This window comes from Cupriavidus sp. 22TCCZM04-2 (assembly GCF_057798895.1).
In genome coordinates this window covers 1-56,796 of the sequence record NZ_JBYOJS010000007.1, presented here as the reverse complement: position 1 = coordinate 56,796, position 56,796 = coordinate 1, and the positions used below count along the sequence as shown (strand labels likewise).

At 64.6% G+C, this 56,796-nt stretch carries 50 protein-coding genes (1 of these 50 only partly in view); 16 read left to right on the top strand and 34 right to left on the bottom strand.

What is annotated here, in order from left to right; translation table 11 throughout:
* The 6 genes from fdhF to oxlT (AC3FKG_RS12740) all read right to left on the bottom strand — a co-directional run.
* A protein-coding gene (gene fdhF / locus AC3FKG_RS12765) for a formate dehydrogenase subunit alpha (RefSeq protein ID WP_488743252.1) crosses the window boundary here: on the bottom strand, positions 1 to 1,323 show its 5' end (the start). 1,491 nt of this gene lie to the left of the window's left edge; only the first 1,323 of its 2,814 coding nucleotides appear in the window; its start codon is at positions 1,321 to 1,323; its stop codon lies off the left edge, out of view.
* Entirely contained in the window at positions 1,320 to 3,059 is a 1,740-nt protein-coding gene (locus AC3FKG_RS12760) for an NADH-ubiquinone oxidoreductase-F iron-sulfur binding region domain-containing protein (RefSeq protein ID WP_488743251.1), read from the bottom strand. The genes fdhF and AC3FKG_RS12760 overlap by 4 nt, the downstream gene beginning before the upstream one ends.
* Before the next feature lie 158 nt (positions 3,060 to 3,217).
* Positions 3,218 to 4,537 carry an oxalate/formate MFS antiporter gene (gene oxlT / locus AC3FKG_RS12755; RefSeq protein WP_483713880.1) on the bottom strand — a complete coding sequence of 440 codons (1,320 nt, stop codon included), beginning with the start codon at positions 4,535 to 4,537 and terminating at the stop codon, positions 3,218 to 3,220.
* Between the two features lie 663 nt (positions 4,538 to 5,200).
* Positions 5,201 to 5,419 carry a hypothetical protein gene (locus tag AC3FKG_RS12750; RefSeq protein WP_483713879.1) on the bottom strand — a complete coding sequence of 73 codons (219 nt, stop codon included), beginning with the start codon at positions 5,417 to 5,419 and terminating at the stop codon, positions 5,201 to 5,203.
* A 142-nt stretch (positions 5,420 to 5,561) separates the two neighbouring features.
* Positions 5,562 to 6,494 (bottom strand): LysR family transcriptional regulator, encoded by a 933-nt coding sequence (locus AC3FKG_RS12745; protein ID WP_483713878.1) that lies wholly within the window; start codon positions 6,492 to 6,494, stop codon positions 5,562 to 5,564.
* A gap of 259 nt (positions 6,495 to 6,753) precedes the next feature.
* Positions 6,754 to 8,076, bottom strand: coding sequence for an oxalate/formate MFS antiporter (gene oxlT, locus AC3FKG_RS12740; RefSeq protein WP_488743250.1), 1,323 nt, complete (start codon positions 8,074 to 8,076; stop codon positions 6,754 to 6,756).
* 206 nt (positions 8,077 to 8,282) lie between these two features.
* On the opposite strand from oxlT (AC3FKG_RS12740), the gene AC3FKG_RS12735 reads away from it, so the two are divergent.
* Complete coding sequence (locus tag AC3FKG_RS12735; protein WP_488743249.1) at positions 8,283 to 9,227, top strand: LysR family transcriptional regulator; 945 nt, start codon at positions 8,283 to 8,285, stop codon at positions 9,225 to 9,227.
* A 103-nt stretch (positions 9,228 to 9,330) separates the two neighbouring features.
* Positions 9,331 to 9,633 (top strand): LysR family transcriptional regulator, encoded by a 303-nt coding sequence (locus tag AC3FKG_RS12730; RefSeq protein WP_483713875.1) that lies wholly within the window; start codon positions 9,331 to 9,333, stop codon positions 9,631 to 9,633.
* 479 nt (positions 9,634 to 10,112) lie between these two features.
* On the opposite strand, the gene AC3FKG_RS12725 is transcribed toward AC3FKG_RS12730, so the two are convergent.
* Positions 10,113 to 10,460, bottom strand: a complete 348-nt coding sequence (locus tag AC3FKG_RS12725) for a tripartite tricarboxylate transporter substrate-binding protein (protein ID WP_488743248.1) — start codon at positions 10,458 to 10,460, stop codon at positions 10,113 to 10,115.
* A gap of 350 nt (positions 10,461 to 10,810) precedes the next feature.
* Between AC3FKG_RS12725 and AC3FKG_RS12720 the strand changes: the two genes are divergently transcribed.
* The gene (locus AC3FKG_RS12720) at positions 10,811 to 13,081 is read left to right on the top strand and encodes a TonB-dependent receptor (RefSeq protein ID WP_488743247.1); all 2,271 of its coding nucleotides are present in this window, start codon (positions 10,811 to 10,813) and stop codon (positions 13,079 to 13,081) included.
* Between the two features lie 139 nt (positions 13,082 to 13,220).
* Here AC3FKG_RS12720 and AC3FKG_RS12715 read toward each other — a convergent pair whose 3' ends face one another.
* Both AC3FKG_RS12715 and AC3FKG_RS12710 read right to left on the bottom strand, forming a co-directional pair.
* The gene (locus AC3FKG_RS12715) at positions 13,221 to 13,904 is read right to left on the bottom strand and encodes a Fe2+-dependent dioxygenase (RefSeq protein ID WP_483713869.1); all 684 of its coding nucleotides are present in this window, start codon (positions 13,902 to 13,904) and stop codon (positions 13,221 to 13,223) included.
* A gap of 452 nt (positions 13,905 to 14,356) precedes the next feature.
* Positions 14,357 to 15,259, bottom strand: coding sequence for an alpha/beta hydrolase (locus AC3FKG_RS12710; protein ID WP_488743246.1), 903 nt, complete (start codon positions 15,257 to 15,259; stop codon positions 14,357 to 14,359).
* A 527-nt stretch (positions 15,260 to 15,786) separates the two neighbouring features.
* On the opposite strand from AC3FKG_RS12710, the gene AC3FKG_RS12705 reads away from it, so the two are divergent.
* The gene (locus tag AC3FKG_RS12705; protein WP_483713867.1) at positions 15,787 to 16,107 is read left to right on the top strand and encodes a hypothetical protein; all 321 of its coding nucleotides are present in this window, start codon (positions 15,787 to 15,789) and stop codon (positions 16,105 to 16,107) included.
* 83 nt (positions 16,108 to 16,190) lie between these two features.
* Here the strand turns inward: AC3FKG_RS12705 and AC3FKG_RS12700 are convergent, their stop codons facing one another.
* The 10 genes from AC3FKG_RS12700 to AC3FKG_RS12655 form a co-directional block, all read right to left on the bottom strand.
* Positions 16,191 to 16,628 (bottom strand): PAS domain-containing protein, encoded by a 438-nt coding sequence (locus AC3FKG_RS12700; protein ID WP_483713866.1) that lies wholly within the window; start codon positions 16,626 to 16,628, stop codon positions 16,191 to 16,193.
* 166 nt (positions 16,629 to 16,794) lie between these two features.
* Positions 16,795 to 18,045 (bottom strand): formyl-CoA transferase, encoded by a 1,251-nt coding sequence (gene frc, locus AC3FKG_RS12695; RefSeq protein ID WP_488743245.1) that lies wholly within the window; start codon positions 18,043 to 18,045, stop codon positions 16,795 to 16,797.
* Between the two features lie 52 nt (positions 18,046 to 18,097).
* Positions 18,098 to 19,831 carry an oxalyl-CoA decarboxylase gene (gene oxc / locus AC3FKG_RS12690; RefSeq protein ID WP_483713864.1) on the bottom strand — a complete coding sequence of 578 codons (1,734 nt, stop codon included), beginning with the start codon at positions 19,829 to 19,831 and terminating at the stop codon, positions 18,098 to 18,100.
* 560 nt (positions 19,832 to 20,391) lie between these two features.
* On the bottom strand, positions 20,392 to 21,729 hold the full coding sequence (gene oxlT, locus AC3FKG_RS12685) for an oxalate/formate MFS antiporter (RefSeq protein WP_488743244.1): 1,338 nt from the start codon (positions 21,727 to 21,729) through the stop codon (positions 20,392 to 20,394).
* Between the two features lie 285 nt (positions 21,730 to 22,014).
* Entirely contained in the window at positions 22,015 to 23,412 is a 1,398-nt protein-coding gene (gene pntB, locus AC3FKG_RS12680) for a Re/Si-specific NAD(P)(+) transhydrogenase subunit beta (RefSeq protein ID WP_483713862.1), read from the bottom strand.
* A 10-nt stretch (positions 23,413 to 23,422) separates the two neighbouring features.
* On the bottom strand, positions 23,423 to 24,979 hold the full coding sequence (locus AC3FKG_RS12675) for a Re/Si-specific NAD(P)(+) transhydrogenase subunit alpha (RefSeq protein ID WP_483713861.1): 1,557 nt from the start codon (positions 24,977 to 24,979) through the stop codon (positions 23,423 to 23,425).
* A 35-nt stretch (positions 24,980 to 25,014) separates the two neighbouring features.
* Positions 25,015 to 25,797 carry a fumarylacetoacetate hydrolase family protein gene (locus AC3FKG_RS12670; RefSeq protein WP_483713860.1) on the bottom strand — a complete coding sequence of 261 codons (783 nt, stop codon included), beginning with the start codon at positions 25,795 to 25,797 and terminating at the stop codon, positions 25,015 to 25,017.
* 81 nt (positions 25,798 to 25,878) lie between these two features.
* Entirely contained in the window at positions 25,879 to 27,111 is a 1,233-nt protein-coding gene (gene frc, locus AC3FKG_RS12665) for a formyl-CoA transferase (RefSeq protein WP_483713859.1), read from the bottom strand.
* A 366-nt stretch (positions 27,112 to 27,477) separates the two neighbouring features.
* A complete protein-coding gene (locus AC3FKG_RS12660; RefSeq protein ID WP_483713858.1) occupies positions 27,478 to 28,197 on the bottom strand; it encodes a GntR family transcriptional regulator in 720 nt (239 codons plus the stop codon).
* A gap of 292 nt (positions 28,198 to 28,489) precedes the next feature.
* The gene (locus AC3FKG_RS12655; protein ID WP_483713857.1) at positions 28,490 to 29,467 is read right to left on the bottom strand and encodes a 2-dehydropantoate 2-reductase; all 978 of its coding nucleotides are present in this window, start codon (positions 29,465 to 29,467) and stop codon (positions 28,490 to 28,492) included.
* Between the two features lie 185 nt (positions 29,468 to 29,652).
* On the opposite strand from AC3FKG_RS12655, the gene AC3FKG_RS12650 reads away from it, so the two are divergent.
* The 3 genes from AC3FKG_RS12650 (at position 29,653) to AC3FKG_RS12640 (ending at position 32,972) form a co-directional block, all read left to right on the top strand.
* Positions 29,653 to 30,408: a TerC family protein gene (locus AC3FKG_RS12650; protein WP_483713856.1), complete on the top strand. Its 756-nt coding sequence runs from the start codon at positions 29,653 to 29,655 to the stop codon at positions 30,406 to 30,408.
* 107 nt (positions 30,409 to 30,515) lie between these two features.
* Positions 30,516 to 32,138, top strand: a complete 1,623-nt coding sequence (locus AC3FKG_RS12645; RefSeq protein WP_483713855.1) for an OpgD/OpgG family glucan biosynthesis protein — start codon at positions 30,516 to 30,518, stop codon at positions 32,136 to 32,138.
* Between the two features lie 138 nt (positions 32,139 to 32,276).
* Complete coding sequence (locus tag AC3FKG_RS12640; RefSeq protein ID WP_483713854.1) at positions 32,277 to 32,972, top strand: GntR family transcriptional regulator; 696 nt, start codon at positions 32,277 to 32,279, stop codon at positions 32,970 to 32,972.
* Between the two features lie 15 nt (positions 32,973 to 32,987).
* Here AC3FKG_RS12640 and yedA read toward each other — a convergent pair whose 3' ends face one another.
* The gene (gene yedA / locus AC3FKG_RS12635) at positions 32,988 to 33,866 is read right to left on the bottom strand and encodes a drug/metabolite exporter YedA (RefSeq protein ID WP_488743243.1); all 879 of its coding nucleotides are present in this window, start codon (positions 33,864 to 33,866) and stop codon (positions 32,988 to 32,990) included.
* A 255-nt stretch (positions 33,867 to 34,121) separates the two neighbouring features.
* Between yedA and AC3FKG_RS12630 the strand changes: the two genes are divergently transcribed.
* A complete protein-coding gene (locus AC3FKG_RS12630; protein ID WP_483713851.1) occupies positions 34,122 to 34,307 on the top strand; it encodes a hypothetical protein in 186 nt (61 codons plus the stop codon).
* Between the two features lie 172 nt (positions 34,308 to 34,479).
* Here AC3FKG_RS12630 and AC3FKG_RS12625 read toward each other — a convergent pair whose 3' ends face one another.
* From AC3FKG_RS12625 to AC3FKG_RS12605, 5 genes are all read right to left on the bottom strand, one after another.
* Positions 34,480 to 35,673, bottom strand: coding sequence for a porin (locus AC3FKG_RS12625; protein ID WP_488743242.1), 1,194 nt, complete (start codon positions 35,671 to 35,673; stop codon positions 34,480 to 34,482).
* A gap of 191 nt (positions 35,674 to 35,864) precedes the next feature.
* The gene (locus tag AC3FKG_RS12620; protein ID WP_483713848.1) at positions 35,865 to 36,533 is read right to left on the bottom strand and encodes an RraA family protein; all 669 of its coding nucleotides are present in this window, start codon (positions 36,531 to 36,533) and stop codon (positions 35,865 to 35,867) included.
* Between the two features lie 20 nt (positions 36,534 to 36,553).
* Entirely contained in the window at positions 36,554 to 37,357 is an 804-nt protein-coding gene (locus AC3FKG_RS12615; RefSeq protein WP_488743241.1) for a carbon-nitrogen hydrolase family protein, read from the bottom strand.
* Between the two features lie 155 nt (positions 37,358 to 37,512).
* Entirely contained in the window at positions 37,513 to 38,856 is a 1,344-nt protein-coding gene (locus tag AC3FKG_RS12610) for an MFS transporter (RefSeq protein ID WP_488743240.1), read from the bottom strand.
* Between the two features lie 79 nt (positions 38,857 to 38,935).
* Positions 38,936 to 39,697 (bottom strand): HpcH/HpaI aldolase family protein, encoded by a 762-nt coding sequence (locus AC3FKG_RS12605; protein WP_488743239.1) that lies wholly within the window; start codon positions 39,695 to 39,697, stop codon positions 38,936 to 38,938.
* 294 nt (positions 39,698 to 39,991) lie between these two features.
* On the opposite strand from AC3FKG_RS12605, the gene AC3FKG_RS12600 reads away from it, so the two are divergent.
* A complete protein-coding gene (locus tag AC3FKG_RS12600) occupies positions 39,992 to 40,678 on the top strand; it encodes a GntR family transcriptional regulator (RefSeq protein WP_488743238.1) in 687 nt (228 codons plus the stop codon).
* Between the two features lie 53 nt (positions 40,679 to 40,731).
* On the opposite strand, the gene AC3FKG_RS12595 is transcribed toward AC3FKG_RS12600, so the two are convergent.
* Together AC3FKG_RS12595 and AC3FKG_RS12590 are read right to left on the bottom strand one after the other, a co-directional pair.
* Positions 40,732 to 42,204 carry an amidase gene (locus AC3FKG_RS12595; RefSeq protein ID WP_488743237.1) on the bottom strand — a complete coding sequence of 491 codons (1,473 nt, stop codon included), beginning with the start codon at positions 42,202 to 42,204 and terminating at the stop codon, positions 40,732 to 40,734.
* Between the two features lie 17 nt (positions 42,205 to 42,221).
* The gene (locus AC3FKG_RS12590; RefSeq protein ID WP_488743236.1) at positions 42,222 to 43,559 is read right to left on the bottom strand and encodes an MFS transporter; all 1,338 of its coding nucleotides are present in this window, start codon (positions 43,557 to 43,559) and stop codon (positions 42,222 to 42,224) included.
* 145 nt (positions 43,560 to 43,704) lie between these two features.
* Here AC3FKG_RS12590 and AC3FKG_RS12585 point away from each other — a divergent pair, with 145 nt between their 5' ends.
* Positions 43,705 to 44,619 (top strand): LysR family transcriptional regulator, encoded by a 915-nt coding sequence (locus tag AC3FKG_RS12585; RefSeq protein ID WP_488743235.1) that lies wholly within the window; start codon positions 43,705 to 43,707, stop codon positions 44,617 to 44,619.
* Positions 44,620 to 44,808: 189 nt separating this feature from the next.
* Here the strand turns inward: AC3FKG_RS12585 and AC3FKG_RS12580 are convergent, their stop codons facing one another.
* Entirely contained in the window at positions 44,809 to 45,078 is a 270-nt protein-coding gene (locus tag AC3FKG_RS12580; RefSeq protein WP_483713839.1) for a hypothetical protein, read from the bottom strand.
* 268 nt (positions 45,079 to 45,346) lie between these two features.
* On the opposite strand from AC3FKG_RS12580, the gene AC3FKG_RS12575 reads away from it, so the two are divergent.
* Both AC3FKG_RS12575 and AC3FKG_RS12570 read left to right on the top strand, forming a co-directional pair.
* Entirely contained in the window at positions 45,347 to 46,774 is a 1,428-nt protein-coding gene (locus tag AC3FKG_RS12575) for a homospermidine synthase (protein ID WP_483713838.1), read from the top strand.
* A gap of 27 nt (positions 46,775 to 46,801) precedes the next feature.
* Positions 46,802 to 48,112 (top strand): NAD(P)/FAD-dependent oxidoreductase, encoded by a 1,311-nt coding sequence (locus tag AC3FKG_RS12570; RefSeq protein WP_483713836.1) that lies wholly within the window; start codon positions 46,802 to 46,804, stop codon positions 48,110 to 48,112.
* A gap of 57 nt (positions 48,113 to 48,169) precedes the next feature.
* Here the strand turns inward: AC3FKG_RS12570 and AC3FKG_RS12565 are convergent, their stop codons facing one another.
* From AC3FKG_RS12565 to AC3FKG_RS12550, 4 genes are all read right to left on the bottom strand, one after another.
* Entirely contained in the window at positions 48,170 to 48,736 is a 567-nt protein-coding gene (locus tag AC3FKG_RS12565) for a DUF3597 domain-containing protein (protein ID WP_483713834.1), read from the bottom strand.
* Positions 48,737 to 48,841: 105 nt separating this feature from the next.
* The gene (locus AC3FKG_RS12560) at positions 48,842 to 49,759 is read right to left on the bottom strand and encodes a manganese catalase family protein (RefSeq protein WP_488743234.1); all 918 of its coding nucleotides are present in this window, start codon (positions 49,757 to 49,759) and stop codon (positions 48,842 to 48,844) included.
* 199 nt (positions 49,760 to 49,958) lie between these two features.
* Positions 49,959 to 51,257: an Nramp family divalent metal transporter gene (locus AC3FKG_RS12555; RefSeq protein WP_488743233.1), complete on the bottom strand. Its 1,299-nt coding sequence runs from the start codon at positions 51,255 to 51,257 to the stop codon at positions 49,959 to 49,961.
* A 1-nt stretch (position 51,258) separates the two neighbouring features.
* A complete protein-coding gene (locus tag AC3FKG_RS12550) occupies positions 51,259 to 51,381 on the bottom strand; it encodes a hypothetical protein (protein ID WP_483713830.1) in 123 nt (40 codons plus the stop codon).
* A 195-nt stretch (positions 51,382 to 51,576) separates the two neighbouring features.
* Between AC3FKG_RS12550 and AC3FKG_RS12545 the strand changes: the two genes are divergently transcribed.
* The gene (locus AC3FKG_RS12545) at positions 51,577 to 51,855 is read left to right on the top strand and encodes a hypothetical protein (RefSeq protein ID WP_483713829.1); all 279 of its coding nucleotides are present in this window, start codon (positions 51,577 to 51,579) and stop codon (positions 51,853 to 51,855) included.
* Between the two features lie 389 nt (positions 51,856 to 52,244).
* On the opposite strand, the gene AC3FKG_RS12540 is transcribed toward AC3FKG_RS12545, so the two are convergent.
* Both AC3FKG_RS12540 and AC3FKG_RS12535 read right to left on the bottom strand, forming a co-directional pair.
* The gene (locus tag AC3FKG_RS12540) at positions 52,245 to 52,460 is read right to left on the bottom strand and encodes a hypothetical protein (protein ID WP_483713828.1); all 216 of its coding nucleotides are present in this window, start codon (positions 52,458 to 52,460) and stop codon (positions 52,245 to 52,247) included.
* 296 nt (positions 52,461 to 52,756) lie between these two features.
* On the bottom strand, positions 52,757 to 53,035 hold the full coding sequence (locus AC3FKG_RS12535) for a hypothetical protein (RefSeq protein ID WP_488743232.1): 279 nt from the start codon (positions 53,033 to 53,035) through the stop codon (positions 52,757 to 52,759).
* 52 nt (positions 53,036 to 53,087) lie between these two features.
* Here AC3FKG_RS12535 and AC3FKG_RS12530 point away from each other — a divergent pair, with 52 nt between their 5' ends.
* From AC3FKG_RS12530 to AC3FKG_RS12520, 3 genes are all read left to right on the top strand, one after another.
* The gene (locus AC3FKG_RS12530; protein ID WP_483713821.1) at positions 53,088 to 54,182 is read left to right on the top strand and encodes a malate/lactate/ureidoglycolate dehydrogenase; all 1,095 of its coding nucleotides are present in this window, start codon (positions 53,088 to 53,090) and stop codon (positions 54,180 to 54,182) included.
* Positions 54,183 to 54,197: 15 nt separating this feature from the next.
* Positions 54,198 to 54,986, top strand: coding sequence for a 2-dehydro-3-deoxyglucarate aldolase (gene garL / locus AC3FKG_RS12525; RefSeq protein WP_483713820.1), 789 nt, complete (start codon positions 54,198 to 54,200; stop codon positions 54,984 to 54,986).
* A gap of 227 nt (positions 54,987 to 55,213) precedes the next feature.
* A protein-coding gene (locus AC3FKG_RS12520) for an IS3 family transposase (RefSeq protein WP_488742417.1) occupies positions 55,214 to 56,763 on the top strand; the annotation gives its coding sequence in 2 pieces (ribosomal slippage) (positions 55,214 to 55,700 and positions 55,700 to 56,763; 1,551 coding nt in all).
* Positions 56,764 to 56,796 lie beyond the last annotated feature (33 nt).

Genomic DNA, 56,796 nt, shown 5'->3' with positions numbered 1-56,796 from the left:
GCGGCGCGGATCGGCCACGATAAGCTTCGTGCCGTTCTTCACCGCGTTCTTGATCCAGCTTGCCGCCACCGGGTGGTTCACGGTCGGGTTGGCGCCGATCACGATCACGACCTCGGCGCGGTCCACGTCCATCACCGGGTTCGACACCGCGCCGGAACCGATGCCTTCGAGCAGCGCCGCGACCGACGACGCGTGGCACAGCCGCGTGCAGTGGTCGACGTTGTTGCTGCCGAAGCCCGTGCGCACGAGCTTCTGGAACAGGTAGGCCTCCTCATTGCTGCCCTTGGCCGAGCCGAAGCCGGCCAGCGCGCGCTTGCCGTGCGTGTCGCGGATCTGCACCAGCGTGCCGCTGGCCCGCGCGAGCGCTTCTTCCCAGGTCGCTTCGCGGAACACGTCCATCACGTGATCCGGGTCCATGACGAAGTCGCCGCGCTTGGGCACGCCGTCGCGCCGGATCAGCGGCACGGTCAGGCGCTGCGGATGCTGCACGTAGTCGAAGCCATAGCGGCCTTTCACGCACAGGCGAGCGTGGTTGGCCGGGCCATCGCGCCCCTCGACATAGAGGATGCGGTTGTCCTTGACGTTGTAGGTGAGCTGGCATCCCACGCCGCAGTATGGGCACACCGACTCCACCTGCTTGTCCGGCACCGCCAGCGCTGCGTCGCGCGCGGGCATCAGCGCACCCGTCGGGCAAGCCTGCACGCATTCGCCGCAGGCCACGCACGTGGACGCGCCCATCGGGTCGTCCATGTCGAAGACGATCCGCGCCGCGTCGCCACGCAGCGCCAGGCCGATTACGTCGTTGACCTGCTCGTCGCGGCAGGCGCGCACGCAGCGCGTGCACTGGATGCAGGCGTCCAGGTTGACGGCGATGGCGGGATGCGAGAGATCCGCGGCCACGCGCTCGCGCGGCGCGAAGCGCGGCTTGCCGACTTCCAGGCGCGCGGACCACTGGTCCAGTTCGTTGTGCCGCGTGTATTCGCCTTCCGGCATGTCCGACTGCAGCAACTCCAGCACCGTGCGCTGGGCGCGCCGCGCGCGCTCGGACTCCGTCTGCACGGTCATGCCCTGCGACGGATAGCGGCAGCACGAAGGCGCCAGTACCCGCTCGCCCTCGATCTCCACCATGCAGGCCCGGCAATTGCCGGCGGCCTCCAGCCCGTCCTTGTAGCAGAGGTGGGGTACGTCAAAGCCTTCGCGCTGCGCCACCTTCAGCAGGCTTTCGCCCGGCTGTGCCGCCACTTCACGGCCGTTCAGCGTGAACGTGACGGAAGGCTCGGAGGATTCGACCAGCGCGCGTTCGGCGCGCGTCAGCGCATTCATGCCTGTGCCTCCGGGCGCTGCGGCGCCGCCTGCAATTCATGAGGGAAATAGCGGATCACGCAATCCACCGGGTTCGGCGCGGCCTGCCCGAGGCCGCAGATCGATGCATCGCGCATGACGGCGGACAAGTCCTCCAGCGCGGGCAGGTCCCATTGCGGCGCTCGGATCAGGTCGTATGCCTTGGCCGTGCCCACGCGGCACGGCGTGCATTGGCCGCAGGACTCGTGGCGGAAGAAATGCATCAGGTTGCGCGCCGCGCCGACGGCGCTGTCGTGGTCGGACAGCACCACGATCGCCGCCGAGCCGATAAAGCAGCCATGCGGCTGCAGCGTGTCGAAATCCAGCGGGATATTGCCCATCGATGCAGGCAGGATGCCGCCCGACGCGCCGCCGGGCAGGTAGGCATAGAAACTGTGGCCATCGAGCATGCCGCCGCAGTATTCGTCGATCAGCTCGCGCACCGTGATGCCGGCCGGTGCCAGGTGCACGCCGGGCCGGTGCACGCGCCCCGACACCGAGAACGAGCGCAGCCCCTTGCGGCCATGCCTGCCCTGCGAGGCGAACCATTCGGCGCCGTTTTCCAGGATGTCGCGCACCCAGTAGAGCGTTTCAAAGTTGTGTTCGAGCGTGGGCCGGCCAAACAGGCCCACCTGCGCCACGTACGGCGGGCGCAGGCGCGGCATGCCGCGCTTGCCTTCGATCGATTCGATCATGGCCGACTCTTCGCCGCAGATATAGGCGCCCGCGCCGCGGCGCAGTTCGATCTTCGGCAGGCCGGCCACGGGTGGATCGTCACGCAGTTCCTGCAGCGCCCGAGCGAGGATGGCTCGGCAACCCGCGTATTCGTCGCGCAGGTAGATGTAGATCGCCGACACCTGCACCACCGCCGCGGCAATCAGCATGCCTTCCAGGAAGCGGTGCGGATCGCGTTCCAGGTAGAAGCGATCCTTGAACGTGCCGGGCTCGCCTTCGTCGATATTCACCGCCATCAGGCGCGGCGCGGGCTCGTTGCCGACGATGCGCCATTTGCGGCCGGCCGGGAAACCCGCGCCACCCAGGCCGCGCAGCCCGGAGTCCTCCATCGTGCAGAGCACGGCAGCCGGAGCTAACGTGCCTTGCGCAAGCGCGTCGAGCAGCGCGTAGCCTCCGCCCGCGCGGTAGTCGGCATAGCCGGTCTGCGCCACGGATTCATCGTGGATGGTTCCGGCGGCCACGCAGGCCTCCACGGCGGCAACCGTGGCGCCGTCCAGCGGCTTTTGTCCGATCAGCGCAGCCGGCGCCTTCTCGCATCGGCCGATGCAGGGCGCTGCGACCACGCGCACATCCGTCCCAAGCAACGCGGGGAGCTTGTCCAGCAGCGACTGTGCACCGGCCATCTCGCAGGCGATGCCTTCGCACACACGCACTGTCAGCGAAGGCGGCGGCGCGATCCGCCCGTCGGCGTCTTCACGGACGACGTCGAAGTGGTGGTAGAACGTGGCCACCTCGTACACCTCGGCCATGGCAAGCCCCAGTTCCTGCGCCAGCGCGACAAGATGCGGCATGGCCAGCTGGCCGTAGCGGTCCTGGATGCAGTGCAGGTGCTCGATCAGCAGGTCGCGGCGGCGCGGCATGTCGCCGAGCGCGGCCCGGACCTCCGCCAGTGCAGCGGCGTCGACCTGCCGGCCCTTGGGCTGGCGGCGCTTGCGCAGCCGCCCGAGTCCGGTGGCGTCGAGGGGAATGACAACCTGGTTCATGGAATGCGTGTCTCCTGCGGGCGCTATGAAGGCGTTCAGGAAGGCGCCCTTGCGGGCAGCCTTCCTGTCGCTCTTTCTCTTTTCCTTCCTCGTATTGTGCTACCGGCGCCGCCGCCTGTGTACGGTGATGGCGGCGGCACGCCGTGCGGCTTTCTTCATCAGGTCAGGTCCTCCGGTACCGCGCGGTACCCCATCGGGCTCGCGGTATTGGCATGCACATGCTTGCGGGCATGCGCTTCGCGCATCGGCTTGAGGACGAACAGCGCGAGGAATGCGGACAGGCCCGCCATGGCCGAGGCCAGCACGAACACCGCATGCCAGTCGCCCGTCGCCGCCGTGATCACGCTGGAGAACGGAACCAGCAGCGCGGCCGTGCCCTTGGCCGTGTACAGCAGGCCGGCATTGGTGGCGGCGAACTTCGGCCCGAAGGTGTCGCCGCAAGTCGCGGGGAACAGGCTGTAGATCTCGCCCCAGGCGAAGAACACGATGCCGGTCAGCACCACGAACGCCACCGGGTTGTGGCCATACTTGGACAGCAGCAGGATGCCGACCGCCTCCACCGCGAAGGCGAAGAACATGGTGCGCTCGCGGCCGATGTGGTCCGAAATCCAGCCGAAGAACGGACGCGTCAGGCCGTTGAGCACGCGGTCGATGGTCAGCGCGAAGGTGAGCGCGGGCAGCGTCAGGCCGAGGATCGACACCGGCGAATCATGCAGGCCGAAGTCCTTGGCGATCGGACCGAGCTGCGCGGTAGCCATCAGTCCCCCGGCGGCCATCATCACGAACATCGCGTACATGATCCAGAAGATCGGCGACTTCAGCACCTGGCGCGGCGTGGCATTGTAGGTCGCGGCGGCCTTGAGGGTCGACTTGACTTCGCTCAGGATCTTGGCCGACGGCGGATACAGGGCCATGCCCAGGAAGAACACGATTAGGCCCTGGCCCAGGCCGAACCACAGGAACGTGGCTTCGTAGCCCGACGACTTGATCATGTTGGCGATGGGCACCACCGTCATCGCGGAACCCGCACCGAACCCCGCCGCGGTAATGCCCGCGGCCAGTCCGCGCCGGTTCGGGAACCACTTCAGCGCATTGCCCACGCAGGTGCCATAGACCGCGCCAGCGCCGATACCGCCGATGGCCGCCGCGAAGTACAGCATCGGCAACGACGACGCCATCGAGTTCAACACCCAGGCCACGGCGCAAAGCAGACCGCCACCCACGACCACAGGGCGCGGGCCGTACTTGTCCACCAGGTAGCCTTCGATCGGCACCAGCCACGTCTCGGTCACGACGAAAATCGTGAACGCGACCTGGATCGCGGTGCGGCCCCAGTGGTACTTGTCATCGATCGGGTTGACGAACAGCGTCCACCCGTACTGCATGTTGGCAATCATCGCCATACAGATGACGCCGAAGACCAGCTGTACCCACGGCGACGCAAAGCGCGACGTGGACTCCCTCTGCTGCAGTTCCATTGATGTCTCCTTCTAGGCAGTCGAAACCGCCTGTGGTGGAAGAGTTGGGCGCCTTCTGACGCCTCTCGCATACCGCACTTTCCCGAACAGCTGAGCCGTTCTAGTGCTATACGGTATGTGATATATCAACCAAGTCAAGCGTATTCTTCGCGGCTCCGCAGCATGACTTTTCCGCGAAAAAGAAGTCTGTCGCGACGGGCTTGCGCGACTGGTGCGTGGCACGCATCAACCGGACTGTTTTGCCACATCCGGAATCCTTGGGAATCAAGCAGTTAGTTTGGCTTACCGCATCAATCCGAAGAGCCAAGCCGACCTCCAGCACGACGCGATTCGCAGCGTCGGAAATCGGGGAAAACAACGGGGCTGGGGAAAGTACCTAGATAGATACAACTAAGACATTGCCCATTTGTATGGACAAAATTGGGAACGAATGAAGATGCCGGCAATCGGGCGACTGTGACAGCGGCATGCGTTAATACGCTGCCACGAGAGGGGGATAGCGGCCGAATTTCTGCATGGTTCCTGCGCCTGTCCCTGGTCGTGTATCGGGTGCCAAGGCTCTTACATCAAGGCAGGATGCGGGTACTGCTCCAAGGGTTGCCGGCCGCTACAACCCTTATATGATGCGCCGTTCAGTCATGACGGCGTCAAACGCCCGACAGATCAGGCGTATGCCAGCTCGCCGGCAGCCGCCACCGTGCGCGAGGGACGAACGCGTCCGATGCCATCGTCTTTCTGGTTCGAACCCAGACCGGCGAAGCGACCGTGTGCCTGCGCGGTCACGAGCACATCCATCGGCAGGCGCGTAGCCAGCAGCGTGGTCATGCCGACGCCGGCAGCGATCAGGCCAAGGCCAAGAACGAAGAGAAGAGCGACTTCCATCTGAAAACTCCAGTTGCATTGTGGTTAGGAGTTTTCATTATATGCTGCGCCGCAGTATGTGTAAATATCCTGTATGTAATATATCAGTGAAGTTTTGCATCAATGCAACAGTGCCGCGCCGGGCCTTCTCCGCCCGGCGTTGCTAGGCTTCCTGTACCAGCGGAGGTTGCCGGCTCGGTTCGACCGTGTCCTTGTACTCGAGTCCACGCAGCGCATCCCAGATCGCGGCAGCATTGGGTTTCAGCGACCGGCTCTTGCGCCGCACCAACATTACCGTGGATGTCACCTGCGGCCGCAGCGGCCGCATGACGGCGGCCGGATGCAGCCCCCCGGCCTGCGCGCGCGACGGCACTACGCCGATGCCGAGGCCCAGCGCCACCATGCCGAATACGGCGGCGAAGTGTCCCAGCAACTGCAACGAACCCGCGCGCACATGATGATGGCTGAGCGCCTTTTCGACGGCCGGCTGGACTCCGCATTGCTGGTCCAGCGTAAGCACGTTGGCATTGCACAGGTCGCCCCACGCAATGGCGTCGCGCGCCGCGAGCGGATGCTCTGCCGGCAGCACGGCGTGATAGGGATCGATGCACAGCGGTTCGCAATACAGGTCGTCGCCCGATTGCGGATCGGTGGCGATGCCGAAGTCCACTTCGCCGCTGCGCACGCTTTGCAGCACGGATTCCTGCGAACGATCCTTCAGGTGGATGGCGATCGCGGGCCAGGCCTTGCGGCAGCCGGCCAGCCACCCCGGCACCGACATCGAACTGAGCACGGGATCGGTCGCGATCTGCACCAGCCCTTGCGACGGCCGCGCCGCGCCCTGGCTGTCGCGCAGGGTCTGCTCGACTTCTTCGATCAGGTGGCAGATCCGTTGCGACAGGTGCTGGCCCGCATCGGTCAGCTCAACCTGGCGCGTGGTGCGATCGAACAGGCGCTGGTCGATCTCCTCTTCCAGTTCGCGCACGCTGCGGCTCACCGCCGATTGCGTCAGGCCCAGTTCGGCGGCGGCACGCGTGAAGCTCTTGTGCCGCGCGACCGCGGCGAACGCCTTCAGTTGGGGAAGCGAGATATTCATGGCCGCCCTCCCCCGCCCTGGGTCCATTGCGGCAACGGCAGCGCCAGGCTGCGATGCTGTCCTGCGGCAAGCGTGGATGATTGCAGTCTGCTCACGGCTGTCTCCTTGGCGGCCCGCCCGCCTGTTTTATGTGTTCTTTGTGTTGTCGTTCCCGTGGCCCACATGGCAAAAGGCCTGCGCCATGCGCAGACCGCTTGCTGGGGGCAAGGCGGGCCCGGACGCCATGTCCGGGTCCGCCCAGTCTCTCGCGCACACCGTCTTATTCGGCTTCTCTGCGCGCCATGAATGCGGCATCCGACACCGGCACCGCTTCCGAATGGCCGGTGATGAATCGCTTGCGCATCGGCGCCAGCACCAGCTTCGCCGACAGGCCCGCCGCGATGGTCACCACCGCTGCAACCGTGAATACGGCATCCCAGCCACCGCGCGCCGACAGCACCGAGGCAAGCGGCACCAGCATCGCCGCCGTGCCCTTCGCCGTGTACAAGGTGCCTGCATTGGCTGCGGCAAACTTGCTGCCGAAGGTGTCCGCGCACAGCGCCGGGAAGATCGAGAAGATCTCGCCCCAGAACAGGAACGTCAGCGCCGCGAAGAACATGAACGCGTACGGGTCGTGGCCGAACTTCATCAGGCCAAGCAGGGCCAGGCCTTCGCCGATGAAGATCACGAACATCGTGTTCTCGCGGCCGAAGCGGTCCGACAGGAAGCCGCACAGCGGACGTGTGAAGCCGTTGCACAGATTGTCGATCGACAGCGTCATCGTCAGCAGCGGCAGCGTCATGCCCAGCATCGTGATCGGCATCGAGGCGAAGCCGAAGTCCTTGGCGATCGGGCCCAGCTGCGCCGTGGCCATGATGCCGCCCGCGGCCACCGCCACGAAGCTCACATAGATCAGCCAGAACACCGGCGTCTTGACCATCTGTCCCGGCGTGAATTCCACCGGGTTGGTCAGCACGGCCTTCGCCGCCACCGCACCCTTCGGCGCTTTCGGCTTCACCAGCAGCAGCGACAGCGCGAAGATCGCCACGCCCTGCAGGATGCCGAAGAACAGGAAGGCATGTTCATAGCCGGAGCTCTGGATCATGTTGGCGATCGGAATCACCGTGATCGCCGAGCCCGCGCCAAAGCCCGCGGCCGTCAGGCCCGCCGCCAGACCGCGCTTGTCCGGGAACCACTTCAGCGCATTGCCGACGCAGGTGCCATACACGCCACCGGCGCCAATACCAGCGATCACCGCGGCCGCATACAACTCCGGCAGCGTCGTCGCATACGAGTTCATCACCCATGCCAGGCCGGCGCAGAGCGCGCCACCGGCCACCACCGGACGCGGCCCGAACTTGTCCACCAGCCAGCCTTCCAACGGCACCAGCCAGGTTTCGGTCACGATAAATATGGAAAACGCCACCTGGATTGCGGACGTGCCCCAGTGATGCTTGGCGTCCATCGGTGACACAAAGAGAGTCCAGCCATACTGCAGGTTTGCCACCAAACCCATGCAAACCACGCCTACGGCCAGCTGGAACCAACGGTTTTGCAGCCCACGTCCGTTCCCGGTCGTGGCCGCCGTTTCTTGATGCGCCATCTACTGTCTCCTGGTGCTGTTCATGCGTTCCCTGGCGGAACGCTTTCCGGGGCCTCTGTGGGGTGGGCCCTACACAATGAGATCGGCGCCTGACATTGCGGCATGCAAATCTGTGGGATTGATGCTACTTCAATCTAAGATTCAGACCGCTTAAAGTTTTTTATCATATGCATTGACGAACGTTTATATATTGCACGGAACGACTGATGAAGAACGCCACGCTGCGCCAGCTAAAAGTCTTTGAAACCGTTGCCCGGCACATGAGCTTTTCGCGCGCCGCCGAAGAACTTCACCTGACCCAGCCCGCTGTCTCGACGCAGGTCCGGCAACTGGAAAGCCACGTCGGCCTGCCGTTGTTCGAGCAACTGGGCAAGAAGATCTATCTCACGCCGGCGGGGCACGAGATGCTGCATTACAGCCGCAGCATCATCCAGCAATTCCGCGAGGCCGAGGATGCCATGTCCCAGCTCAAGGGCATTTCGGGCGGCCGGCTGAACGTCGCGGTGATCAGCGCGGGCGATTATTTCTTTCCGCGGCTGCTGGCGGAATTCATGGAGCGCCACGATGGCGTGACGCTGAATCTTGCAGTGCACAACCGCGAGGAACTGATGCACCAGCTCGCCGGCAACCTCACCGACCTCGCCATCATGGTGCGCCCGCCCGAGGGCATGGACACGATCAACGAGACCTTCGCGCCGCACCCTTACGTGATCGTCGCGGCGCCTACCCACCCGTTGGTCGGACAGCGCAATATCCCGCTGTCGGAGCTGACCGACGAGGCCTTTGTCTCCCGCGAGAAAGGGTCCGACACCTGGAACTCGATGCAGGAAGGCTTTGCCGGCAAGCTGTCCAACCTGCGCATCGCGATGGAGATCAAGAGCACGGAGACCATCAAGCAGGCGGTCATCGCCAACATGGGCATTGCCTTTCTCTCCGCCCATACCGTGGGACTCGAACTCCAGGCCGGCAAGCTGGCCGTGCTCGACATCCAGGGCTTTCCGGTCATGCTGAACTGGTATGTGGTGCACCGCAAGAACAAGCGGTTGCCACCCGTGGCACTCGCCTTCAAGCAATTCCTGATGGAGGAAGGGGCCAGCCTGATCCAGCGCATCACCGGCGTGGAGGGCCTGATCCGGCACGGCGATATATAAACAACAACTTATGGTTTGCCGATGAAACTTTAATTATCGTAAATCCATGGCCGACCCTATGCTTCCCTCAACCCACCGCTAGAGAGAAGACAGGAGGCGCACCATGAACCAGGTCCACATCGAACACCAGCCAGCCGCCACGCTCGGTCATGACAACCAGCCGCTTCCGCGCGCCACCCAGCTCGCGGCCTACAACGCAGCGTTCATCGAACTGGGCCTGCGCTTCCGCTGGGACGAGGCCATGTACGAATGGCTGTGCGGCATCGAATGCGAGAAGGCACGCGTGGCGCGCTATATCGAGGAACACCATACCCATTTGCTCAAGGCTTACGACGCAGCCTTCCTGAGCCAGCTGATCTTCGACAAGAAGAACGAGTACCTGCGAGCGGTCGGACATCTCAACTGAGAGGCCCGGCCACATTTGAAGCGAGCGCGCTCACGGGGCGCGCTCGCTTTTTTTGTTTTCTAGTCGATGAATGTCGCGGGCGGTAAGATTCGGGATCCCGATTCACGCCGCGCTCCGGACCCGCATTGTCCGGTACCGGCATTCACCGATTCATGGCCAAGCGACGCACCGACGAAGAGTTCACCATTGCGTTGACCCGACTGCTGATCGCCGAAGGGATTTCGGATGAAGATCGGGGATGCGTTCAGCGAGCGCTATGAAATCATCCTGAACGGGTTGCTGGTACGGCCGGTGGGTGATGAGGGAAACTTGAATTGCAGGACGGTTTGCTCCCCTCTCCCGCAAGCGGAGAGCGGGAGAGGGGAGCAAAAAATTCCGATGCTCTGACATCAGTCCTGCCTTACTGCTTCGGAATGCCGGCGTTCTGGATCACGCGCCCCCACTTGTCATACTCCTCGCGCACGAAGCGGCTGCCCTGATCAGGCGTTGCGGCCACGGGAATCAGCGCGGCGGCATCGAGCGTGTCCGCAGGTCTGGTTTTTCTGCGCCTGGTTGATAACCTGATTCAGGCGCGCCACTACCGAAGGCGGCGTGCCCTTCGGCACGAACGCCGCCATCCAGCCCACGACCTCGAACCCCGGCACGCCGGATACGGCGATCGTCGGCACATCGGGCAACTGCGCGGCACGCGCGGCGGTTGTCACCGCCAGCGCCCTCACCTTGCCCGACTTGACCTGCGTGACCGCCGCGCCGATGTTGGCAAACAGGAAGTCCACGTGCCCGCCCATCAGCGCGGACATGGCCTCGGACGGACCGCTGTTTTGCAAGAGGCGATCGGTACCAAATCAACGATTTCAGCACCAAAAACGGTTGCTGGCTTGAGCACCGGCAGTCGGGGCGAACACCACACAGCAGGAAGATCCGCGCGCGGAAATGCAATTTCTGTCGCCGCGCGCTACATCCGGCGCATTTTTACGGCGAAGAATAGCTTCTTACAGCACTTTCATGGCAGCAATTTATCGCCTTGTCATTAAATACGAATGATTCGTATTTGTCTTTTCATTTGTATCGTCATATACTCACGCCGCGTCATGGATGCCTTGAATGAAAGGCTTCTATATGGCCTGAACTTGTATTCATGACAATGCATTGATGAACCAGAAAGGGAAGGTTAAACGTGAAAGGACAACAGGACACATTGCGGCTGAACCCGCTCGCCTCGGCCCTCGCCGGCGCAGTGGCAGCCTTTGCCATGCAGGGCGCGGGGGCCCAGGAAAGCAAACCGGCCGCCGCGGCAACGACGACTGAAACCAAGCCAGTGACGTTGCAGAGCGTGACCGTGACGGGCACGCGGGGCGACGGCTACAAGGTCGATGCAGCCCAGTCGTCCAAGTTCACCGCCCCGCTGCTCGACACCCCGAAGTCCGTCACGGTGGTACCCGCCGAAGTCGTGCAGCAAACTGGTTCAGGTTCGCTGCAGGAGGCGTTGCGGACCACGCCGGGCATTACCTTTGGCGCCGGCGAGGGCGGCAACCCGATCGGCGACCGTCCTTTCATCCGCGGCTTCGACTCCATGTCGAGCATCTACGTCGACGGCGTGCGCGACACCGCTTCGCAGACGCGCGACACCTTCAATATCGACCGCATCGAAGTCATCAAGGGCCCCAGCTCGGCCTTCGGCGGCAAGGGATCGGCCGGCGGCATGATCAATATCGTGTCCAAGCTGCCGACGGCCGAGACCTTCACGCAGGGCTCCGTAGGCATCGGCACGGACTCGTACTTCCGCGCGACGGCGGACGGCAACTACCTGCTCAACGACAACACCGCCGTGCGCCTGAACGCCATGGGCCAGAGCTTCGACGTGCCCGGCCGCAATGAAGTCGACCAGCGCTCGTGGGGCTTTGCGCCGTCGGTGACGTTCGGCCTGAATTCGCCTACCCAGGTCACGCTGCAGTACTACCACCTGCAGGGCAACGGCATGCCCGACTACAGCATTCCGTACAACCGTGGGTCGACGGCGCCGACGAAAGAGAACCCGATCGGTCCGGCGAACGTGAATCGCAACAACTTCTACGGCCTGACCGACCGCGACTTCCAGAAGACGCAATCGGACATCGCCACCGCGATCATCAAGCATGATTTCCGCAACGGCCTGGTGTTCAGCAACACCACGCGCTGGGGCCGTGCCAGCAACAACTACATCGTCACCAATCCCGATGACAGCCGTGGCAATGTGGTGAACGGCTACGTGTACCGCAGCTACAAGAGCCGCGACTCGACTACCGAGACGCTCACCAACGCCACGGACCTGAGCGCCGAGTTCCATACCGGCCCGCTCAAGCACAACGCCAGCTTCGGCTTCGAGTTCAGCCGCGACAACACCGAGAACAATCCGTACAACGTGGTCTCGGCCGGCCCGTCAGGCAGCACCTGCAATGCGGGATTGCTGGCCAGCTTCGACTGCACGTCGCTGTACAACCCGACTCCAAACGACCCGTGGCGCGGCAGCATCTCCAAGATGCCGTACACCACGACCACGACCACCAGCACCCAGTCGGTCTACCTGTTCGACACCGTCGAGATCACCAGGCAATGGCTGGTCAATGGTGGCGTGCGCTACGACAACTACAACACCCACGCCTTCACTCCGGCTTACAAGAACCCGAACACAGGTGCGGCGGTGGCGGCGGCGGATATCCGCAACAACTCGCACTTCTTCAACTACCAGGCCGGCATCGTCTACAAGCCGGTGGAATACGGCAGCATCTACCTGTCCTATGGCACGGCTTCGACGCCGCCCGGATCGACCAACGGCGACGGCGCCGACAATATCGCCGCGACGCAACGCAGTCTGGACCCGGAGCGTTCGCGCGCGCTCGAACTCGGTACCAAGTGGGATCTGTTGTCGCGCCGGTTGTCGCTGACCGGCGCCATCTTCCAGATCGAGAAGAACAACGCCCGCGTGGCGCTGGATGCCAACACCACCATCAACGCCGGCAAGCAGCGCGTGAAGGGCTTCGAACTCGGCTTCGCGGGGAACTTCACCGACAAGTGGGGCGTGTTCGGCGGCTACACCTACCTGGACAGCGAACTGATCGACAACGGCCCGCAGGCCGCGAACGCCATCAACAATGGCAACCAGTTCCCCAATACGCCGAAGAACAGCTTCAGCCTGTGGTCGACCTACCAGGTCCTGCCAGCCTTGACGGTGGGCGGCGGCGCCTATTATGTCAGCCAGGTGTATGGCAACCCGGCCAACTCGCTGTATGTGCCGGCGTACTGGCGCTTTGACCTGATGGGTGCCTACCGCGTCAACAAGAACCTGACGCTGCAGCTGAACATCCAGAACCTGTTCGACAAGACGTACTACACCAAGGCCTTCGCGGCGCACTATGCGGCGCTGGCACCGGGGCGTTTTGGGATGCTGACGGCGAACTTCAGGTTCTGAAGATGCCTGCCGGTTGATTGATACAACCATTGCGAGCAACCGCGAGTTCCGGCGTCATGTCGGGCTCGCGGTTTTTTTGGCACGCAATTCAGCGAAGAACCTTTTTCGCGACGCAGGCAGCGAACTGCCATGCAATCGGTCAAGCATCAGCCCACCGCCGCAGCAGATTGTGATAGACCCCGGTCAACCCGACCACGTCGGCATCCTTCTGTCCCATCGCCTGCGCAACATGCTGGATGCGCGTATCGAGTTCGAACAGCAAGGCGCGTTGTCCATCGTCGCGCACCATGCTCTGGATCCAGAAGAACGATGACACGCGCGCGCCGCGCGTGACCGGCGTGACGTGGTGCAGGCTCGTGGCCGGATACAGCACCATGTGTCCCGCCGGCAGTTTGACGCGATGCTGGCCGTAGGTGTCTTCCACCACCAGTTCGCCACCGTCGTAGTCTTCCGGTTCCGTCAGGAACAGCGTCGCCGACAGGTCGCTGCGTATGCGAAAGCCGGTACCGCGCAAGTAGCGGATGGCGTTGTCGACATGGTTGTCGAACGCGTGGCCGCCTTCGTAGCGGTTGAACAAGGGCGGAAACACCTTCAGCGGCAGCGCCGCGGCGAAGAACGTCGCGTTGGCACCCAGCGCATCCTGGATCAGGTCGCCCACTTGCCGCGCAACCGGCGAGCCCTCCGGCAATTGCATATTGCGCTTGGCGAGCGCCGACTGGTGTCCGGACGTTGCATTGCCATCGGTCCATTCCGCGGCATCCATCAGTTGCCGGCATTGCGCCACCTGGGCCTTGGACAGGACGTCCGGAATCTGCAGCATCATGTTGAACCTACCTTCGGGATCGGGGATCGTGAACGGATCAGAGCGCCGATTGTAGGCAAAAACGCCCATCAACACAAACGAGAATCATTCTCTATTTAGCAAGGTCAAGGACCTCGTGATGGCAGGTCGCCAGCCGCGTGGCGCAGGCCGCATCATGCCGGTCCTCGCCTCGTGGGCTTCCTTCCCACAGGGCATTCACATCACGCAGTGATGAAATCCGCGGACGAAGTTCGCCAGGAACTGCCGGTGCGTCGCACTAGCATGCGGCAAGTCGTGCGCCGGCCGCACCGCGTGCCAGCCATCAATGTGAAAGCGAACCACGGGCGAAGCGCCTCAAGACGCCCGCTCGAACGGTGGCTCGGGATGCAGCGCGGTCGAGTCCTGGGAGCAGTTCTGATGCGCCGTCTGCGATCGAGGAAATTGTCCGGTCGAATTCGACCGGACCTTCGGGCCTAGACTGCCGCCATCGGCCGGAACGGCTCGTTGGCGGGATCGGGAAATGCCAGGGACAGCGGGGCCTGCACACCCTCCACGCCGCGCTCGTCCTCATCCAGGAACTGCGCCACCGTATTGGCGACCAGCCGGCGGTCGTTGTCGATACTGAGCATGTGATAGCTCTCTTCCACAACCAGTAGCCGCGAAGCATGGATTTGCCGGTTGAGGAAGTAGGCTGAACGCAGGCTGGTCAGCTCGTCTTCGCGTGCATGGATAATCAGCGCCGGCCGCGCCACGTGCCGGACGCGCTTGCGCACGTAGCGGCTCAGGCGATCCAGTTCGCGAATGCAGGCAAGCGGTGTCCATGAATAGTGGAAGGTATCGCCCCGCAGGAAGCGAGCCTTGATCGCCGCGCGCAACACGCCGTTCTTGACGCCAAACGGCTCGGATTCCTTCACGCGAAAATTGTCGCGCACCTTGGGGACGTGATAAGCCAGATGCCGCAGTTCGCGATACCAGGGCAGCGACCAGCCATCCAGGAACACCGGCGTCGCCAGTGCAACGACCCTTCCGCGCTTCTCGCCGACCAGCTGGCTCAGCGCCAGCGCCAGCAAGGCGCCCATGCACATACCAACGATGTGAACGGTATCGTGCCTGGCACGCAGGTCGAGATACTGAAGGGATACCGCTTCGAGCCAGTGCTCGAAACGCACACCGACCAAGTCTTCGGGACGCGTGCCATGTCCGGGCAGTACGGCGTACTTCGTTTCGTACCCTTCCCCCCTCAGTGTCTTCTCCACGAGCCGCAACTCATGTTCGGTCCCACCGAGGCCGTGGATCAAAAGGGCCGCCGCTGTCTTGCGTGAACCCGTAGCATCGCCACCCAACAACTTTCCGTCCACTGTTCTCTTCACTTTCATTCGGGTACTGCGCCGCGGCGCTGTGCAGCGCTTTCGCCACCTAGCTCGTAATTGTTTGTAAACGAAACAAATCCTCATCTCGTTGACATTCGGAGGCTAATAGTCTGGCACGCAAGCGTCGCCTTTCACATCAGGATTTCCCCGTCACTCCCACCAATGAAGACCATTTGCGACAGCAAAATGGAGGTTGAATCACGCGGCGAAGGGAGTCGTGGCACACCGCCCATCGTCAGAAATAATCGTCAGCCCCTGCGAAAAAATCATTTCCTTTCGAATTTCGCCCCTCATCCGCGGGATGCGCCGGGACTCATCGGGGCAAGACTCGGGATGCGACTCTTCGGAAGAGGACTTAGGCGGGGCTGAGCGGCACCGCGTGGCTGGCACGCCGCCGCAGGCCAGACAGATTTCGAAACAAATTGCGTGGGACTTCGCGTCATCGGACGAAGCCGCGGTCCCGTTAGTCGGCACAAGCGGGATCAGACCGGGACCGGCTGGCGGCCCACTCCCGACGTACAAGGTATTTGACCATGAAGAAGTTCCTGACCATCGGCCTGCTGGCCGGACTTTCAGCCCTTGCATCGGCCAGCGCGCAAGCCCACGTTGACGTCGGCATCGGCATCGGGCTCCCCGGGCCGGTCTTTGTCGCCCCACCGGTCTATGCGGCGCCTGTCTACGCGCCGCCACCGCCCGTGGTCGTCCAGCCGCAGCCGGTCGTTGTTGCCCCGGGTTACTACGGCGGCTGGCGCGACCGCGAGTGGCGTGAGCACGAATGGCGCGAGCAGCGTTGGCGCGAGCACGAATGGCGTGAGCGTCACCGGGAATGGCACCACTGGCGCGAGGACGACTGAACGTCCTCCATGCGCCCCGGAAGGGCGCCTCAGGCCGCCTCCACAGGGCGGGATCCGTCGGCAGGCACGCCGCCATCGTGCTCCTACGCCGCGGTCTTCACCTGAGCCTCGAGTTCGGCAATCTTCTTGCGCAGGGCACGTTCTTCCTGGAAGCGCACGGTCTCGTCACGGATGACAGCGACGATGCCCGATATCTTTCCGTCGGCTCCATGCAGCAGCGCCACGGTGAAAGCGATCGACATGGCCTTGCCGTTCTTGTCGACGGCCGGCACTTTCAGCAGATCGTGCCCGTAGCGCGTGATGCCGGTGGCCATGGTCTTGTCATAGCCCTCCCAGTGCCGGCCGCGCAGCCGTTCCGGAATGATCAGGTCCAGCGACTGGCCCATGGCTTCAGCCTGCGTGAAGCCGAACATGCGTTCCGCCGCCGGGTTCCAGAGCGTGATGGCGCCGTTGGCGTCGGAGATAACGATGGCATCGCCAATGGCGGACACCAGTTGTTCGTGGTCGATGCTGGCTTGCATGGGGATCCCCTCTTTGCCGGTCATTGCGGCAGGGTGTATGGATTGACGGCACTACGGCGGCTGACGCGACACAGTTTGGCACAGCTGCGCGTTGCAGTAAAAAACGCCGGAGACCGCTTGCGCGGCACTCCGGCGTTCAGTCCCGTTCAGGCATCGGCAAACCGGCTCAGATCACCTGGCTTTCGCGCAGGCGCTTGATGTCTTCCGCGCCGTAACCGAGGCCTGCCAGCACTTCTTCGCTGTGCTCGCCCAGCAGCGGCGAACCCGTGATTTCCGGCTTGAGATCCGAGAACTTGATGGGACTGCCCACGGTCAGGTAGGTACCGCGCTCCTTGTGCTGCACTTCAGTGATCGACCCGCTGGCGCGCAGCGACGGATCTTCGGCGATTTCCTTCATCGACAGGACCGGCGAGCAAGGGATGTCGAACTTGCGCAGGATATCCACTGCTTCGTACTTGGTCTTGTCCGCGAGCCAGTCTTCGATGGTCTTGAAGATATCGAAGATATGCGGCTGGCGCGCCTTGGCCGTGGCGTAGTTGGGATCGCTGATCCATTCCGGCTTGCCCAGCGCCTTGCAGATCGGCTCCCAGGCATGGCCCTGGATGGTGAAGTAGATATACGCGTTGGGGTCGTTCTCCCAGCCCTTGCACTTCAGCACCCAGCCCGGCTGGCCACCACCGCCGGCGTTGCCGCCGCGGGGCACCACGTCGCTGAACTCGCCATGCGGGTACTGGGGATACTCTTCCAGGAAGCCCAGGCGATCCAGGCGCTGCTGGTCGCGCAGCTTCACGCGGCACAGGTTCAGCACGGCGTCCTGCATCGACACGGCCACCTTCTGGCCCTTGCCGGACTGCTGGCGGCCGATGATGGCGGTCAGGATGCCGATGGCGAGGTGCATGCCGGTGTTCGAATCGCCCAGCGCGGCGGCCGACACGGTCGGGGGGCCGTCCCAGAAGCCGGTGGTCGACGCGGCACCGCCGGCGCACTGCGCCACGTTCTCGTAGACCTTCAGGTCTTCATAGTGGTGGCCGTCGCTGAAGCCCTTGACCGACGCCACGATCATCTTCGGGTTCAGTTCGTTGATGCGTTCCCACGAGAAGCCCATGCGATCGAGCGCGCCCGGGCCGAAGTTCTCGACCAGCACGTCCGATTCGCGGATCAGCTGTTCCAGGATCTTCTTGCCGTCGGGCTTCTTGGTATCCAGCGTGAGCGAACGCTTGTTGCTGTTAAGCATGGTGAAGTAGAGCGCGTCGACATCCGGGATGTCGCGCAGCTGCGTGCGCGTGACATCGCCCGAACCGGGGCGCTCCACCTTGATCACGTCCGCGCCGAACCACGCGAGCAGCTGCGTGCAGGCGGGACCGGCCTGGACGTGCGTGAAGTCGATGATCTTGATACCTTTGAGTGGGAGGCTCATTTTCGTTCTCCTATTGGATAAGAAGGATGAAATTCGGGTGGATTCGGGTGGATTACTTCTTCGCCGAGCTTTGCGGATTCAGATTGGTCAGGCGGCCGCTTTCGGTGCCTGCCGACGGGTCGATGACGGCGTTGACCAGCGTGGGCTTGCCCGAGCGCAGGGCTTCGTTCACCGCGGCTTCGAGTTCCGCCGTCGTGGTGACGTTGGCGCCGACACCGCCGAATGCTTCCATCATCTTGTCGTAGCGCGCGCCCGGGACGAACGTGGTGACGGCCGGATCCGCGCCGCCGGTCGGGTTCTTGTCGATGCCCTTGTAGATGCCGTTGTTGTTGAAGATGACGATGCAGACCGGCAGGTTGTAGCGGCAGATCGTCTCGACTTCCATGCCGGAGAAACCGAACGCGCTGTCGCCGCACAGGGCCAGCACCGGCTTCCTGGTTTCGACCGCCGCTGCGACCGCGTAGCCCATGCCCACGCCCATCACGCCCCAGGTGCCGACGTCCAGGCGCTTGCGCGGCTCGTACATGTCGATCACGGCACGGGCGTAGTCCAGCGTGTTGGCGCCTTCGTTGACGAACGAGATGCTCGGATTGGCCTTGATGACGTCCTTCAGCACGCGCAGCGCGGTGTGGAAGTTCATCGGCGAGACTTCCTTGTTCAGCATCTCGCCCATCTTCGCCAGGTTCTTGTCCTTGCGCTCGTACACGGCATTCAGCCATTCCGCAGGCGGCTTGGCGAAGTCATTGCCGACCTTGCCGAGGATGGCGGAGACGCACGAACCGATGTCACCCACCACCGGCGCGGCGATGGCGACGTTGCTGTCCATCTCGGTCGGCGAGATGTCGATCTGGATGAACTGCTTCGGACCGCCCCAGGTCTTGCCCTTGCCGTGCGCCAGCAGCCAGTTCAGGCGGGCGCCCACGAGCAGCACCACGTCGGCTTCAGCCAGTACATACGAGCGTGCCGCCGAGGCCGATTGCGGGTGCGTGTCGGGCAGCAGGCCCTTGGCCATCGACATCGGCAGGTACGGAATGCCGGTCTTCTCGACCAGCGCGCGGATATCTTCGTCGGCGCGGGCATAGGCGGCGCCCTTGCCCAGCAGGATCAGCGGACGCTTTGCGCCCTTCAGCAGCGCGACAGCGCGGTCAACCGAGTCCGGTGCCGGCAGTTGGCGCGGGGCCGGATCCACGACCTTGATCAGCGACTTCTTGCCCTTCTCGGCGTCGAGCGACTGGCCCAGCAGCTTGGCGGGCAGGTCGAGGTAGACACCGCCCGGACGGCCCGAGACCGCGGCACGAATGGCGCGGGCGATACCGACACCAATGTCTTCGGCGTGCAGCACGCGGAAGGCTGCCTTGGCGTGCGGACGCGCGATGGCCAGCTGGTCCATCTCTTCGTAGTCACCCTGCTGCAGATCGACGATCTCGCGCTCGCTCGAGCCGCTGATCAGGATCATCGGGAAGCAGTTGGTGGTGGCGTGCGCCAGCGCCGTCAGGCCGTTCAGGAAGCCAGGGGCCGACACGGTCAGGCAAACGCCCGGCTTTTGCGAGATAAAGCCGGCAATCGCTGCGGCGTTGCCTGCGTTCTGCTCGTGGCGGAAGCTGATGACGCGCATGCCATTGGCCTGCGCCAGACGCGCCAGATCGGTGACCGGAATGCCGGGCAGGCCGTAGATGTTTTCGATGCCGTTCAGCTTGAGCGCGTCGATGACCAGATGAAAACCATCGGTTTGTGCCTGATGTTCTTCCGTGGCGTGACGCTGCAGCTCATTTCCGACTTCTGCCATGGTTGCTTCCTTCTATACAAATTGACTGGGGTTGGAATTCTTTTATTTCAGGGTGTCTCGCGAGGTGGTGATCCCGTACCGCTTCGCTTCGCCTTCTGACATACCTGGTCTCCTCGTTGGACGCGTCTTGGTGGTGCGTGGGGCCTGTCCCCTTGCCTCAACCCCGCCGGTCCGTTCAACCGTCTTGATGACATACGGTATGTGATATATCAGCGAACGGCAAGCTATTTTCCTACTCTGCGATCAACTTTCGTCGGTGCACCGCAGCAATCCTGATTCCATCTACACCTAAATCAGCAAAACTCCTGGATCCGTGCCATTCATTCGCCATTTGCACAGATGCCGGTTCTTAATTCGCGTGCCGACAGAATGGCGCGTTATATCGATTAGATATATTACATACCACGTTTTCAGGCGCTTTAAGGCCTTCTGAAAAGCCTTGCAACGTCCTCAACGGCTCATGCCTGCCCTGCTCCAGGCGCTTGCGCCTGATGGCCTGGCGCAAGCGCCTGGCCTCCTGGAAACATCAATGCCTCGCGACAGGTACGGTCATGCCCGGATCAATCACCGCCGCGCCTGGCCGATGCGCTCGCCAGGAAGGACATGTCCGACACCGGCATGCGCGCTTCCGAATGGCCCGTGATAAACCGCTTGCGCATCGGCGCCAGCAACAGCTTTGCCGACAGGCCTGCCGCGATGGTCACCACCGCTGCAACCGTGAATACGGCATCCCAGCCACCGCGCGCCGACAGCACCGAGGCAAGCGGCACCAGCATCGCCGCCGTGCCCTTCGCCGTGTACAAGGTGCCCGCATTGGCTGCAGCGAACTTGCTGCCGAACGTATCCGCGCACAGCGCCGGGAAGATCGAGAAGATCTCGCCCCAGAACAGGAACGTCAGTGCCGCGAAGAACATGAACGCATAGGGATTCTGGCCAAACTGCATGAGCCCGAGCAGCGCCAGGCCCTCGCCGATGAAGATCACGAACATCGTGTTCTCGCGGCCGAAGCGGTCCGACAGGAAGCCGCACAGCGGACGCGTGAAGCCGTTGCACAGGTTGTCGATCGACAGCGTCATCGTCAGCAGCGGCAGCGTCATGCCCAGCATCGTGATCGGCATCGAGGCAAAGCCGTAATCCTTCGCAATCGGGCCCAGTTGCGCCGTGGCCATGATGCCGCCGGCGGCCACCGCGACGAAGCAGATATAGATCAGCCAGAACACGGGCGTCTTCATCATCTGCCCCGGCGTGAATTCCACCGGGTTGGTCAGCACGGCCTTCGCCGCCACCGCACCCTTCGGCGCTTTCGGCTTCACCAGCAGCAGCGCCAGCGCGAAGATCGCCACGCCCTGCAGGATGCCGAAGAACAGGAAGGCTTTCTCGTATCCCGCGCTATGGATCATGTTGGCGATCGGAATCACCGTGATCGCCGCGCCTGCGCCAAACCCTGCGGCCGTCAGGCCCGCCGCCAGGCCGCGCTTGTCCGGGAACCACTTCAGCGCATTGCCGACGCAGGTGCCATATACGCCACCGGCGCCAATGCCAGCGATCACCGCGGCCGCGTACAACTCCGGCAGCGTCGTCGCATACGCATTCATCACCCATGCCAGGCCGGCGCAGAGCGCGCCACCGGCCACCACCGGACGCGGGCCGAACTTGTCCACCAGCCAGCCTTCCAGCGGCACCAGCCAGGTTTCGGTCACGATAAATATGGAAAACGCCACCTGGATTGCGGACGTGCCCCAGTGATGCTTGGCGTCCATCGGTGACACAAAGAGAGTCCAGCCATACTGCAGGTTTGCCACCAAACCCATGCAAACCACGCCTACGGCCAGCTGGAACCAACGGTTCTGCAGGCCACGTCCCTCACCGGACGCGACTACCGCTTCTTGATGCGCCATCTACCTGTCTCCTGGTGCTTTTTCTGCGTCCTCGTCGGGACCGCTTGGGGTCTCCTAACTTCGGAGCCCTTGTTCACAACTGGATCGGCGCCTGACATTGCGGCACGTAAATCTGGAATTGATGCTACCTGATGCTTAATTTCGTCAGGCTTAAACTTTTTTATCGTATGTATTTACGATCGTTTATATATTGCGGATTTCGCATCAATTTCATGCCAGGCCGCCACATGACTGCGCTTTGATACATAAGCGATTGTCATCAACGGCGGCCGGCGACGCGCGAAATCAGGCCGGAACCTCCTCGAGCTGGCGCAGCAGCGCGTCCACGCTGCCCTTGGCATCGCCAAACCACATCCGCGTGTTCTCTTTATAAAACAAGGGGTTGTCCACGCCCGCGTAGCCCGCGGCCATGCTGCGCTTGGAGACAACCACGGTCCGCGCCTTCCAGACTTCGAGCACCGGCATGCCGGCGATCGGGCTGGCGGGGTCTTCGAGCGCCCCCGGGTTAACGATATCGTTGGCGCCGACCACCAGGACGACATCGGCGTGCTCGAAGTCCTCGTTGATCTCCTCCATTTCGAGCACGATGTCATAGGGCACGCGCGCCTCCGCCAGCAGCACGTTCATGTGCCCCGGGAGACGGCCGGCCACGGGATGGATGCCGAAGCGCACATTGACACCCTGCGCCTTGAGCCGCCGCGCGATCTCGCTGATGGTGCCCTGCGCCTGCGCCACCGCCATACCGTAGCCGGGAACGATGATGACCTCGTTCGCGTCCTTCAGCAGTGCGCCGACTTCGTCGCTGGAGACCGGCAGCACTTCGCCCTGCTCCGTCGCCGTGCCCTTGGCCTGCGTCGCGCCGAACCCGCCCAGGATCACCGACAGGAACTTGCGGTTCATGGCCTTGCACATGATGTAGCTGAGGATTGCGCCGCTCGACCCCACCAGCGCACCGGTGATGATGAGCAAGTCATTGCCGAGCATGAAGCCGGTCGCCGCAGCGGCCCAGCCCGAATAGCTGTTCAGCATCGACACCACCACCGGCATGTCGGCCCCGCCGATCGCCGCGACCAGGTGCGCGCCCACCAGCAGCGCGATCACCGTCATCACGCCCAGCGGCACCAGCCCGTCCTGCGCAGACCCCGCGTTGATGAACTGGTAGCCCAGCACCACGCATGCGGCGAGCGCCACCGCATTGAGCATGTGGCGGCCCGGCAGCAGCGTCGGCTTGCCGCCAAGCGTGCCGCGCAGCTTGAGGAAGGCGATCACCGAGCCCGTGAAGGTCACCGCGCCGATCAGGATGCCGAGGTAGGTCTCCACTTCGTGGATCACTTTCTCGGCGCCCGTGAGCGCATGCGAATCGAGGTAGTTGGCGTAGCCCACCAGCACCGCCGCCAGCCCCACGAAGCTGTGCAGCACCGCCACCAGCTCGGGCATCTGCGTCATCTCGACGCGACGGGCCAGCACCGCGCCGGCGCCCGCCCCGAGCACCATCGCGCCGATGATGATGGGCACCCCGTCGGGGCTGCCCGCCAGCACCGTGGTCAGGATGGCGATGGCCATGCCGGCGATGCCCAGCAGGTTGCCGCGCCTGGCGGTGGTTGGATGGCTCAGCCCGCCCAGGCTGAGGATGAAGAGCGCGCTCGCGCCCAGGTAAGCAATATTGCTGATTCCCGAAGGCATGTCTGTCTCCTCAGTCGCGCTGGAACATCTTCAGCATGCGCTGCGTCACAAGGAAGCCGCCCGCGATGTTGATGGTGGCGATCAGCACCGCCGCGCCGGCGATGATGGCGGTGGCGAGCGTCGGCTTGCCGAGTTGCACCAGCGCACCGACCACGATGATCCCGCTGATCGCATTGGTCACGCTCATCAGCGGCGTATGCAGGGCCGCGGTCACGTTCCACACGACCTGGTAGCCGACGAAGATCGCCAGCACGAACACCGTGAAGTGCGCCATGAAAGCCGGCGGCGCCACCGCGCCAAGCCCGAACAGCGCAATCACGGCGATGGCCAGTGCGATCAGCGTCGTGCCGGTGCGGCTCGGCGGCTCGGCGGGTTCCGCCGGTGCGGGTACTTCCGCCGCGGGCGCCGGTGGCGGCAAGGTCTTCAGCGGGGGGGGCGGCCACGTTACGTCGCCCTGGTGCAGCACGGTGGCGCCACGGATCATCTCGTCATCCATGTCGACCACGAGCTGGCCGTCCTTGCCCGGCGTCAGTTCCGTCAGCAGGTGCCGGATATTGGTGGCGTAGAGCTGGCTCGACTGCGCCGCCATGCGGCTGGGCAGGTCGGTGTAGCCGACGATCGTTACGCCCTGGTGCGTCACCGACTCCCCGGGCACGGTCAGCACGCAATTGCCGCCCTGCTCGGCGGCCAGGTCCACCACCACGCTGCCGGGACGCATCAGCGCCACCGTGTCGGCTTCGAGCAGGCGCGGTGCGGGCTTGCCGGGGATCAGCGCGGTGGTGATGATGATGTCCACCTCGCGCGCCTGTTCGGCGAACAGCTTCATCTCGGCCTCGATGAACGCGGGGCTCATCTCCTTGGCATAGCCGCCGCCGCCGTTGCCGTCTTCCTCGATTTCCACGGTCAGGAACTCGGCGCCGAGGCTTTCGATCTGCTGGCGCACCACCGGCCGCGTGTCGAACGCGCGCACCACGGCACCCAGGCTACGCGCCGCGCCGATGGCGGCCAGGCCGGCCACGCCGGCGCCAATCACCAGCACGCGGGCGGGCGGAATCTTGCCCGCTGCCGTAATCTGCCCCGCGAAGGGGCGCCCGAATGCATGCGCGGCCTCGATCACCGCGCGATAGCCCGCCATATTGGCCATCGAGCTGAGCGCGTCCAGCTTCTGCGCGCGAGAGATGCGCGGCACGCAGTCCATCGCGAGCACCGTGGCGCCGCGTTGCGACAGCCGTTCGAGCAGCGTCATCTGCTGCGCGGGCCAGACGAAGCTGATAAGCGTGGCGTGCTTCTTGAGCAGTGCCGCTTCTTCCACGCCCAGGCCCGGATGCACCTGGGGCGGGCGCACCTTGATCATGACATCGACCGATGCCCACAGGCTGGCGGCATCCACGATGGCCGCGCCGGCGGCCCGGTAGGCATCGTCCGAAAACGACGCCTGCTGGCCGGCGCCGGATTCCACTGCCACCTCATAACCGAGCTTGGTCAGTTCCCTGACCGAATCGGGCGTCGCGGCAACGCGCCGCTCCCCGGGATGGACCTCCCGGGGGACACCAATTGTCATTGGCATGGCTTTCCCTTTGATTGTTGGGCGCTGTTGGGCAATTACCCGCGCACGTGATTCACCAGCGAGCCGATGCCTTCGATGCTCACCTCGACCACCGCGCCGTCCTTCATCGAACCCACGCCCAGCGACGTGCCGACGGCGATCACATCGCCCGGCATCAGCGTCAGGTCCTGCGAGATGCGGCTGACCTGCTCCTCGGGCGAGAAAATCATGTCCGAGAGCGGGTAGTTCTGCCGCTCCACGCCATCGAGCCGCGTCTTCACGCTGGCGGCGCGCCAGTTGAAGCCGGGCACGATGGCCGGGCCGATACAGCCGAAGGTGTCGAAGCCCTTGGCACGCGTCCACTGCGGGAAATTGGGATCGGCGGCGATCAGTTCGGCGGCGGTCACGTCATTGACCACGGTGTAGCCGAAGATGTGTGACGCCGCCTCGGCCACCGACACATTGCGCGCCTTCTTGCCGATCACGATGCCAAGCTCGCCCTCGTAGACGATCTTGCCGTCATAGCTGCGCGGGCGCTCCACGGCATCGCCGGGGCCAGCCAGCGAAGTGCCCGGCTTGATCAGGAACAGCGGGTGCGTCGGCACGGGTTTTTCCAGCTTGCGCGCCAGCGCGTGGAAGTTGTTCCACAGCGCCACGACCTTGCCCGGCTCACAGGGCGCGAACAGGTGCAGTTCGCCAAGCTTGTGGATGGCGCCGGTGGGTTGAGGGTCGGCATAACCGGGGCCATCGTATTCAATGACGCGGTCGCTATCGGCACCTTCGGTGCGGCCGTAGCCGACACTGCCGTCTGCACGGCGGAAACGAATCCAGGATTGCACAGCACGAACTCCTCCGGCGGGCACGCGTCAGGCATGCCCGCTCGGTGTGGGAAACAGAGGGAGAGAGGGACTGTCGGGCGCTCAGACGGCGCCGGCCAGCTTCATCGCAGCGATCTGGGCCGGCGTGCGGCCCAGCCACTCCAGGATTTCCTCGGTGTGCTCGCCCAGCAGCGGCGCGCGCTCCACCTTCACCGGCGAGTCGGACAGCGCGATCGGCGAGCCCAGCTGCACGTACTTGCCGCGCGTCGGGTGCTCAAGCTCCACCAGGTAGCCGCGCTCGTACATCGACCGGTCCTCGATCAGGTCCTTCATCGACAGGATCGGGCCGCACGGCACATCGACCTCGTTGAGCGCATTCATCACTTCGAACTTGGTCAGGCCGGAGGTCCACTGCTCGATGATGCCGAAGCACTGCCCCAGCTTCTTCAGGCGGACTTCCGGCGAGGCGAACTCCGGGTCGGTGATCAGGTCCTCGCGGCCGCACAGGCGCATCAGCGGCTCCCAGCCCTGCGGCTGGATGATGACGTAGACGTAGTCGTTGGGGCCACCCGGCGAGCAGCGCAGCGCGGCGCCCGGCTGGCCACCGCCCGATGCATTGCCCGCGCGCGGCACGTGATCGTCGAACTGTTCGTTGGGGTACTCGCGCAGCGGGCCGGCATCGAGCCGTTGCTGGTCGCGCAGCTTCACGCGGCACAGGTTCAGCACGGCGTCCTGCATGGCGACTTCCACGCGCTGGCCGCGCCCGGAGTGCTCGCGCTGCAGCAGCGCGGCCAGGATGCCGACCACGCAGTGCACGCCGGTGCCCGAATCGCCGATCTGGGCGCCGGTGACCGTCGGCACGCCGGCGGCGTCGCCGGTGGTAGAGGCCGAACCGCCCATGCATTGCGCCACGTTCTCATACGCCTTGCAGTCCTGGTACGGACCGGGGCCGAAGCCCTTGATCGACGCATAGATCAGGCGCGGGTTCAGGTCCTGCAGGTGGTCCCAGTCGAAGCCCGCGCGCGCCAGCACGCCGGGACCGAAATTCTCGATCAGCACGTCGCTGCGCTGGACCAGGTCTTCGAGCAACGCCTTGCCTTCAGCCGTCTTCATGTTCAGCGTCAGGCTGCGCTTGTTGCTGTTGAGCATGGTGAAGTACAGGCTGTCGGCGTTCGGCACGTCGCGCAGCTGGCTGCGCGTGATGTCACCCCGGCCCGGCATTTCCACCTTGATCACGTCGGCCCCCATCCACGCCATCAGCTGCGTGGCCGATGGGCCGGCCTGGACGTGCGTCATGTCCAGGATCCGGATGCCCTCCAGTGCTTTTCGTTCCATGGCGATGTCTCCTCTGCTTTGTTTAACTTGTGCCAGTCATTTCGACCGTCTTGATGACATACGGTATGTGATATATCAGAAGACGGCAAGTAGTTTTCCTGTCAGTTAGCGAAATTTCGTCGCTGCAGTGCATCAAAAGCCCGTGCCGGGGGTGCCTTCGCTCCGGCGCTAGACCTTGTCAGGCCTGAGCTCGCAGGCGCTAGCAGGGATCGGGGCGCAGAAAGCGATCGATCATTGCGCAGATGTTGCGCCGAATACACTGATATATCACATACCACGATGCGGCGCGAACGGCGAAGCCGGAATGCGAAAACGGCGGACAATGTCCGCCGTTCAGGTGCCGCTTTCCGCCCCTCTTGCGCAGGCTCAGTCCAGGAAATCGCAGTGCTTCTCGACGTAGTCGGCCAGGTCCAGCGAGTGCTGCCGCACCAGCCGCTCGGCCAGCTCGGTATCGCGCTTCTCCAGTGCCTCGATGATGCGCAGGTGATCGACGATCGAGCGCGCGGCCCGGTCGCTCTGCGAGATGGTCATTTTCCGGATGGCCCGCACATGGATAAAGATATTGCGGATCGTGTCCATGATGATCTGCGACTTCGACAGCTGCACGATCGCCTGGTGGAACACAATATTGGCGTCCGAGTACTCTTCGATATGCTCGGCCGGCGTTGAATCGCGGAAGCTGTCGAACATGCGCCGCAACTGGGCGATCTCGGCGTCGGTGGCATTCAGCGTGGCAAGACGCGCAGCCATGCTTTCCAGCGCCGCCCACATCTGGATCATCTCGACGATCTCGCGCTTGGTCTTGCGCATGATGTAGATGCCGCGCCGGGGCACGGTGCGCAGGAAGCCTTCCTGCTCGAGCAGCGTCATGGCCTCGCGAATCGGCGTGCGGCTCACGCCCATGGCCTCGCTCAGTACCCGCTCGTCCAGCCGGATCTCATCGCGCGACTGATAGATATCCGCGTCGGCAATGGCCTGGCGCAGCATGGCGTAGGCCTGGTCGCGCAGGCTGGCGCCGGCGTTGATGGGTTGCACGGACAGGGCCAGTGCGGGCGGCTGGACAATCGGTTGGCTTTGCGCAGACATGAATAAGCTCGTGTGAGACCGGTGGCGCGGCAGCCACAATGGCAGCCCGCCGCATTCCTGCACAGCTTAGCAAAATCGCCTGGAGTCATTCCCGAATCGCATCAAACCCCCGATGGGGTTCGATGGCGGCGTCCGCGCGGTGCCCGGTTTGTCGTATATGGTATATCACAATGACCATCCCTTCCCGACGGCGAAGCCAAGAAAACGTGACTTTCTTCGCCGATGGCACGACGGAAAGCGCCGCCCGGACCGTGCAAGGCATGGACCGGGCGGCGTCGACGTGGTGGCCCGATCAGGCCGCCAGTCGCGCCATCTCGTCGCGCTGTTTGATCAAGCCGAGAACGGCGTCGCACATCGGCGTGGGATGTTCGACCAGCCGGCCCATCTCCTGCACCACCGTAAGCAGCGGATCGATTTCCATCGCCCGGCCCGCTTCCAGGTCCTGCAGCATCGACGTCTTGTGCGCCCCCACGGCGCCCGCGCCGTTGATGCGCCGTTCCACGTCGACGCGGAACTTCACGCCAAAGGACTCGGCAATGCTCTGGGCCTCCAGCATCATCTGGCGGGACAGCGCACGCGTGGCGGGATTCGCGGTGATCACGTCGAGCGTCGCATGGGTCAGCGCGCTGATCGGGTTGAAGCACAGGTTGCCCCACAGCTTGAGCCAGATCTCGTCGCGAATGTTGTCGCGCACCGGGGCATCCAGGTCGGCGGCCATCATCATCTGGCTGAGTCGCGTCACGCGCTCGGACTGGCTGCCGTCCGGCTCGCCCAGCGGAAATTTCTTGCCATACACGTGCTTGATCACGCCGGGCTCGATGATTTCAGCGGCGGGATAGACCACGCAGCCGATCGCGCGTTCGGGTCCGAAACCGCGCCATTGCCGGCCGCCGGGGTCCACGCTTTCCAGCGTCGAGCCGGCGAGCTTGCCGCCATGCTTGTAGAAGTACCAGTACGGAATGCCATTGACGCCGGTGACGATCGCCGTCTGCGGGCCCAGCAGCGGCTGGATCAGATCCACCACGCCGGGCACCGAATGCGCCTTGAGGGTGATGAACACATAATCCTGAGGCCCGAGTTCGCGCGGGTCGCTGGTGCAGTTCACCTTGGCCACCCGCTCCTCGCCGTCAATCAGCAGGCGCACGCCGTTGGCCTGCATGGCGGCCAGGTGCGGGCCGCGCGCAACGAAACTGACTTCCGCCCCGGCGCGCGCCAGCTGAGCGCCGACATAGCCACCGATGGCCCCTGCCCCATAGATGCACACTTTCATTGCCTGTCTCCTTGATGGCTCGATAGTATTCATTGATATATCACATACTATATTCCACAAAGGCAGACGACAACCTTAATCTTCAACTTCCGGATTTCCGCCGCCACAAGCGCTTGCTACCATGTCGGCGACACTGCGCTTGCGGGCCAGCGGCAAGGGCCCTCCTACACTCGATCGGAGCTCACATGGAATCGTCCCTCGCATTGCTGCAGGATCCCGCCGCCTGGGCTGCGCTGGCCACGCTGGTTGCGATGGAGATCGTGCTGGGCATCGACAACCTGATCTTCATCTCCATCCTCACCAACAAGCTGCCGGAAGCCATGCGGGAGAAGGCGCGGCGCGTTGGCATTGGCCTGGCGCTGATCCTGCGCCTGGCACTGCTGGCGACGATTGCCGTGATCGTTACGCTGACCGAGCCGATCTTCACCGTGCTGGGGCGCGGCATTTCCTGGCGCGGCCTGATCCTGATCGCCGGCGGCGCGTTTCTCGTCTGGAAGGCCACGCGTGAAATCCACCATCACGTCGCGGGCGAGCCCGAGGGCGGCGACGACACCGGCAAGGCCAGCGCGACCCAGAGCTTCGCCAGCGCCATCGGGCAGATCCTGGTGCTGGACCTGGTGTTCTCGATCGACAGCATCATCACCGCCGTCGGCATGACCGAACACGTCGAGATCATGTTCATCGCGGTAATCGCCGCCGTCACGGCGATGTTATTCGCCGCCACGCCGCTGGCGAACTTCATCAACCGCAATCCGACCATCGTGATGCTGGCGCTGGCGTTCCTGATAATGATCGGCATGACGCTGATCGCCGAAGGCCTCGGCACCCATGTGCCCAAGGGTTATATCTATACAGCGATGGCGTTCTCGGCCGCCGTGGAGGGGCTGAACATGATCTCGCGGAAACGGCGGGCGCAGCGCAGGGTCCGCGCCGGCGAGTGACTGGGTCGCCCTCTCGCTGTAACAGTCGGTGTCCGAACTTTCGCCGGACCGGGGCGTCTCTTACAGTTCTGCACTGACGCAAGATGAAAAAAGGACGCTGACGCCACATGATGAATCGCCGCACCCTGCTGGTTTCCGCCACCGCTTCCGCTGCCCTGGCCGCACTGGGCATCACTCCGTCGGCGTTGGCCGCCAGCGGGATCAAGCTGGGCGACCCTCGCCCGTTCAGCTTCGACGCCCTCATCGACCAGGCCCGCGCGCTGGCCGGCAAGCCCTACGCGGCGCCGCCCGCCCCGCCGCCCGAGGTGCTCGACCGGATCGACTACGACGCCCACGGCAAGATCCGCTTCCGTCCGGAGAATGCGCTGTTCGCCGACGGCCCCGGCCAGTTCCCGGTGACGTTCTTCCACCTGGGCACCTACTTCCGCACGCCGGTCCGCATGCATGTGATCGACCGCGGCCGCGAGGGCAAGGGCAATGCGCGCGAAATCGTCTACGAAGAAAGCTACTTCGACATGCCCGCCGACAGCCCCGCGCACAAGCTGCCGCGCGGCAGCGGCTTTGCCGGCTTCCGCTTCCAGGAAAGCCGCCTGGGCGACCAGAAAGCGAGGGACTGGAAAAAGAACGACTGGGTCGCCTTCCTGGGCGCGTCGTATTTCCGGGCGATCGGCGAGCTGTACCAGTACGGCCTGTCCGCGCGCGGCATCGCCATCGACGTGGCCGAGGCGGGCAAGGCCGAGGAATTCCCGAACTTCACCCATTTCTATTTCGAGACGCCCGAAGGCAAGGGCGACACCGTGACGGTCTACGCCTTGCTCGACGGACCGAGCATCGCTGGCGCCTACCGCTTCGTCATGCAGCGCGGCAAGGCCGTGGTGATGGACGTGGAATGCGCGCTGTTCCTGCGCAAGGACGTGGCGCGTCTCGGCCTGGCACCGCTCACCTCGATGTACTGGTTCTCCGAGACCATGAAAGGCACCGCGGTCGACTGGCGCCCCGAAGTCCATGATTCGGACGGCCTGGCGCTCTGGAACGGCGCCGGCGAGCACATCTGGCGCCCGCTCAACAACCCGCCGCAGACCATGGCTTCGGCGTTCGCCGACGACAACCCGCGCGGCTTCGGCCTGCTGCAGCGCGACCGCCAGTTCGATCACTACCAGGACGGCGTCAACTACGAACGCCGGCCCAGCCTGTGGGTCGAGCCGCGCGACGGCTGGGGCGCCGGGGCGGTGCAGCTGGTCGAACTGCGCACCGACGACGAGATCCACGACAACATCGTGGCCATGTGGGTGCCCAAGGCTGCGGCGCGCGCCGGCAATACCTACCGCCTGCGCTACCGCCTGCACTGGCTCGCCGACGAACCCTTCCCGAGCCCGCTCGCGCGCTGCGTGGCCACGCGCATGGGCAACGGCGGCCAGCCCGGGCAGCCGCGCCCGCAGGGCGTGCGCAAGTTCATGGTGGAGTTCAGGGGCGCCCCGCTGGAAAAGCTGCCGTTCGGCGTCAAGCCGGAAGCGGTACTGAGCGCATCGCGCGGCAAGTTCTCCTATGTCTTCACGGAAGCGGTGCCGAATGGCGTGGCGGGCCACTGGCGTGCGCAGTTCGACCTGGCGGCCGACGGCAAGGAGCCGGTCGACCTGCGGCTGTTCCTGCGGCTCGGCGGCAAGCCCCTGTCCGAAACCTGGCTATATCAGTACCACCCGTTCCAGTCGCCGACGGGTTACGGTGCCTGACTCGCCTTCGCGACGGCGGTCGCGCGGAAGGCGGCAAGCAAGGCCCCGCCCGCGGTGCACACTATTGCGTCGCAGTGATGTCAGCGGCTTGCGAGCGGGTATGATGACCGCTTACACGGGTCCATCAGCCAGCTTCACATGATCTCCACCGAATTTTCCGGCGGCGCCGATGCCGGCCAGGCTTCGTCGCTGCCGCGTTCCGAGCGCGCCTACCAGCAATTGCGTGCGGCCATCCAGGCCGGACAGCTGTCCCCGGGTACGCGCCTGCGCGAGGTGGAACTGGCCGAATCGCTGGGCCTCTCGCGCACGCCGGTACGCGAAGCGCTGTCGCGGCTGGAATCCGAAGGTCTGGTCGTCAACGAGCCCAATCGCGGCATGATGGTCACGCAGCTCGACGCCAGCATGGTCAGCGAGCTCTATGTCATGCGCGAAGTGCTGGAAGGCACCGCCGCCGCGCTGGCCGCCCGCCACGCCACGGACGTCGAGATCTCGCTGCTGCGCGATATTGTCGAGCGCGACCTGTCGATGGCCGACGACCCCGACCGCCTGGCCGGCAACAACCGGCTGTTCCACGAAACCCTGCATCGCTGCGCGCACAACCGCTACCTGCTCAAGACGCTGCGCTCGCTGCACGAATCGATGGCGCTGCTTGGCCGCACCACGCTCGCGGTGCCGGGACGGGCCCGCGTTTCCTACGAAGAACACCTGGCGCTGGTCGAAGCCTTGGAAAAGCGCGACCCCGCGCTCGCCGAGCAGATCACGCGCCGCCATATCCAGCAGGCGTACAAGGTACGCCTGTCACTCTGGATCGAAGAGCAATCGTCCTCGCTCTGACCGGATCGGCGCGGCTCAGGCCGCCGCTTCGGCACGGGAGGCGCGCAGGCTGCCGACACCCAGCACAGCCAGCGCAGACAGGATCAGCGCGATTGCACCGAACGTCTGCGGGGCAATCTGTTCCCCGCCCAGCCAGGCACCGACGGCCAGTGCCACGGGCGGATTGACGTAGACATAGCTGGTCGCCAGCGTCTGGCTCACGTTCGTGACCAGGTACATGTAGGCGGAAAACGCCACCAGCGAGCCCATCACCACCAGATAGCCCCAGGCCCACCACGCCTGCGCGCTGACCGACGCCGGCCAGGGCTCCTGCCTCAGCACCGACAGGGTCATCAGGATTACCCCGCCGATCAGCATCTCCGCGGCGAAGGCGGCCGCCCCTTCCGGCAGTTCCAGCCGGCGCGCTACCTGCGAGCCGAACGACCAGCTGGCCACGGCCAGCAGCAGCGCCACCACGCCCGTGGCACTGACGCGGAATTCCGCGCCCCCGGTCAGGACGAGGATGCCAGCGCTGCCGATGACAATCGCCAGCCCCTCATACCAGCGCGGCCGCGTTCCGAAGCACGCGCTCCAGAACAGTCCGAAGATGGGCATCGACCCGATCATGACGGTGGTGGCCCCGGATGAAATCGTCTGTTCGGCAACGGCGGTCAGGCCCATGCCGCCCACCAGCAGGAAGATCGCCGGCAGCGCACAGTTACGAAGTTGGCGCCAGGCGGGCATCGGCGTACGCCGCCATGCCAGCCATGCGGTCAGCAAAAGGCCCGCGCACAGGAAGCGCGAGGCGGTCATCAGAAACGGCGGAAAGCTCTCCAGCGTGAAGCGGATCGCAAGATAGGTCGTGCCCCAGACCACGTAGGTGATCAGCAGGCAGCACAGGACGAGCGGGGGCATGGTGTCCGGAAGAACCGCGAAGAAGGCTTGAAAGATAGCCTGACGCCACGCTGGCGCCAAACGAAAAGGTCTGGCAAGGGTTGTGAGTCTGTCTCATAAAACAGCCGTTAAGCCAAAGCGCCACATGCCGGAGAGCTTTCACATCACACGTTGCTTTTCTCGCATACGTACTTTTACGTAATGCTGCAACGCGACAATTCCTTTGCTACAATCAGGGAAAACCCCATGAGGGTAATCCCTGTAAGGAAGGACGCCATGAACACCCAATCCGATATCAAGCTGACCGATCAACTGGAACGCGACCTGATCGAGCGCGAACTGGGCTCCCGTGGCCTGGGCATTTCGAACGACGTGAAGCGCGCCATTGCCTTTGTGCAAACCGTGCTGACCCGTCTGCAGACGCAAGCCCGCAAGGCCAAGGTAAGCTACGCCAACGGTTGAGCCAAGCGCTCCCGGAAGTACCGGTCTCGTCAGCGAGGCCAAATGAAGCCGGCAAGTGCGGCCCGCAGGGGTAGCAACGCCGGCTTTTTCATTCATTGGGACCCTCCCTATGGTGATGCGCGGCTTGCCCTCGATGCCAGGCGGTCCCGCCGGCATCGAGGATGGCCAATCCTCAGAAAATCTGACGAATGCCAACCGCCACGCCCACCATGCTGCGCTGCCCCGGGGTGGGGAAGTAGCCGGTGGCAAAGCCGGTATTCGACGTATCGAAATTCAGCCCCGCGTTGCGCGCGTACGCGGTCGTCAGGTAGACGTCGGTCCGCTTCGAGAACGCGTAGTCGGCAACGAACGCCACTTCCCACGGGCTGGCCGGGGTAGTGGCCGCGGCCGTCTGCACCAGTCGCACCGATTTCAGGTTCCAGTAGTAATAGCCCAGCTGGAGGCCGAGTGCCGATGTCAGCTGATAGTTCGCGCCCGCCCACCAGAAATCGTCGCGCGACAGCGTCGAACCGTCGGCGAACTGCGTGGAGCCCCAGCGATAGCCGCCCATCACGCTGGCGTTGCCGACGTTGTAGCGCAGTGCGCCAGCGAGCTTGCGCTGCTTGCCCGCGCTGCCTGCGGCAATGGCCGGATGCCATTCGTCATAGGCCAGTGCGGCGCCAAACCCATTCGAGAAATAGGAAACCCCGGCACCAAAGCCGGTGTTGTCGCGGCCGTGGCCGGGCACTTCGCCGGCACCGGCGCCGGCCAGCGGCGTCATGCCGGTCAGCCCGACACCCGTGCCAAAGGAATAGTGGGCCATGGCGGTCAGGCCGCCGAAGGAGCCGGAATACTTGACCGTGTTGTCCGAGCGGTTGTCCAGGCCCGTCAGGGCCCCCACTGGCTCGTAAAGGCTTGCATAACGCAGCGGCGCGAAGTTGGCCATGGTTTCGAACAGCGGCGTGTACTGCCGGCCGAGCATGACCTGGCCGGCGTCGGATTGCAGGCCGACGTAGGCCTGTCGTCCGAACAGGCGTCCGCCGTTGCCCGACATGCCGGTATCCACCCCGAAACCACTCTCCAGCACGAAGATGGCCCGCTTGCCGCCGCCCAGGTCTTCGGTCCCGCGCAGGCCCCAGCGCGGGCCGGCGAGTCCGCCGATTGATCCCATGGCAAACCGGCTCCCGCCTTGCTGGTAGGTGACCTGGCCGTTGTTGAGCGTCGGCGCGCTGCTGCCCATCTTGCTCACATATTCGATCGGGGCATCCAGTACGCCGTACAGGATGACGTTGCTTTGCGCGAGCGCCGGCGTGCTGAACAACGCCGATCCGGCAAGGGCTGCGCCGCAGGCCACGGTGATGCAGGTCCTTTTCAGGCTTGAACTCATGATTTCGGATTTCCTCTTTGTGGTTTTATTCGGCCCGCCGCATCCGGCGTCTGGCCCGCATGCACGTCACGGGCAACAGACGCGCGTGTCCGCGCCCGGGACGCGTGCCGCGCGGGCGTTGGGGTGATGCCCGGTTTCGTCGTGAATCGTGGAAGGCGCGAAACGGGCAAGCCGCCGCGCCCTCCCCCGTGCTAGCCGGCCACGAGCTTGGCGCGCACCAGCGCGCTCGCGCCGGTCAGCTCGCCAAGCGGCCGTTCCGCCGTGATCAGGGGCAGCCCCTGCTGCTCCATGCGCTGGAGCTTCATCGCCTGCTCGCATTGGGCCAGTGCCTGCGCGCGCGGCATGAACACAATGCCGCCCTCGTCGGCGATCACCAGGTCCCCCGGCGACACGACCGCGCCGCCACAGCTCACGGGCACGTTCATGGCGCCGCCGATGCCCTGAAGGCGCGTCGTGATGCTGCTGAAGCCGCGTGCCCAGACCGGCAGCGACAGGTCGCGGATTTCCGCGGGGTCCGCGCAGGGACCGTCAACGATCACGGCAGCGACACCGGCCTTGGCGATGGCATAGGCAACGCCTCCGCCCAGGCAGGCGTGCCGGTTGTCACCGAGCCGGTCGATGACCAGGACGTCACCCGGCCGCAACATGCCCACGGCGTGATGCAGCAGCGTGGAATCCGCCGCGGGCAAGGCCAGGGTCACGGCAGGGCCGGCAATGCGCATGCGTCCAAAGAGCGGTCGGATTCCCGCGTCGGGAAAGCCCAGCAGCCGGAAGTGGCCGATGGTGGCGGGCTCGGCTTCCATCGCGGCGCGATGGATCTCCGGAGGCAGCGCCTCCGGCATGGGTCGAATGTCGAACATGGGTAGGCTCCGCTCGGCGCTCAGAGAACGCGGTGCTGGCGCAGCGGCATGCGCGCGCGGATCTGCGTGAGATAGTCGCGGTCGAAGCCTGCCGAGGCATGGCCTTCGGTGTTCGACACCTGGGCCACGATCTGCCCCCACGGGTCGATGATCATCGAATGACCGAAGTTCTTGTACTTGCCCTCGCCGAACGTGCCCACCTGGCCCGGCGCGACAAAGTAGGTCTGCGTTTCGATGGCGCGCGCGCGCAGCAGCACTTCCCAGTGGGCCGCGCCGGTTTCGAAGGTGAAGGCCGACGGCGCTACGATGATGTCGGCGTCGCGTTCCACCAGCGCCCGATAAAGCTCGGGGAAGCGCATGTCATAGCAGATCGAGAAGCCGATCTTGACGCCTTCCACGTCCACGCAGACGATCTCGTCGCCACGTCCGACCAGCTTCGATTCCTTGAGTTCGGTGCCATCCGCGAACACCACATCGAAGCGATGGATCTTGCGGTACTTCGCCAGCAGGCTGCCGTCGCGGCCGAACATGAGCGAGCAGTTGAAGACGTCGTCGCCGGCACGTTCCATCATGCTGCCAATATGGAGAATGATGTTGTGCTGGCGGGCCGCTTCGCTGAAGGAGCGGTAAGCCTCGCCGTCAGGAAACGCTTCGGCGGAGTCGCGCATCTCCTTGGGCGACGCGCTGATGCAGGCCACCATTTCCGGCAGCACCACGAAGTCGGGGGAATCGGCTTGCATGGCTCGCTCGATCAGGCCGAGCGCCTTTTTGATGTTCTTCGGCTTGCTATTGCCGGCGTTCAACTGGATGACTGAGATCTTCATGACTGGGTTTCGGTTTGGGTGTAGCGAAATCAGGAAAAAAAGGGAGCCACCGCCAGGCGAGAGCGCCTGACGACTTTGGCTCGGGTAAGTCCGGGATGGCGGCGCGCAAGCGCGCCGCGGGATCAGGAAGGGGCCGGGACCATGGCGTCCGTTTGTCAGGACATCGCAGTGGCCGTACGGCCTCGCGCTGCCAGCGTGTAGCTGGCCAGGACAACGACCGAGACCAGCAGTGCGGTGGCGCCCACGGCGGCGACGGCAGTGCGCAATGCCTCGGTGCCTTGCGGAACGAGTTTGGTCATCTCGCCCACCAGCAGCGGTCCGACGGCCAGCCCGCAGAGATTGACCGCGAGGACATAGACCGCCGAGACGCGGCTGCGGATGGACGCCGGGCTGCGCAGTTGAATCAAGGCGGGAGCGACACCGATCGAGCACGTGCAGAGGGCATGCAGGATCGCGGCCAGGCCCAGCAGCAGCACGGGCGTGTGGGCGAGCATGAGCGCGGCGGCAAACGGCAGGCCAATCACCGCCGCGGTCAGGGGCACGCGTAGCACACCGACTTCCGGCTGGCGGCTCTGGATGCGGTCAGCCGCCCAGCCGCCGACCAGCATGCCGACGGAACTGGCAACAAGCACGATGAGGCCATAAGGCTTGCCGATCTGGCCGGGCGTCCAGGCAAACTCGCGCGCGAAAATGGACGGCAGCCAGGACAGCAGTGCGTAGTTCATCGTCAGCAGACCGGACATGCCGATGAACAGCGCCGCAATAAAGGTCCGGTCGGACCACATGTAGCGGGCCGTACCCACGTGCGGTGCGACGGCGCCCGCATGGCCGCGTTTCGTGGCCACCGGCGTCTTGTTCTCGGTGCGCGACAGCACCCACCAGAGAATCGGCGTGAGCACCAGGCCCGGCAGCGCCACGGCCACGAACGTCTGCTGCCACGGTTGCAGCGTGCCGAACCACGGTGTGACCACCGGGCCAATGCCCTTCAGATAGTCATACATCGCACCCACGATGTAGAAGGCCGTGCCCGCGCCAATGACCGCCCCTACCTGGAACAGGCTCAGGGCGCGATTGATCATCGTGCGCGGGAACTGATCGTGGATGATGGCGTAGGCCGACGGCGCAAGCGCAGCCTCGCCCGCACCGACCAGCATGCGCGAGGCCAGCAGCCCGACAAAGGTCGTGGTCAGTCCGCATGCCGCGGTCGCCGCGCTCCAGACCAGCAGCCCGACCACGATGGTGCCCTTGCGCGACCACTTGTCCGCGAGCCAGCCGCACGGCAGGCCCAGCACCGCATAGAACAGGCCGAAGGCCAGGCCCTGCAGCAATCCGATCTGCGAATCGGTGATGTCGTACGCCTTCTTGATCGGCTCGATCAGCAGCGACAGCGCAAACCGGTCGATCACGGAGACAACCATCGCCAGCGCGAGGACCATCGTGAGGATCCACGCCCAGCGTTGGACGGTCTTGACCACCGGCTGATTGATTGGTGAATTCATGTTTGCGTATCCTGTTTCAGGAATCCCGGAATCCGGGGATTCCCAGGGGAAGTCGATAAGTGCGTAAGCGCGACGCGGCTTACTGCCCGGAATGGTTTTGCAGCGTCTCGTTAGCCGTCGCCCAGATGGCGCTCAGCCCGCGATACAGCGCAACCTGCTCCATCGCGATGAACACCCGTTCCGCGCCGTGCTCGATCGCAAAAGCCTGCTCTTCCGGGCTCCATGCCGGGAACAACCAGGATTTGCCTGCGGCCTTGGCCGCTCTGACAATCGTCTCGATATCGGCCCAGTCGCCTGCTTGCCGCTTGTAGATGCCGCGGCCGCGCCGGATAGAGAGGTCGGTCGGTCCGATGAAGACCCCGTCCACGCAAGGCAGGTCGAGGATCGCGTCGACTTCCGCCAGCGCCTGCTCGTCCTCGACCATCGGATAGCACTTCGTGTTGCGGTCCTGCTCTGCGATCCAGGCATCGGCCGGGTAGGCGAAATGGGTCGTCCTGCCGCCAGCGAGGCTGCGATCGCCCAGCGGCGGCAGTTTTGCGTAGCCGCACACACGGCGCGCCTCTTCGACGCCCGAGATGTGGGGAATCACGACGGCATCCGCGCCAAAGTCCAGCGCCTGCTGGACAGCTTCACGGGTCGGGCCGAGCACCTTGGCGAAGACTTCATAGCCAAGCGCTTTCAGGAACGGCACGAAGCGGTCGAGGGCATCCAGATCGAAGGTGCCGTGTTCGATATCGAGGATCGCCACGCGATAGCCGATAGTCTTGCCGATCTCGGCGGTCGCTATGTTCGGTCCGGAAAACCAGAGGCCAAGATGGTTGGGGGAAAGCTTCGTCTTCATATCTTGTGCGGGAAAAAATCGCTTCGCGTGAACGGGCCTGCCTATCGATATCGCGTGTGACATCGACCGCAGATCTTATTGCATACGTCGTGTATACATGACGTATGCAAAGATAGAGGTCGCAATCCGCTCCAGCAATCGGCGTTTACCCGACGAATCCGCGTGTGGATTCGCCGGATCCATGGGCCTTTTCGCGTTTTGCGCTATGATTCGACGTGAATTTCCCGCAGCACACGAATGTGAGCGACATGACCGATAAAGCCCTTTTTCGGTGCAGGCATGTCGTGGATATACATGACGTACACAAAAATCCACCCTATGGGTTCCGAGAGTTCCAAGACCACCACCGCGCTCTCCGCCGCCGAACGCGCCTACCAGCACATCCACGGGCAGATCCTGCGCGGGCAATACGCCAGCGGCGCCTTCCTGGAAGAAGAACCGCTGTCCGAAGAAATCGGCGTGTCACGCACGCCGATTCGAGAGGCCTTGCGACGCCTGTCGGCGGAGGGATTCATCGAACTTATTCCACGGCGAGGCGCCCGCGTGCGCGGCGTGACCGCCCAGGAACTGCGCCAGTTCCTTGAGGCCCGGTTCGCCCTGGAAAGCCATGCCATCCGGACCATCTGCCAGCAAAAACAGGCCGTCCCCGCGGAACTGGCACGCATGATCGGCGAGATCAGCCGACTGGTCCTGGAGCGCAACTTCTTCGAGGCGGCCGAACTCGACCGCCAGTTCCATCGGGCCATCGTCAGCCTGGCTGGCAATGACCTGCTGGTCGAGCTGTTCGATGCGCTCCGGTTCCGCCACCTGCTGGCCTGCCTTTCGACGCCGCCGGATCCGACGCAGGTCCGCCTGGTCGTCGACGAACACGTGGACCTGCTCGCCGCACTGTCGAGCCACGACGCGGCGCGCGCGCTGGACAACCTCGCCGAACATCTGGACCCGGAGCGCGCGCCACGGCTGCGCGCCCTGTCCGACTGAGGGCCCCGTTTTCCAAGGCGGCGGCCCCGCGCCATGCACGGGCCGTTGGCGTTTCAGGCAGTCGAGGCCGCCGTGCAGAGCGATTCCGGCGCCTGGAAGGCATACCATTCGCGCGCGAGCCATTGCGCAAAGCGCAGTGCCACGAAGTCCGAGAACGCCGCTGCGATAATCTGCCCGCCGAACGGCAATCCACGCGAATCGCGGCCCAGCGGGACAGCGGTGGCCGGCAGGCCGACTACCCCGGGATATCCGGCCCAGAACATCGAATCGGTGCTCTCCTGCGGCTGTCCATTGACATCGAGCATGCGCTCCCAGCGCTCGCCGTTCTGGTTGTGCGCAAAGGCGGTCGTCGTGGCGACCGGGCAGATCAGCAAATCGAAGTCGTTGAAGAAGTGGTCCCATTGCCTGCGCAGCGTCGCGCGGCGCTGGTCGAGCGCGAACCAGTCCCGGTGCGTGAGCGTGGTGCCGCGATAGTGGCAAGCGCGGTAGCTCATGTCGGCGGGGTCAAGCAGGTTCGCCGTGCGCCTGGCCGCGTCGTAGGCGTCATCGGGAAGAAACGCTCCGGTCGCGCCGCGCACAAGGTGCAGGTACACCGCACGCGCCTCGCCGCTGTCGACCGGCCGGCGGTCCTCGCTGACACAGGCAACCTCCCCGCGCAGGAAGGAAGCCAGCGCCTGAAGTCCCGCGACGATCGCGCTGTCGACGCGTGCCACGGGGTCGTCGGCCATGACGGCGATCCGCAGGCTCTCGACCGGCCTGCTGCGGTCGCGCCAGCGCGCTTGCTGCCAGCCGTGGCTGCCAAAGCTATGGGCGGGCGACCCCAGCACGTCCATCGCCAGTTCGAGGTCGTGCGCACAGCGCGCCATGGGCCCGGCAACGGCGATATCCACGCTGTCGATGCAGGCGATCCCCGGCAACGCGTGGCCTTCCATGGGGACTACGCCCCAGGTCGGCTTGTGGCCGTACACGCCGCAGTAGTGCGCCGGATTCCGGATGGAGGCGCCAATGTCGCTCCCCAGTTCGAGGCAGGTGTAGCCGGCTGCCAGGGCTGCCGCCGATCCGCCCGAAGAACCGCCCGGCACGCGGGTCGGATCCCAAGGGTTGCTGGTCGTTCCATATACCGGGTTGAAGGTCTGCCAGTCGGCCAGCGAAACCGGCACGTTGGTCTTGCCGAAAACGATCGCACCGGCATCCACCAGGCGTTGCACGGCCACCGCGTGGCGCGTGGCGATATTGGTCCTGAAGGCCTCGTAGCCCCACGTCGTGGGCAGGCCGGCCACGTCGAACGACTCCTTTACGGTAATCGGCAAGCCGTGCAGCGGGCCCCAGCTCCGACCGCGCGCGCGGTCGGCATCCGCTTCGGCGGCGCGCAGCAGTGCGCGCTCCGCATCCAGCACCGCAACGGCGTTGATGTCGGGATCGATCGCCGAGACACGGTCCAACTGGCTGTTGAGCACCTCGACGCTTGAACTTTCCCCCTGGCTCAGCGAGCGCAGGCATTCATGGGCAGTGGAATAGTCTTTCACCGGACAACTCCCTTCAATCAGCGGTTGACGGCCTGAGCAGGCATCAGGAGCACCGCGGTGCTGCCCAGCGCGAGACAAGCGGCGAGAACGCCCAGGCCGAGCGATGCGCTTCCGGTCGTCGCAAACAGCCAGCCGAACACCGATGGGCTGGCAAACCCGGCGATCTGCCCGAACGCATTGACGAAGGCGAGACCGACGGCGGCCGCCGCACCCGACATGAAGGCCGTCGGCAGGTTCCAGTACAGCGCGTTGGCGACCACGTTGCAGCCGATGGCGACGGTGCCGGCAACCAGCAGCAGCGTCGGGTTATCCAGCGTCCAGGGCATGACAGCGAGGCCCGCAGCCGCGGCAAAGCCGGGCAAGGCACTGTGCCAGCGGCGTTCACCGCTGGCATCGGAGGTCCGGCCCAGCACCAGCATGCCGATGACCGCCACGACATACGGTACGGCGACCATCCAGCCTATCTCGACCGTGTTCATCACCCCGGCTTTGCGCAGCATGGACGGCATCCAGAAGGCCAGCGTAATGCCGCACAGAAAGGCGAAGTTGATGAACGCAAGCAGCCAGACCATCGGCGAGCGGAAGGCATCGCGCATGCGGTGGGCGCTGGCGTGTTTCGCGTCGCTGGCGACACGTTGCTGCAGCAGTTGCCGTTCGGCCGGGCTGAGCCACTTTGCCTGCGCGATAGTGTCAGGCAGGTAGCAAAGCGTGATCAGTCCTAGCAGGACGGCCGGAAATCCCTCGACCAGGTAGAGCCATTGCCAGGCGGCCATGCTTGCGTGGCCGTCGAATGCGCGCAGGATCCAGCCGGACAGCGGACTGCCGAAGATGCTGGAGACCGGGATGGCCGCCATGAACAGCGTGATGACGCGGCCGCGCCGGTCGGCCGGATACCACTGCGTCAGGTACAGCATGACGCCAGGGAAAAAGCCGGCCTCGGCGGCGCCGAGCAGCAGGCGCAGCACATAGAACTGCGTCGGCGTCCTGACGAACAGGGTGGCCATGGACAACAGTCCCCACGTCACCATGATGCGGGCAATCCAGCGCCGGGCGCCAAAACGCCCCAGCAGCAGGTTGCTCGGGACTTCCAGCAGGAAGTAGCTCACGAAGAAGATGCCCGCGCCCAACCCGAAGACGGCTTCGCTGAAGCCAAGGTCGGCCTGCATGCCGATCTTGGCGAAGCCGACATTGATCCGGTCCAGGAACGCGAAGATAAAGCAGATGAAGAGGAAGCCGACCAGCCGCCTTGTCACCCTGGCGTAGAGGGCGTTATCGCCCGCGGCGGGACTGGCGGTCATGGAACCGGGCGGAGCCGGGAGCCCTTCCGGGCTCTCGAAGTTGACCTGCGGGCGCATGGCATCTCCTGAATAGTTGGCGGAAGCGCTGGCCTCCGCGATGCCCTGCATGGTAGGAATCCCCTTCTCGTCGCGCTACTGATAAGATTTCATAGCGAACCCTTTTGGTGTTCACCTCAGTATGGCTATCCGCGAGGGTGAGAACATGAAGAACAGTCAGTTGCGCGCCTTTGTCGCCATTGCCGAACAGGGCACCATCCGCGCCGCGGCCCGTTCACTGGCACTGTCCCAGACAGCGGTGACCAAGTCCCTGCGGGAACTGGAACTTGACCTGCAGGCGCCGTTGCTGAGCCGCAGCCCGCAAGGCGTGCGGCTCAATGACGCCGGACTTGAACTGCTCAGGCGCGCCAAGCTGATACTGGCCGAAGTGGACGACGCCCGCGCGTCGATCCGGAGCCTGTCCGGACAGGGCACGCCGCACATCCATGCGGCCGTGACGCCGGCGTTCTCGCTGATGTGCCTACCGGACGCACTGCAGCGTTTTCGCAGCCGCTATCCCGACGCGCGCCTGACCATTCGCGACGCCTTCCTGTCGGACATGCTGCCCTTGCTGCGGGACGGATCCGTCGATGTCGCGATCACGTCGCTGATGCCGGAGGTGTTGGGGGCGGACCTGGCGTTCGAGCCATTGGGTCGCCTTGCCGTCGCCATGTCGACCCGCCCCGGCAAGTTCGGGCTGGGGCCGCATCGGCTGGCGGACCTCGGGGAATCGGCCTGGCTCCTCGACAGTTCGCGCGGCGGCACCAGCGAAACGGTTCGCCAGTGGTTCCTCCGCCATCACGTGCCACTGCCGCGCCAGATCATCGAATGCCCTTCGTCGATGGCATCGCTGGTGCTGTCTACCCAGGGCGATGCCATCGCCCCTGTGCCGCAGCCGGTGCTTTCACTGCCGTGGATGGCGCCGCTGATCAGCGAGATCCGGCTGCAGGAGCCGCTACCAACGATGCAGATCGGGATCGTCCGGCGTAAAGGCAATGTGCTGGATGCGCCCGCCAGCTGGTTCACCGAATGTGCGCGCCTGGCGATACGTTCGGTTCCCGGTCTGAACTTGTCCCGTTGACGATTCCCGCAGGACGGGAAGGAACAGAGGGGGGCTTGCGGTCCACGAGCCCGCGCTGCCCGAGTACATCGAGCCCGCCCAGCCGGAACCTCTTGCGTCGGGAAGCACCCTTTCACTGTAAGCGGATGCCGCACATCGCTGCATCGCGAAGATTCGCGATAGGGTTACCTATTCACTGTGCGGTCCGTTCTACCCTGGAATCAATCCCTCGACCGACGCCATGCCTAGCCGCAGCCGCGGGTGGTCGTTCAGCACCTGCAGGATCAGCGCGCGATGACACCGCTGCGCGGCCACGGAACTGCGCAGCGCCGCCAGCGTCTGGCGTGCCAGTGCCGTCTCGACGGTTCCGGCTTGCAGCCCCCTCATCAGCGCGATCTGACGGCGGATGCGCTCGCGCCCATCGTCGATATGTTTTTCGCTGCGCTCCAGGTCGCGGAGCTCTGTCGCCAGATCGAGCATGGTGCTCTCCAGGTGGTCCTGCCTGAGCGACCGCAAACCCCGGATACATCGCCGCTCCTCTCTGATATAGCGACCGGATCGCGCGAAATCTAGATACGTCTCTTCAGGGCAGACTTCACTTCAAGCATAGACCCGGCACGCGAAGTGAATCGCCCGAATGGTTCGCCGCGGCACGACTTGGGTCGCTTGGCATAGCGTTTGCATGGGGATGGGGCACCACCATCGCGTGGAAGACAACCATGGCGCTGTCGCGCATCCGGGGAAAGTGATGGTCGAGCCCAACACCGGTTTCACCAAACATGCCCGCTTTGACGGGCGCATGCTCATCATCGGCTTCGGCAGTATCGCAAGTTCCCTGCTGCCGCTGCTGCTCCGCCATATCGCGCTGGAGCCGTCGCAGATCACCGTGCTCTGCCCACCCGGGACGCCTGTCGAGATCGCGCGGGAATATGGCGTGCAAGTGATCGAACAAGGACTGAACGAGAAAAACCATCGCGAGATTCTCCAGCGCCACACCGGCAAGGGCGATTTCCTGCTGAACCTGTCGGTCAACGTTTCCAGCGAAGCCCTGGTGAGGTATTGCTGGGAACACGGCGTGCTTTACCTGGACACGTCCATCGAGCCATGGCGTGGCGGCTCGGTGGATCCCAATGCCTCGCTATCGCGCCGCAGCAACTATGCCTTGCGCGAAGGCGTGTTCGCATTCCGCCTGGACAAGCGCAACGGGCCGACGGCGATCATGACGCAAGGCGCCAATCCCGGCCTGATCTCCGCGCTCCTGAAGCAGGCCCTCGTCAACCTGGCCGCCGACAACGATCTGCATTACGCGCCGCCCCGGTCTTTCGAGGACTGGGCGACGCTGGCACGACGCCTCGGCATCAAAGCCATCCATATCGCCGAGCGCGACACGCAGGTCGGCACCGCGCGCAAGGGCGACAACGAGTTCGTCAACACCTGGTCGGTGGACGGCTTTATCGAGGAAGGCACGCAGCCCGCGGAACTGGGCTGGGGCACGCATGAACGATACTGGCCCGACGATGCGCAGCGGCATGGCTTCGGTTCCGACGCCGCGGTGTACCTGACGCGTCCCGGCTTCAGCACGCGCGTGCGCAGCTGGACGCCGCTCGGCGGGCCGTTCCACGGCTTCCTGATCACGCACGGCGAATCCATCTCGATGGCCGACCACCTGACGCTGCGGGAAAACGGCGAAGTGGTCTATCGGCCGACCGTTCACTATGCCTACCGCCCCTGCGACGACACCCTGCTGTCGATCGACGAACTGGCCGGGCACGGCTGGCGCAAGCAAGACAGGCAGCGCATCATGCGCGACGACATCACCGACGGCATGGACGAGCTCGGTGTCCTGCTGATGGGAAATGAGCGTGGCGTCTACTGGTATGGCTCGCGGTTGTCGACCGCCCAAGCGCGCGAACTGGCGCCGCACAACACGGCTACCAGCCTGCAGGTCGTGGCTGGCATTCTCGGCGGCATGGTCTGGGCGATCGAAAATCCGCAAGCCGGCGTGGTCGAGCCCGACGATCTCGATTACCAGACCGTGCTGCGCATCGCTTGCCCTTATCTTGGCGAAGTCGTGGGCGTCTACGGCGACTGGACACCGCTGGCCCAGCACTCCGAGTTGTACCGGGAACCGGCGGACGAAGATCCCTGGCAGTTCATCAACGTTCGCGTGACGTAGCGAACCCGGCCCGAGGAGGACAAGCGGATGTCTGGCTTGTTGCATAAGGAACTGGGCGTTATCGAGAACTCCTACTACGAGGCGAGTGTGCAGCGCCCCGTTCCCAACGGACCGCTGCACGGGCATGTCAAGGCCGATGTGTGCGTCGTCGGCGGCGGCTACGCGGGACTGTCATGTGCGATCGAACTCGCCGAGCGCGGCTTCAGCGTGGCACTGCTCGAAGCGCAGCGCATCGGCTGGGGCGCTTCGGGTCGCAACGGCGGCCAGGCGATCGTGGGCTTCGGGTCCGAGGGCGAGCGGGCGATCGAGCGCCAGTGCACGAAGGACATCGCCAAGGCGGCCTGGAACGTGTCAGTCGAGGGAATCGATCTGCTCCGCCAGCGCATCGCGCACTTCGGCATCGACTGCGACTATGTGCGCGGCTACCTGACCCTCGCGCCACGCGAAGGAAAGGTGCGCGACCTGGAGGCATGGGTCAGGCATACCCGTGACGTCTATGGCTATCCGCTCGAATGGATTGGCAACGGCCAGCTGCCGCAGTACGTCGGCAGCAGCCGCTTTGTTGCCGGCGCCTACGATGCACACTCCGGCCACCTGCATCCCTTGAAGTACTGCCTCGGGCTGGGCGCGGCGGCTGTGCGCAAAGGCGTCCGGGTGTTCGAGAACTCGGCGGCCTACCGGCTCGAAGCCGGGGAAGACGCCGTGGTGAAAACCGCCGAGGGCGAGATCGCGTGCAAGCAGGCGGTGCTGGCGGGCAACGTGTACCTCGGTGAATTCGGCGACCACATGGCACCGGAGATCCAGGCGCGCATCATGCCCGTGGGCACGTACATGATTGCGACGGAGCCGATGGAACGCGCCAGTGCCGCTGCGCTGATGCCGGCCATGGCAGCCGCATCGGACAACAACCTCATCGTCGATTACTTCCGCGTCAGCGCGGACCACCGCCTGTTGTTCGGTGCCGGTGAGACCTTCAGTGCCCGTCCGCCCCGCAATCTGGTGGACCGTATCCGGGCGCGCATGGTGCGGGTCTTCCCTCAGACCGAGGACCTGAAGGTCGATTACGCCTGGGGCGGCTTCATCGATATCACCATGAACCGCGCGCCGGACCTGGGGCGCGTCGGCAAGTGCCTCTACTATGCGCAAGGCTTCTCCGGGCACGGCGTGGTGTTCGCCGGCATGGCGGGAAAACTGATTGCGGAAGCCGTCAGCGGCGATGCCACCCGGTTCGACGTGTTTACGCGCATCCGGCATCACCGCTTTCCGGGCGGTGATGCCTTGCGCACGCCCGCACTCGTGCTCGGCATGTGGTACTACAAACTGCGCGACCTGCTCTGACGGCGCCGGCCGGATTGCAGAACCGGCGGCGCAAACCTTCACGTCCGCGCAGAATGGTCAGTCCGTCAGCGAGGCCGGCAGCTTGCCGCCATTCGCCGCCAGTTCCTGCATCAGCCGCTTGTGCAGCCACGTGTTCATCGACGCCGAGTCGTTGGTGTCGCCCGTGTAGTTCAGCTCGTGCGCGAGCGCCTTGCGATGCTCGAGGCTGCTGTCGATGCCCAGCGCCTTGAGCGTATCGACGATCGATGTCCGCCAGTTCAGCGCCTGGCCCGATTCGCTCACAGCCCGGTCCATGACCGCCTCCACGTCGACCTGGGACAGCGGCCGCTGGCCCGTCGCGCCAGAGGATGCCGGTGTCCCGCCCGCCGACGAAGCCGTGCCGCCGGCAGAGGGGCTCCCACCGGACGGCGCCGTGCCCGAAGCGGCCTGAGCGCCTCCGGTGCCTGATGCCATACCCCCAGCCGTACCTCCAGCCGTACCCCCAACCGAACCCGTCGACGTGCCCGGCGAAGTCCCGGCGGTCGTGCCGGGCGCCGCTCCGGGGCTCGCGGTCGAAGTGGTCTGCGGTTGCGCAGCCTGCCCCCTGTGAAGCAGCTTGTTCAGGATGTCTTTGAAGATGCTCATCTCAGCCTCCATACCAGGTGTAAGCCTTGCCTTCGTGCAATTTTCGTTCCCTCCGCGGCAGGCGGGCGCGCAGCACGCCTGCGCTGACATGGCGGCTCGCGCGACCTAGCGCTTCCCGGCCTCGGACCCGGACTCGGGTTCGTCTGACTCAGGCTCAACCCCATCCGCACCGAGATCGGCGCCCGTGACCGGATCGCTGTTGACGTCGGACGCGTCGCGCATGGCAAACGCCGCGACGGCCGACTCCTCTTCCGGCGTCAGACGGACTGTTGCCAAGCCATCTCCGCCATCCACGGCGGGCGGCGGGTCTTCGACGAACTCGAAGTTCCTGTCGTCGTTCCATGGCCCGCGCTTCGGTTCGGTGCCCTGCGACATCCTGTAGTAGACCGAATCGAACGGCTCGACGCCCGGCGTCTTGCCCGGTGGGAAGTTGCCCGCGATCGAGTACAGCGCGCGTTCGAATGACTTCTGGTGCGCGATCTCGCGCGTCATCAGGAAGCCAAGCGCCTCGCTGACGCTGGGATCGTCGCTGAGATTCATCAGGCGCTCGTAGATGATCTTGGCACGCGCTTCCGCGGCAATATTGGAGCGCAGGTCGGCCGTGGGCTCGCCGATCGTATCGATACAGGCCGAGGTCCATGGCACACCCGCCGAGTTCACGAGCGCGGGGCCGCCGCCGAACAGAAGCTGCGTGACGTGGCTGTCGTTGCCCGCGCCGGACAGGGACCGGTACAACTCGGCTTCCTGCTCGGACCCTTCGGCCAGCCGACCCTTCGCGCCCCGGTTCAGCATCGCGATCAGGGACCCGATTACTTCCAGGTGGCTGAGTTCTTCGGTGGCAATGTCCAGCAGCATGTCCTTGCGGCCGGGATCTTCCTCGCTCAACGCCTGCGTGAAATAGCGCGTTGCCGCCGCCAGTTCTCCTTGCGGGCCACCGAATTGCTCCAGCAGAAGGTTCGCCAGGCCAGGGTCTGCACGCGACACGCGCACGGTATATTGCAATCGCTTGTTGTGTATGAACATGGTCAGCTCCAGGATGTGTCCAGACGCGCCTTGTCCCAGCACAGGCGCAGCCGTGCCGCTGCATTGACCATGCCAGTCGCGGCCCGCACACCGCGATTTCAAGAGCAGCCAACCGGCGCCCGGCCGCTGCCGACGCTCGGGCGTGTAGGAATTGCAGTGCGCGGCATGATGGGAGGCCGTTCCTTGCGCGTGGAACGGCTTAATACCGTGGCGCCGCCAGCATCCAGAGCAAGGCGGCATTCATCGTCACGATGATGGCCACGGCCGTCCACGCGAGCCCGATCAACCAGCGCGGATTCACGTGCTCGCCCATTTGCGCGCGGCTGCTGGTGTAGCGCACCAGCGGGATCGCGGCGAACGGAAGCTGCAGGCAAAGAATCACCTGGCTCAGCAGCAGTAGCTGCGCCATGCCGCGCTCGGCATAGAGCGTCGCCACCACGAACGCCGGCACGATAGCGACGCAGCGCGTGACCAGCCGCCGCAGCCAGGGCGGAAGGCGGGTCTGCAGGAAGCCCTCCATCACCACCTGGCCAGCAAGCGTAGCGGTCACCGCCGAACACTGCCCCGACGCCAGCAGCGCCACGCCAAATACCAGGCTGGCCCAGGCGGCGCCCGTAAGAGGACTGAGCAAGCGGTACGCATCCTGGATCTCCGCGACGTCGGTACGCCCCGCCTGATGGAACACCCCCGCTGCCGTGATCAGGATGGCGGCGTTGATGACAAAGGCCAGCGACAGCGCCACCACCGTGTCGATGGCCATGAAGCGCAGCGCTCGGCGCAGGTCCGCCGTGCTGCCATCGAGCGCACGCGTGCGCACCGCCGCCGAATGGAGATAGAGGTTGTGCGGCATGACCGTGGCGCCGATGATCCCGATGCCGATATAAAGCGCGGCAGGATCCCGCAACGTCGGCCCGTGGGGCACCAGTCCGGCCGCCACGTCCTGCCACGCCGGCCGGGCGATCAGCAGCATCGCGACAAAACACGCCAGCACCAGTGCCACCATGCTGATGACGAAGGCCTCCAGGCGCCGATAGCCGCGCTGCTGCAGGACCAGCACCAGCAGCACGTCGAACACGGTCAGCGCGACGCCCCATGCGAGCGGCAAGCCGAACAGCAGGTTCAGCGCTATGGCGGTGCCGATGACCTCGGCCAGGTCGGCCGCGCAGATTGCGATCTCGCACAACACCCACTGCGCCAGCGCCGAGCGTCGCGAACTGAGTTGGCGGCAGGCCTGCGCCAGGTCCATGCCACAGACCAGGCCGAGCCGGCTGGCGAGCACCTGCAACAGCACTGCCATGCAACTGGACATGGCGATGACCCACAGCAGGCGATAGCCATAGGCGGAACCGCCGGCGAGATCGGTCGCCCAGTTGCCGGGGTCCATGTACCCGACCGCCACCAGATAACCCGGCCCCGCAAAGCGCAACATGCCGCGCCAGCCATCGCTCGCCGCGCGTTCCGCTGCGACGAGGGAAGCGCAATGCTCGGGAGGAGGCATCTCAGCCAAGCAAGGCGCACAGGCGGAGGACTAGCGACATGGCCCCGCCGCCCAGCACCAGCATGCCGGCGGTCATCCGGTACGGATGGGCGCGCCAGAACCGGTGCGCCGGATAGATCGACATGGCGGCTCTCCCTCGGCGCACGGGGCGCCGCAGTAATTCAGAACGACGACGGAGGTGCACGACTCGTGCCAGCGCCAGAAGGAGAGCTTCAATACCAGTGCGTCACTTTTCTGTCCGCAACGCGACCATTCCGGGGTGGCGTACCGGCTATGCGGAATGTGTATCCTAAGTGAAGACCAATCGCGGAGAATTGCGATGCCCGACGAGGAGACCCGCGCTCCGGATCTTGCAATTTGCGATCGATATATCAAAGAAGGCCGCGAGCGCGTACGGCGCCAGATTGCACTGGTGAGAGAGCTTGACAGGGACGGGCATGACACCACGGTCGCACGCCAGCTTCTGGCCGCACTGCGAGAGACCGTGACGGCCCAACGGCGACATCGGGATCTGGTTGCGGAACTGAATGGCCGTCTCGGTCCCGTCAAAATTGCCGGGATTCCGATCAAAGCCGGCGGCAGAGCCGGAGAGCCATGAACGCGTCGCGCTGGCCGGACGCGCACCCATAGCGCGCTCGCGGTGTTCAGGGAACCTGGTGTCGGTTTCGACCACGCCCGAGCAGGGCTCGCTGCCCCATCTGCGCCGGCCGATGGCGCTGATTCGCAATTTAGCGGCGTGGGCGTGGCATATCAAGTCACCCCGGGTACGTACGCCGCGATCCGCGCAGGCGCCATTCGCCCATGGACGATGAGCGAAGAGAATGGATCGCAGGGGTGATGAAAGAGGAATTGCGAAACAGCGGATGGGGATTGATTTAGGGAGGCAATTCGCGCGCATACCGGAGACCTCACGCCTGCAGCCCATAGTGCACCCCTGGCGTCTTTGGTCAGACTGACCGGGCCGCACGTGGCGCGGGGAACCTGCCATTACCCGGCGACGGGCGGAAATACATACCAGGCGCCATCCCCATGGCGGAAGAAGGCGATGGACAAGCGCCGAGTGGTTCGCGTGGATTCGACACACACCAGGCAGCCCTTGTGATTGGCAAGATGCCGGAAGCAGGTGACCCGCGCCGGGCTGGCGTCGCTGGGCGACAACCACTTTTCCACCAGCGCGCGTAGCGAATTTTCTGATCTGCGCATCGTGTCACTCCTTCCGGGGCTCTGAGGCACATTCCACTGGCACCGCCACACTGCATCGGCACCTCCTTGATTTCAAGGCTAGATGGGGAACCTCGCCAATGCCTTCAGTGGGGGACGACAAAGCCGGGCCAGGCGGACTGAATCGTGCGTAGGAGGTTCCTGACAGCGCGCCGTGTCGTGGACGGCGCAGTGGGGAGCCTCGCAGGGGCGCGATCGGTCCGATCGTCAATCGTTTCCCTGTTGCCGCTGAAGCAGTCGCCCGGGCGCCTTGCTGGACACGCGTGTGCAGCGACGCATCAGTCGGCAATTGTCTCCAGCGCCCTTCCCCGGGTCTCGATGCCGAAAGGGGACACGAACGGCCGAATGAAATCTTTAAAACAAATACCGCATACCAGCATTGAACAGCCATCGCTGCACGCCCGCCGTTCCTGGTGATGCTGGTATGAAACCCGCTCATAGAGCGACACCTTGCCCGTCGGCATGCCATTGCCCCCCTCCGCAGGGCCGAGGTCGGGATTGATCGTCGCAGATCCGAGCCCCGCCACCGACACACCGGCACGGCTGTCATCGCTCATGGTGCAAAATTGCACAACCCGATCAACGAAACCCACTTCACACGGAGTCAGCATGAGTGAGCACCGAATCCCGACCGCGGGCCTGCATCGATGGGTAGTCGACCTCTGGCTGGCGGCCGGGTCCGATCAACGCGAGGCCGTATTGACGGCCGACCATCTGGTCGGGGCCAACCTGTCGGGCCACGATTCGCATGGCGTGGGCATGATTCCCAAGTACGTGATGTCGTGGCAGGGAGACCAGCTGCAGCTGAAGCAGCAGGTCAGCGTGGTGCATGAATCGGGCGGCATCCTGAGCCTCGATGGCAATCGCGGCATGGGCCAGGCCGTGACCGAGCAGGCGATGCGGCTGGGCATCGAGCGCGCGCGCGAGCATGGCGTATGCGTGCTGGGGTTGCGCCGCTCGCACCATCTGGGACGCGTGGGCCACTGGGCCGAGCAGGCGACCGCGGCCGGCATGATCTCGATCCACTTCGTGAACGTGCTGTCCAAGCCGATCGTTGCGCCGCATGGCGGCTATGATCCGCGCTTCGGCACCAACCCGTTCACGATCGGCGTGCCAGTGGCTGGCCAGCCGCCGCTGGTGCTGGACTTTGCCACCAGCGCCATCGCGCTGGGCAAGGTGCGCGTGGCCAACAACAAGGGCGTGCCCGTGCCACCCGGCTGCCTGATGGACCCGAACGGCCATCCGACCGACGACCCTGCCGTCATGTTTCCGCACCCTGGTACGCCGCAAGGCGCGCTGCGCACGTTCGGCGAGCACAAGGGTTATGTGCTGGCCGTGATGTGCGAACTGCTGGGCGCGGCCGTGACGGGCGGCCACACGATCCGGCCCGAGACGCTCACGCACGAGCACGCGGTCTGGAACAACATGCTGGCAATCATCTTCGACCCGGCGCGGCTCGGCAGCAGCACCACCTTCGGTCATGAGGTGCAAGCGTTCGTCGAATGGATGAAGGCCTCGCGCCTGCAGCCGGGCAACGGTGCCATCCAGTTGCCTGGCGACCCCGAGCGCGCCTGGCGACGTGAGCGTGCGGAATGGATTCCCGTGGACAGCGGCACGCTGGCCCAGCTGGACGATGCCGCTGCGCGCGTGTCGCAGGCACGGGGCAAGTCGCCCGGCCCGCTTTCCGCCCTCGCGGCCAACTGAACAGGAGCTCCGACGATGACCACCACCGCGCATCTGCCCCAGATCCATCCGCTGCCCAACAAGTTTCGCGCCGACATCCTGGCACGCAAGCGCCTGATCGGCTTGTGGAGTTCGCTTGGGCAGCCCGTGACCAGCGAAATCATCGGCCTGGCCGGCTTCGACTGGTTGCTGCTCGATGGCGAGCATTCGCCCAACGATGTGCTGACGCTCGCACCGCAGCTGATGGCACTGAAGGACAGCGTCAGCGCGCCGGTGGTGCGGCCGCCGTGGAATGATCCGGTCATGATCAAGCGGCTGCTGGATATCGGCTTCTACAACTTCCTGATCCCGTTCGTGGAGTCAGCGGAAGAAGCGCGTCGCGCGGTGCGTGCGACGCGTTATCCGCCGGACGGGGTGCGTGGCGTGTCGGGCGTGCAGCGGCAGAATCGCTATGGCACGTTGCCGGACTTCTTCAAGACCATCAACGAGAACATCTGCGTGCTGGTGCAGATTGAAAGCCGCAAGGGGGTGGAGGCGATTGCCGGGATCTGCGCGGAGCCGGGGGTCGATGGGATTTTTATCGGCCCGAACGATCTGGCGGCGGGGTATGGGCATCTTGGCAATCCGAATCACGCCGAGGTGCAGGCCGCTGTGCAGCAGGTGTGCGAGGCGGCCAATCGGGCCGGGAAAGCGATCGGGACGCTAACGGCGGTGGAGGCGGATGCGCGGCGGTATCTGGATATGGGGATGCATTTCGTGGCGGTGGGGTTGGATCATGTTTTGCTGAGGGATGCGGCCAGGGGGTTGAGGGAGAGATTTGCCTGATGGCGTTCCCGGTTATGACCCGGTCGTCGCTGTTGGCAGGCGCCGCTGTTTCGCCGGCGTAGCCGGCGGGGCGTCTCTGGCAATGATTGGGTTATCACTCCTGGCAAACGCCGCTGTTTCGCCGGCGTAGCCGGCGAGTCACTTTTTGTCCGAGCCCTCCATGTCAGGATAGTTGTCGCCTCGCTGCCTTTCGATGAAGGACAATGGGGGGCGGTAACGGTTGGAAGATGAAGCCTTATCCGGCGGAGTACAAAGAATGGGTGGTCGAGCAGATGAAGCCGCCCTTGAACCGGTCGGTGGCGGAGTTGGCCAGGGAGACAGGCATTACAACGGTGTGCCTGCGCAACTGGCGCAACGCGGCCCGAGAGCAAGGAAAGGTTGTGCCAGGCAACGGCAAACAAAGTGATAAGTGGTCCAGTGCGGACAAGTTCCGAGTGGTGCTGGAGACGGCGCCCCTGAGTGAGGCGGAGCTGTCCGAATACTGCCGCAGGAAGGGTATTCAGCCGGAACAGATCCGGGCGTGGCGGGCCGCGTGCGAGCAGGCCAATGCCAAGACACCAGACAAGCCTGACCTGGCGCAGCGCCGCGAGGAACAGGCGGCTCAGAAGCGGATCCGGGATCTTGAGCGCGAACTCAAGCGCAAGGATGCGGCGCTGGCTGAGACAGCAGCGCTGCTGGTGCTGAGAAAAAAAGCCGAGGCGATCTGGGGAAGGGACGAGGAAGACTGATCAACGTCTCGGATCGCCGCGATGCCATTGCGTTGATCGATGAAGCGGTAAAGAGCGGTGCACGCCAGTCCAGGGCCTGCGAGGAACTGGACTTGAGTGAGCGCACCTTGCAGCGCTGGCGCCATGCGCCAGAGGATGGCCGCCCGGGAGCGCAGCGCCCGGTGCCGGCGAACAAGCTCAGCGAGGCAGAACGGCAGGCCGTGCTGGCAGCGGCCAACCAGCCTGGCTACGAGAGCCTGACGCCGCACCAGATCGTGCCGAAGTTGGCCGACGAGGGCCGCTACCTGGCGTCGGAATCGACGTTCTACCGTGTGCTTCGGGCTGCAGGGCAGAGCCGGCGACGTGGACGCAGTCACAATGCCAAGCCCCGCGCGCCGACCACGCATCGTGCAGACGGTGCCAATCAGGTGTGGTGCTGGGACATCACGTGGATGCCCACTACGGTGAAGGGTCGCTTCTTCTACTGGTACATGATGCAGGACATCTACAGCCGCAAGCTGGTGGTCAATGAAGTGCACGAGAGCGAGTCGGTGGAGCATGCCCGCCGGCTGCTCGAACTGGGCTGTCTGCGCGAGCAAACGGCTGGGCGGCCGCTGGTGCTGCACTCTGATAATGGCAGCGTCATGAAGGGGCTGAGCATGCGCGCTGCGATGCAGGATCTGGGCGTGGTGCCGTCATACAGCCGCCCACGCGTGAGCAACGACAACGCCTATGCCGAAGCGTTGTTCCGTACGGCCAAGTACTGCCCGCTGTGGCCCGAGAGGCCATTCGATACGCTGGAACAGGCGCGTGAATGGGTGCATCGGTTCGTGCGTTGGTACAACGAGGAGCACCGTCACAGCGGGCTGAAGTATGTCACGCCGAACCAGCGGCACCGCGGGGAAGCGATACCCCTGCTGGCGCGACGAATGGTGGTGTATCAGGCTGCGCGCGCCCGGCACCCGCAGCGCTGGTCGCGGGGAATCCGGAATTGGAAGCTGGATCCAGTGGTCTACCTGAACCCCGAGCGGGCTGAGCTGGAGCCTAAGGAGTACCGGAAAGCAGCATAGCGGCGGACGCGACAACTACCTTGACACACGCCG

Excerpts from the sequence above, each read along its gene's own strand:
- oxc (WP_483713864.1), bottom strand. The coding sequence starts at position 19,831 with ATGGCAGAAGTCGGAAATGAGCTGCAGCGTCACGCCACGGAAGAACAT.
- AC3FKG_RS12700 (WP_483713866.1), bottom strand. The coding sequence starts at position 16,628 with ATGCAAGCCAGCATCGACCACGAACAACTGGTGTCCGCCATTGGCGAT.
- AC3FKG_RS12645 (WP_483713855.1), top strand. The coding sequence starts at position 30,516 with ATGATGAATCGCCGCACCCTGCTGGTTTCCGCCACCGCTTCCGCTGCC.
- oxlT (WP_488743250.1), bottom strand. The coding sequence starts at position 8,076 with ATGGCGCATCAAGAAACGGCGGCCACGACCGGGAACGGACGTGGGCTG.
- AC3FKG_RS12615 (WP_488743241.1), bottom strand. The coding sequence starts at position 37,357 with ATGAAGATCTCAGTCATCCAGTTGAACGCCGGCAATAGCAAGCCGAAG.
- AC3FKG_RS12730 (WP_483713875.1), top strand. The coding sequence starts at position 9,331 with ATGAACCAGGTCCACATCGAACACCAGCCAGCCGCCACGCTCGGTCAT.
- AC3FKG_RS12590 (WP_488743236.1), bottom strand. The coding sequence starts at position 43,559 with ATGCGCCCGCAGGTCAACTTCGAGAGCCCGGAAGGGCTCCCGGCTCCG.
- AC3FKG_RS12530 (WP_483713821.1), top strand. The coding sequence starts at position 53,088 with ATGAGTGAGCACCGAATCCCGACCGCGGGCCTGCATCGATGGGTAGTC.
- AC3FKG_RS12585 (WP_488743235.1), top strand. The coding sequence starts at position 43,705 with ATGAAGAACAGTCAGTTGCGCGCCTTTGTCGCCATTGCCGAACAGGGC.
- AC3FKG_RS12535 (WP_488743232.1), bottom strand. The coding sequence starts at position 53,035 with ATGAGCGATGACAGCCGTGCCGGTGTGTCGGTGGCGGGGCTCGGATCT.
- AC3FKG_RS12565 (WP_483713834.1), bottom strand. The coding sequence starts at position 48,736 with ATGAGCATCTTCAAAGACATCCTGAACAAGCTGCTTCACAGGGGGCAG.
- AC3FKG_RS12745 (WP_483713878.1), bottom strand. The coding sequence starts at position 6,494 with ATGAATATCTCGCTTCCCCAACTGAAGGCGTTCGCCGCGGTCGCGCGG.
- AC3FKG_RS12750 (WP_483713879.1), bottom strand. The coding sequence starts at position 5,419 with ATGGAAGTCGCTCTTCTCTTCGTTCTTGGCCTTGGCCTGATCGCTGCC.
- frc (WP_488743245.1), bottom strand. The coding sequence starts at position 18,045 with ATGAGCCTCCCACTCAAAGGTATCAAGATCATCGACTTCACGCACGTC.
- AC3FKG_RS12540 (WP_483713828.1), bottom strand. The coding sequence starts at position 52,460 with ATGCGCAGATCAGAAAATTCGCTACGCGCGCTGGTGGAAAAGTGGTTG.
- AC3FKG_RS12570 (WP_483713836.1), top strand. The coding sequence starts at position 46,802 with ATGTCTGGCTTGTTGCATAAGGAACTGGGCGTTATCGAGAACTCCTAC.
- AC3FKG_RS12610 (WP_488743240.1), bottom strand. The coding sequence starts at position 38,856 with ATGAATTCACCAATCAATCAGCCGGTGGTCAAGACCGTCCAACGCTGG.
- oxlT (WP_483713880.1), bottom strand. The coding sequence starts at position 4,537 with ATGGAACTGCAGCAGAGGGAGTCCACGTCGCGCTTTGCGTCGCCGTGG.
- AC3FKG_RS12600 (WP_488743238.1), top strand. The coding sequence starts at position 39,992 with ATGACGTACACAAAAATCCACCCTATGGGTTCCGAGAGTTCCAAGACC.
- AC3FKG_RS12650 (WP_483713856.1), top strand. The coding sequence starts at position 29,653 with ATGGAATCGTCCCTCGCATTGCTGCAGGATCCCGCCGCCTGGGCTGCG.
- AC3FKG_RS12620 (WP_483713848.1), bottom strand. The coding sequence starts at position 36,533 with ATGTTCGACATTCGACCCATGCCGGAGGCGCTGCCTCCGGAGATCCAT.
- AC3FKG_RS12660 (WP_483713858.1), bottom strand. The coding sequence starts at position 28,197 with ATGTCTGCGCAAAGCCAACCGATTGTCCAGCCGCCCGCACTGGCCCTG.
- AC3FKG_RS12630 (WP_483713851.1), top strand. The coding sequence starts at position 34,122 with ATGAACACCCAATCCGATATCAAGCTGACCGATCAACTGGAACGCGAC.
- AC3FKG_RS12640 (WP_483713854.1), top strand. The coding sequence starts at position 32,277 with ATGATCTCCACCGAATTTTCCGGCGGCGCCGATGCCGGCCAGGCTTCG.
- AC3FKG_RS12710 (WP_488743246.1), bottom strand. The coding sequence starts at position 15,259 with ATGAAAGTGAAGAGAACAGTGGACGGAAAGTTGTTGGGTGGCGATGCT.
- AC3FKG_RS12555 (WP_488743233.1), bottom strand. The coding sequence starts at position 51,257 with ATGCCTCCTCCCGAGCATTGCGCTTCCCTCGTCGCAGCGGAACGCGCG.
- AC3FKG_RS12625 (WP_488743242.1), bottom strand. The coding sequence starts at position 35,673 with ATGAGTTCAAGCCTGAAAAGGACCTGCATCACCGTGGCCTGCGGCGCA.
- AC3FKG_RS12575 (WP_483713838.1), top strand. The coding sequence starts at position 45,347 with ATGGTCGAGCCCAACACCGGTTTCACCAAACATGCCCGCTTTGACGGG.
- AC3FKG_RS12550 (WP_483713830.1), bottom strand. The coding sequence starts at position 51,381 with ATGTCGATCTATCCGGCGCACCGGTTCTGGCGCGCCCATCCGTACCGG.
- AC3FKG_RS12560 (WP_488743234.1), bottom strand. The coding sequence starts at position 49,759 with ATGTTCATACACAACAAGCGATTGCAATATACCGTGCGCGTGTCGCGT.
- AC3FKG_RS12605 (WP_488743239.1), bottom strand. The coding sequence starts at position 39,697 with ATGAAGACGAAGCTTTCCCCCAACCATCTTGGCCTCTGGTTTTCCGGA.
- AC3FKG_RS12705 (WP_483713867.1), top strand. The coding sequence starts at position 15,787 with ATGAAGAAGTTCCTGACCATCGGCCTGCTGGCCGGACTTTCAGCCCTT.
- yedA (WP_488743243.1), bottom strand. The coding sequence starts at position 33,866 with ATGCCCCCGCTCGTCCTGTGCTGCCTGCTGATCACCTACGTGGTCTGG.
- AC3FKG_RS12545 (WP_483713829.1), top strand. The coding sequence starts at position 51,577 with ATGCCCGACGAGGAGACCCGCGCTCCGGATCTTGCAATTTGCGATCGA.
- frc (WP_483713859.1), bottom strand. The coding sequence starts at position 27,111 with ATGGAACGAAAAGCACTGGAGGGCATCCGGATCCTGGACATGACGCAC.
- AC3FKG_RS12675 (WP_483713861.1), bottom strand. The coding sequence starts at position 24,979 with ATGCCAATGACAATTGGTGTCCCCCGGGAGGTCCATCCCGGGGAGCGG.
- AC3FKG_RS12580 (WP_483713839.1), bottom strand. The coding sequence starts at position 45,078 with ATGCTCGATCTGGCGACAGAGCTCCGCGACCTGGAGCGCAGCGAAAAA.
- AC3FKG_RS12760 (WP_488743251.1), bottom strand. The coding sequence starts at position 3,059 with ATGAACCAGGTTGTCATTCCCCTCGACGCCACCGGACTCGGGCGGCTG.
- garL (WP_483713820.1), top strand. The coding sequence starts at position 54,198 with ATGACCACCACCGCGCATCTGCCCCAGATCCATCCGCTGCCCAACAAG.
- oxlT (WP_488743244.1), bottom strand. The coding sequence starts at position 21,729 with ATGGCGCATCAAGAAGCGGTAGTCGCGTCCGGTGAGGGACGTGGCCTG.
- AC3FKG_RS12735 (WP_488743249.1), top strand. The coding sequence starts at position 8,283 with ATGAAGAACGCCACGCTGCGCCAGCTAAAAGTCTTTGAAACCGTTGCC.
- AC3FKG_RS12715 (WP_483713869.1), bottom strand. The coding sequence starts at position 13,904 with ATGATGCTGCAGATTCCGGACGTCCTGTCCAAGGCCCAGGTGGCGCAA.
- AC3FKG_RS12655 (WP_483713857.1), bottom strand. The coding sequence starts at position 29,467 with ATGAAAGTGTGCATCTATGGGGCAGGGGCCATCGGTGGCTATGTCGGC.
- pntB (WP_483713862.1), bottom strand. The coding sequence starts at position 23,412 with ATGCCTTCGGGAATCAGCAATATTGCTTACCTGGGCGCGAGCGCGCTC.